At 53.7% G+C, this 57,671-nt stretch carries 34 protein-coding genes (1 of these 34 only partly in view); 20 read left to right on the forward strand and 14 right to left on the reverse strand.

The annotated features are described in order from the left end of the window. Positions 1 to 104: 104 nt before the first annotated feature. On the reverse strand, positions 105 to 4,532 hold the full coding sequence (locus MXE39_RS04195) for a hypothetical protein (RefSeq protein ID WP_246977499.1): 4,428 nt from the start codon (positions 4,530 to 4,532) through the stop codon (positions 105 to 107). Between the two features lie 1,816 nt (positions 4,533 to 6,348). Between MXE39_RS04195 and MXE39_RS04200 the strand changes: the two genes are divergently transcribed. Further along, complete coding sequence (locus MXE39_RS04200) at positions 6,349 to 8,445, forward strand: DUF3413 domain-containing protein (RefSeq protein ID WP_246977498.1); 2,097 nt, start codon at positions 6,349 to 6,351, stop codon at positions 8,443 to 8,445. A gap of 32 nt (positions 8,446 to 8,477) precedes the next feature. Continuing rightward, positions 8,478 to 9,308: a tetratricopeptide repeat protein gene (locus tag MXE39_RS04205; RefSeq protein ID WP_246977497.1), complete on the forward strand. Its 831-nt coding sequence runs from the start codon at positions 8,478 to 8,480 to the stop codon at positions 9,306 to 9,308. Positions 9,309 to 9,472: 164 nt separating this feature from the next. On the opposite strand, the gene MXE39_RS04210 is transcribed toward MXE39_RS04205, so the two are convergent. Then, positions 9,473 to 11,416, reverse strand: a complete 1,944-nt coding sequence (locus MXE39_RS04210) for an AI-2E family transporter (protein WP_246977496.1) — start codon at positions 11,414 to 11,416, stop codon at positions 9,473 to 9,475. A 542-nt stretch (positions 11,417 to 11,958) separates the two neighbouring features. Between MXE39_RS04210 and MXE39_RS04215 the strand changes: the two genes are divergently transcribed. Next, positions 11,959 to 13,455, forward strand: a complete 1,497-nt coding sequence (locus tag MXE39_RS04215; RefSeq protein ID WP_246977495.1) for a M48 family metalloprotease — start codon at positions 11,959 to 11,961, stop codon at positions 13,453 to 13,455. Between the two features lie 173 nt (positions 13,456 to 13,628). On the opposite strand, the gene MXE39_RS04220 is transcribed toward MXE39_RS04215, so the two are convergent. Then, entirely contained in the window at positions 13,629 to 15,293 is a 1,665-nt protein-coding gene (locus MXE39_RS04220; RefSeq protein WP_246977494.1) for a DUF2066 domain-containing protein, read from the reverse strand. Positions 15,294 to 15,983: 690 nt separating this feature from the next. Here MXE39_RS04220 and purM point away from each other — a divergent pair. The 3 genes from purM to MXE39_RS04235 all read left to right on the forward strand — a co-directional run bounded on the left by purM (position 15,984) and on the right by MXE39_RS04235 (position 19,531). Further along, positions 15,984 to 17,036, forward strand: a complete 1,053-nt coding sequence (gene purM / locus MXE39_RS04225; protein WP_246977493.1) for a phosphoribosylformylglycinamidine cyclo-ligase — start codon at positions 15,984 to 15,986, stop codon at positions 17,034 to 17,036. Between the two features lie 442 nt (positions 17,037 to 17,478). Further along, positions 17,479 to 17,943, forward strand: coding sequence for a hypothetical protein (locus MXE39_RS04230; protein WP_246977492.1), 465 nt, complete (start codon positions 17,479 to 17,481; stop codon positions 17,941 to 17,943). A gap of 403 nt (positions 17,944 to 18,346) precedes the next feature. Further along, complete coding sequence (locus MXE39_RS04235; RefSeq protein ID WP_246977491.1) at positions 18,347 to 19,531, forward strand: hypothetical protein; 1,185 nt, start codon at positions 18,347 to 18,349, stop codon at positions 19,529 to 19,531. A 379-nt stretch (positions 19,532 to 19,910) separates the two neighbouring features. On the opposite strand, the gene MXE39_RS04240 is transcribed toward MXE39_RS04235, so the two are convergent. The 3 genes from MXE39_RS04240 to dnaQ form a co-directional block, all read right to left on the reverse strand. Then, positions 19,911 to 21,179, reverse strand: coding sequence for a sugar ABC transporter substrate-binding protein (locus MXE39_RS04240; protein ID WP_246977490.1), 1,269 nt, complete (start codon positions 21,177 to 21,179; stop codon positions 19,911 to 19,913). Positions 21,180 to 21,673: 494 nt separating this feature from the next. After that, positions 21,674 to 22,267 carry a D-sedoheptulose 7-phosphate isomerase gene (gmhA, locus tag MXE39_RS04245; protein ID WP_246977489.1) on the reverse strand — a complete coding sequence of 198 codons (594 nt, stop codon included), beginning with the start codon at positions 22,265 to 22,267 and terminating at the stop codon, positions 21,674 to 21,676. Between the two features lie 188 nt (positions 22,268 to 22,455). After that, the gene (gene dnaQ, locus MXE39_RS04250; protein ID WP_246977488.1) at positions 22,456 to 23,382 is read right to left on the reverse strand and encodes a DNA polymerase III subunit epsilon; all 927 of its coding nucleotides are present in this window, start codon (positions 23,380 to 23,382) and stop codon (positions 22,456 to 22,458) included. 1,352 nt (positions 23,383 to 24,734) lie between these two features. On the opposite strand from dnaQ, the gene rnhA reads away from it, so the two are divergent. From rnhA to MXE39_RS04265, 3 genes are all read left to right on the forward strand, one after another. Continuing rightward, positions 24,735 to 25,199, forward strand: coding sequence for a ribonuclease HI (rnhA, locus tag MXE39_RS04255; protein ID WP_246977487.1), 465 nt, complete (start codon positions 24,735 to 24,737; stop codon positions 25,197 to 25,199). 785 nt (positions 25,200 to 25,984) lie between these two features. Next, entirely contained in the window at positions 25,985 to 27,136 is a 1,152-nt protein-coding gene (locus MXE39_RS04260; RefSeq protein WP_246977486.1) for a lytic transglycosylase domain-containing protein, read from the forward strand. Positions 27,137 to 27,526: 390 nt separating this feature from the next. After that, entirely contained in the window at positions 27,527 to 27,919 is a 393-nt protein-coding gene (locus MXE39_RS04265; protein WP_246977485.1) for a hypothetical protein, read from the forward strand. Positions 27,920 to 28,094: 175 nt separating this feature from the next. On the opposite strand, the gene MXE39_RS04270 is transcribed toward MXE39_RS04265, so the two are convergent. From MXE39_RS04270 to MXE39_RS04280, 3 genes are all read right to left on the reverse strand, one after another. Continuing rightward, positions 28,095 to 29,114, reverse strand: coding sequence for a LysR family transcriptional regulator (locus MXE39_RS04270; protein WP_246977484.1), 1,020 nt, complete (start codon positions 29,112 to 29,114; stop codon positions 28,095 to 28,097). Positions 29,115 to 29,367: 253 nt separating this feature from the next. Then, positions 29,368 to 31,539 carry an NAD-dependent DNA ligase LigA gene (gene ligA / locus MXE39_RS04275; protein WP_246977535.1) on the reverse strand — a complete coding sequence of 724 codons (2,172 nt, stop codon included), beginning with the start codon at positions 31,537 to 31,539 and terminating at the stop codon, positions 29,368 to 29,370. 380 nt (positions 31,540 to 31,919) lie between these two features. Continuing rightward, positions 31,920 to 32,894 carry a cell division protein ZipA C-terminal FtsZ-binding domain-containing protein gene (locus tag MXE39_RS04280; RefSeq protein ID WP_246977482.1) on the reverse strand — a complete coding sequence of 325 codons (975 nt, stop codon included), beginning with the start codon at positions 32,892 to 32,894 and terminating at the stop codon, positions 31,920 to 31,922. A gap of 784 nt (positions 32,895 to 33,678) precedes the next feature. On the opposite strand from MXE39_RS04280, the gene cysZ reads away from it, so the two are divergent. From cysZ to MXE39_RS04295, 3 genes are all read left to right on the forward strand, one after another. Continuing rightward, positions 33,679 to 34,473: a sulfate transporter CysZ gene (gene cysZ / locus MXE39_RS04285; protein WP_246977480.1), complete on the forward strand. Its 795-nt coding sequence runs from the start codon at positions 33,679 to 33,681 to the stop codon at positions 34,471 to 34,473. A 528-nt stretch (positions 34,474 to 35,001) separates the two neighbouring features. Further along, positions 35,002 to 36,774 (forward strand): putative PEP-binding protein, encoded by a 1,773-nt coding sequence (locus MXE39_RS04290; protein ID WP_247073809.1) that lies wholly within the window; start codon positions 35,002 to 35,004, stop codon positions 36,772 to 36,774. Between the two features lie 420 nt (positions 36,775 to 37,194). Further along, a complete protein-coding gene (locus MXE39_RS04295) occupies positions 37,195 to 37,740 on the forward strand; it encodes a glucose PTS transporter subunit IIA (RefSeq protein WP_246977477.1) in 546 nt (181 codons plus the stop codon). Between the two features lie 288 nt (positions 37,741 to 38,028). Here MXE39_RS04295 and pntB read toward each other — a convergent pair whose 3' ends face one another. Beyond that, positions 38,029 to 39,534, reverse strand: coding sequence for a Re/Si-specific NAD(P)(+) transhydrogenase subunit beta (gene pntB / locus MXE39_RS04300; protein WP_246977476.1), 1,506 nt, complete (start codon positions 39,532 to 39,534; stop codon positions 38,029 to 38,031). Between the two features lie 20 nt (positions 39,535 to 39,554). Beyond that, a complete protein-coding gene (locus tag MXE39_RS04305; protein WP_246977474.1) occupies positions 39,555 to 41,093 on the reverse strand; it encodes a Re/Si-specific NAD(P)(+) transhydrogenase subunit alpha in 1,539 nt (512 codons plus the stop codon). A 1,420-nt stretch (positions 41,094 to 42,513) separates the two neighbouring features. Between MXE39_RS04305 and queA the strand changes: the two genes are divergently transcribed. Beyond that, the gene (queA, locus tag MXE39_RS04310) at positions 42,514 to 43,653 is read left to right on the forward strand and encodes a tRNA preQ1(34) S-adenosylmethionine ribosyltransferase-isomerase QueA (protein ID WP_246977472.1); all 1,140 of its coding nucleotides are present in this window, start codon (positions 42,514 to 42,516) and stop codon (positions 43,651 to 43,653) included. 184 nt (positions 43,654 to 43,837) lie between these two features. Continuing rightward, on the forward strand, positions 43,838 to 44,962 hold the full coding sequence (gene tgt, locus MXE39_RS04315) for a tRNA guanosine(34) transglycosylase Tgt (protein WP_246977469.1): 1,125 nt from the start codon (positions 43,838 to 43,840) through the stop codon (positions 44,960 to 44,962). Positions 44,963 to 45,252: 290 nt separating this feature from the next. Here the strand turns inward: tgt and MXE39_RS04320 are convergent, their stop codons facing one another. Both MXE39_RS04320 and MXE39_RS04325 read right to left on the reverse strand, forming a co-directional pair. Continuing rightward, entirely contained in the window at positions 45,253 to 45,822 is a 570-nt protein-coding gene (locus MXE39_RS04320) for a hypothetical protein (protein WP_246977468.1), read from the reverse strand. 232 nt (positions 45,823 to 46,054) lie between these two features. Then, positions 46,055 to 46,636, reverse strand: a complete 582-nt coding sequence (locus MXE39_RS04325; RefSeq protein WP_246977467.1) for a hypothetical protein — start codon at positions 46,634 to 46,636, stop codon at positions 46,055 to 46,057. A 1,012-nt stretch (positions 46,637 to 47,648) separates the two neighbouring features. Between MXE39_RS04325 and yajC the strand changes: the two genes are divergently transcribed. The 3 genes from yajC (at position 47,649) to secF (ending at position 51,200) form a co-directional block, all read left to right on the forward strand. After that, positions 47,649 to 47,981: a preprotein translocase subunit YajC gene (gene yajC, locus MXE39_RS04330; protein WP_246977466.1), complete on the forward strand. Its 333-nt coding sequence runs from the start codon at positions 47,649 to 47,651 to the stop codon at positions 47,979 to 47,981. A 381-nt stretch (positions 47,982 to 48,362) separates the two neighbouring features. Beyond that, positions 48,363 to 50,243: a protein translocase subunit SecD gene (gene secD / locus MXE39_RS04335; protein WP_246977464.1), complete on the forward strand. Its 1,881-nt coding sequence runs from the start codon at positions 48,363 to 48,365 to the stop codon at positions 50,241 to 50,243. A 12-nt stretch (positions 50,244 to 50,255) separates the two neighbouring features. Next, positions 50,256 to 51,200, forward strand: coding sequence for a protein translocase subunit SecF (gene secF, locus MXE39_RS04340; protein WP_246977463.1), 945 nt, complete (start codon positions 50,256 to 50,258; stop codon positions 51,198 to 51,200). 144 nt (positions 51,201 to 51,344) lie between these two features. Here the strand turns inward: secF and smpB are convergent, their stop codons facing one another. Next, the gene (smpB, locus tag MXE39_RS04345) at positions 51,345 to 51,821 is read right to left on the reverse strand and encodes an SsrA-binding protein SmpB (protein WP_246977461.1); all 477 of its coding nucleotides are present in this window, start codon (positions 51,819 to 51,821) and stop codon (positions 51,345 to 51,347) included. A 1,333-nt stretch (positions 51,822 to 53,154) separates the two neighbouring features. Here smpB and MXE39_RS04350 point away from each other — a divergent pair. The 3 genes from MXE39_RS04350 to pnp form a co-directional block, all read left to right on the forward strand. Beyond that, on the forward strand, positions 53,155 to 54,969 hold the full coding sequence (locus MXE39_RS04350; RefSeq protein WP_246977460.1) for a methyl-accepting chemotaxis protein: 1,815 nt from the start codon (positions 53,155 to 53,157) through the stop codon (positions 54,967 to 54,969). A gap of 382 nt (positions 54,970 to 55,351) precedes the next feature. Continuing rightward, positions 55,352 to 55,621 (forward strand): 30S ribosomal protein S15, encoded by a 270-nt coding sequence (gene rpsO, locus MXE39_RS04355; protein ID WP_246977459.1) that lies wholly within the window; start codon positions 55,352 to 55,354, stop codon positions 55,619 to 55,621. An 889-nt stretch (positions 55,622 to 56,510) separates the two neighbouring features. After that, on the forward strand, positions 56,511 to 57,671 hold the 5' portion of the coding sequence (pnp, locus tag MXE39_RS04360) for a polyribonucleotide nucleotidyltransferase (protein ID WP_246977458.1). 1,008 nt of this gene lie beyond the right edge of the window; the window shows 1,161 of its 2,169 coding nt (coding positions 1-1,161); the start codon lies at positions 56,511 to 56,513; its stop codon lies beyond the right edge, outside the window.

Below are 57,671 nucleotides of genomic sequence, written 5' to 3' on the forward strand. Positions count from 1 at the left end.
GGCGCCGGTCACTGTGCTCTGCAGGCACAGACAGATGCCTTGTCATGTGGCCGGTGCCTGCCGGGACGCTGCCGCATATGACATGGGGCGCGGGCGCCTGGCATTTATCTGTATGCTGCCGTGTAGTCGAGCAGCAGGCGGCTTACTGTGGCTGGCAGGTCATTTAAGTTTTCTACTGTGACCATGTCAGGGAAGATTTGACGGGCCTGCTGTTTAAACTCCTCGGTGGTTTTGAGAATGCCGGTACACAGTACCTGCACTCCCCGGGCGCGGGCGGTATTAAGAGCATGGACGGCTGCGGCACTGTCATCAGGCAGACCATCGGTAATGAGCAGGATGACACGCCGGCGCGCATCACGGCGCAGCAGGCTGTGCATGGCATACATGATGGCCTGTGCTGTAGGGGTACCAAGGCGGGGCAGCTGAAAGAAGAAGCGCTCCACGGCATTGATATCCTCATCGGCTCTTTTGACATTAAGGCAGCTGCTGCCTTCAAACGGTCCTGGAAAGAAGGTAGCCTCACAGCTGGTGCCCTCGGTGCGCGACAGAGCACGTGCCAGGGCAAGGGCGGCCTGACATGCCATAAAGCCGGCTGAATCAGGGCAGACAAATTTCATGGTCGGTGGTCCTTTCTGACCTTCACGCATGGACAGTGAGATGTCCACCAGCAGATGCACGCTCAGATCATGGCCAAATACCTCCTGATCGGCCCTGAAGATACGCTGCTCACCAAGAGGCATGAACTGGGCTCTTCTGACATTGAGGTCACTGCCATGGCGGCTGGCTCCTTTGTGAGTGCCGGTAAGAGACTCTATGGCGCTGCTCAGAGCCGGTACCAGAGACTGCTCGATGGTGGCGGCACTGTTTACAAGGTACTGCTGGGCTTTTTGTATGTCCTGCATCAGTCCTGAGTGCAGACCATGATTGTTAAGCTGAGGATTGTTCATTACCTGCCAGTCAATCACTCTGACCACAGAGCTGCCCAGAGCGCGCATTCTGTCGATATTGGCCATCAGCTCAAGTCTCAGGTCATAGCGCAGATTCTTAAGATCCCTGATGACATCAGCATCGCTTTCAGAGGTAAAGGTCTGGCCCTTAAAGGCCGTGCTGTTACGTACGGCACCGGCAGGGCCGCCTGAGGCGGATCCTGATGGCCGGCCACGCCCACTTTGTGGTGCACAACGCCCGGCTCCATTACCTCCTCCTGCATATGTGCCTGCCGGGGCGGATCGGCCTGAGACGGTGCGTCCGAGAAATTCACTGCGGGTATCTGCAAGACGGTAGATTACGTAGTAGTACTCACGCAGGGCGTCAGCAAAGCTGTTTTCAAGGCGCGGATCGCGCATGTTAAACAGCGGTCTCTGTTTCTGGGACAGCTCCATATGAGCAAGCTGCAGCTCCCATGGCAGCAGCTGACGCAGAGCTGAGGTCATGCGAGTGTGGCGCTGCCACTCGGTATAGACCATACTCTCAGGCTCTATGTAGACAGGATGGCGCAGACCTGTAAGAGGGTCATAGGCTTCAGGGTTAATATAAGAGCGTCCTGATGATGGTTTGGTAAAGAGTTCACTGAGATAAAAACCACGGTATACCAGAGGCTGACGGCGGCCTTCATAAAGCGCGCGGGCGCTGCGGTTGCGCTCCATGGCATTGTGGTCGGCGTATTCGTAACTGTTAATGGCGCTGAAGTGATCGCGGGCAACGGCACAGGCTACAGGATAGCGGCCAGGTGATGCTCCGCTGCCGGATGCCGCAGCTGCTACTGCGACTTTGTCTGCAACGCCGGCACTGGCAGCGTCAGCTGCCGGGGCGTCGGCACGCTGCAGACCGCAGCTGAGCATGACGCGGCGGGCAACGAGGGTGCGCTCGTAATAGTATTTGTAGTAGATATTGCCCCTGCGGTCGCGACAGTACATGGCCGGATCACTTATAAGATCGGGGTCGAGTATGTCGCGGCTGTACAGACCATACTCGCCCAGCACTGCTGCGCTGCGGCGGTAGCGGGCATGGCGTCTTACCTCATAGGTGCGGTCCATAAGAGAGCGGCGGTGCTGTGGCAGGGATGACAGATCAAGATTGCCATCAAAGCTGCTCCACCCCAGACAGTCAATTTCCTTTTGGCCCTGGTCATACTGAAAGACAGGCAGGCATATGCCCTCATCGCGGATACGACGGCTGTTTTCAATCATGGTCGGAGTCATGATGCGGGCTTTGACTATCTTGCTCAGGTCATCGTAGTTGGTAAAGGCACGTCTGTTGATGTCATCAAGCTCCTCGCGGCTGCGGGCCTCAGGCAGTACATCTTCGGCGGCTATTTTCATATGCCGTGACATGCCGGCCTGCCAGGAGCGCATGCCGTTGAGCAGCTGTACCGGTGCTCCGGCCGTGCTCAAATCAAGCACAGGGGCAAGGTGCAGACGGTCATAAGGGCGGCTTGCCATCTCCATGCTCAGACGGGCAATGAGCTCCAGTGACGGGCAGACGGCCCTGAGCTTTAAGGAGCCGGTAAGATAGCTCACGTCCACAAGGTCACGATCGCCACACAGTTCAAGAAAGCGCTCATGAGGTATGGCCATAAAGGATTTGAGATCCTCAAGGCGCCCGGGGGCAGCAGCATTGAGAGCCTCATCCTCGTGATCGCGCAGAAAGCGGCTCATGGTAATCAGGGCCTGACAGAGCTCCTGCCAGCTGCACAGAGGGCCGGTAAAGGCGTTATGACGCAGATCAAGGGGGCGCAGATGACAGTCAAGATGATCAGTGCTTTCACATACCTGAATGATATTGCAGTACTGCTCGTCACTAAGACCGGGCATGGCCTCACGGGCTTTTTGCTGATCCCCCTCAGTGCCATGCAGAGCTGTGCTCATCAGGCGGTTGATACGGGTATGGAGCTCAGGGATATCAGGGCGGGCCAGAGGGCCGGCATAAAGATAGGGACTTGAGAAATCCTCAGGATCACGGCTGTCACCTTCACTGCGCTCCAGGATCTCAAGCTGACCGCTGACAAAGCGCTCCTGAAAGGACAAAGGCAGGGTATGGTTACTGCTGCCACGAACGGTATAGTCCTGAACACACTCAAGAGCACGGTACTCAGGGCCCACAGCCAGGGTCTCAGGATGAACATCAGGGCCCTCATCAATGAAGGTGCCGTGCTCAACGGCAGCACGCCTTGCGCCGCCGCCATCTGCTGCACTGCCTGCAGCCCCGGCTGCAGCTCCTGCAGCCGCTGTCGCACCAGAGGCAGCCGGCGCAAGGGCAGCGCCTGCACCTGTGGCCCAGCTGGCAGTGCCGTCGGCACCAGAGGCCGCCCTGGCGGTATCCGGGGTAAAAACTTTATCTGTTCGGGAAACCTCCCCGGCCGGCTGCTCAGACAGCGCGGCCGGAATATCAGGCATGGTATGAAGATCTTTTAATATGGCCTGGGTGAGCTTTTGCTGCAGGACGGGCATGTCTCCGTGGACGCAGCGCTCAAGGCGCTCTTTTAACAGTGCTGGAGCCGGCTTTTTGAGGGGCCTGTCGATATCGGCGGTACGGGCCAGCCAGCGCGCCTCAGTTAAATTGCCTGCTGCCATGGTGGACAGGGCCGTGGCATCTTCAAGCTGCTGAGCGCTGAAGCGGGCAGCCATGAGCGTGTCATTGAGATTGCCACTGGCAAAAAACTCAGGGAGAAAAGGGGAGAGAAAATCAGGAATAAAACCGTTATTGACCTCGTTTTCATCAAGAGAAAGTCCCATGCGGCTGATGACGCTCTGACATGATTCAACCTGCAGGTGAACAGGGGCAGGGCATAAAACCGGGGCCTTGAATTCCTGGCCGAATAATTCGGCCAGGCGACGGTAGTTTTCAAGATCAAACTGGCTGCACAGCTGACAACGCAAAGCCATGCGCGAAAAATCGGGAACAAAGAAGTACTCAGAGCCAAGTAGAGCGTAGATACGGCGGCTCAGGGCAATCACATCGCTGATGTCCTTACAGGCAGGTACTTCTCTTATTAATTCGTTAAGGTCATAAAGGCCCTGCTGGCTGACAAGACAGGTAAGCTCACGGTAAAAGCGCCAGGCAAGGGAACCAGAGCCGGGGTAGTCCATGACAAGATGACTTGCTCGGGTGTGGATATAGGCCTTGATGATATTGAGCTTGGGACAGGCCGGGGCATTGTCCACCATGGGCTCAAGACGGCTGTAAATAGTCTCGTTAACCCAGGCAAGGTTTTCATAAGCGCCCATGTAATCACGGCACATCAGGCTTTCAATGCGAGTGTCCTCAAGTATGTTGACCAGCTCCTTTAACAGCGCACCACTGACTCCGGTAAAAGCACGAAAATCGCTGTATTTGATATGGGCAGCCTCATGAACCAGCAGGCCGTAGATCATGCGCTCCTGCTCGACATTTTCAAGAGAGATACGAGGCAGAATGATGGTGTCACTGGTGCTGTAGGCACCACTGCCCTCAAAGACCACTTTGATGCCAAAGCGACGGGCAAAAGTGGCGGCCACCTCTTCAATGGTCTGACGTGCTGAGAGTGATCCCATGGCTGTTATCCTGTTATCTGTCTGATGATGCCGGCACTGAAGCGGCCTGCGCAGCTGCTGCTGCGTCCTGCCTGCGCGGCAGGCTGCTGCGTTCTGCAGCAGCGACCTGGTTGCGCGGCCGGCTGCTGCGCTCTGCAGCAGCGAACTGGTTGCGCAGCTGCTGGCTGTGCCTGCCACATGCTGCTCTGAGCATGTGCGTTACTGTTGTCTTAAAGGGCCGGGCGTCAGCCCGGCTGCACAGCGCCACAGCCGTGGCACTGTGCCCTGCCCGGGCCATCTGGGCCTGCAGGCAGTCTGCAGCCGTGCTGCGCCCCAAAAGCTCACAGAGAGAGGCTGCAGCGGGCTGCGTGAAATTAAAAATGCCGGTCGAGGTGATGTTTGCTGTGCTGGCCGGCCGGCATATCGGCCTGTGCTTTGACTGGTAATCCTTTATCTGTCTGATTCTTTGAGTGCAAGGGAAGCGCTCTGATGCCTGGCGATAGTGTGTAAGCCAGTCTGACTTGTTGCGGTCCTGTGTCAGGGCTCTGTCTGTTTGTCAGTAGTGCTGATTCCGGTTCAACCTTTGTGAGTTTTCAGGCTGCGGTTTAATTCCGGGTACAGGGGCAGCACTGCGCTGTGGCCTGCTCAGGGCTGACACTGTCCCTGCAGATGGAGACTCGTCAGTGCTGGTGCTCTTATCTGCCGGTACCTGATAGCGATGCAGACATTTACCGCCGGGTACCAGGACATGTGACCTGAGTGACAGCTCTGAGCTCATCTGACTGACGGTTTAATTCAGATGACTGCCAGTGGCTGCTGTGCTGCTCCTGTGGCTACATGATAAAAAGACGAAAAAGGCCCTCTTGCTGCAAACATGAGGGCCGGGGGCCATTTTTTGTGAAATCATGGAAATATGTGAGCCCCATCACAAAATTTTGCCAGTCATATCCAGACAAAATAAAATGACAAAAGGCTTTAACAGGCAGTAATTGAATTTTTATGTGAGATCTGTCGCAAAACGATATATGTAACGAAAAAAGCCCGATCACCCCATGAAACACCCCAGAAATTCCCATCATTCACAGGGCAAAAATGCGCAGGCTCACACTTTCACAGAAAACGCCCTCCCAGGCTCTCACATTTTTCACAGAGCATTTTACAGAGCACCTGAACAGTGCAAACAGAGGGTTCGGTAATGGGGGTATGGTGCTGCCCGGAAAGGAGCTGTTAATGGCCCAATAAAGGATAAGGAAAGGCAGATAAGGCAGAAAAGCACATGGCTGGTCTTTTGCGCCTTAGCTGCGGGCGCGGGCGCATCAGGGCACAAGTGCAATGGTGGAAAGGCAAAGGCGTGAAAAGTTAAACCTGAGGCCTATGGCAGTACTGTAGACGTGGCTTTCATGCTTAAGGCAGAGGATCGCCGGGGCGGGCGCTGCCAGCGCCAGTAAGGCCGGCTCAGCCGGAAATGCTCAGCCGGGCCCGGCGGTCAGACCTGCCCGGCCGGGCAGGTTCAGCCCGGCCGAACCTGGCCTTGCCGGCCTGGTTTTTGGGGCTGGTTTGAGGGCTGGTGTGAGGGCGGTGTGAAGGTTTATGTGAGGGCTGGTTTTTGGGGCTGATGTGAGGGCTGATGAGAGGGGCTTTGTGCACTGAAAGGCCGGTGCTGGCAGGGATGGCCTTAGTGTCAGGGGAGCGGCTTTCAGTTGTGATAAAATCAGCCCCACGGACGGCGCCTTATCCGGGCGCTGCCTGACAGTGAAAGTGTTACTGTCAGGGACAGGCCGTGCTGGTCCTGGTACACAGTGCCTGAGTAGATTTTCCAAGAGACAGTGGTCGGGCTATGGACGCTCCATTTAAACCTAACAAGCGTTTCTCCTATAAAGAACAGGTGTCGCGATCGATCTCCTGGGGTCATTACTTTATCTTTCTTAATATCCTGCTCAGCTGCTTTCTGGGTACAGGATATGTCTATTCAGCTCCACCGGCACCAGACTTTTTAAGTTTTGTCTATCTCATCATTACCTGCCTGGGCCACATGTCATTTCTGACTGTAGTGGTCTTTCTGGTCATATTCTTCCCGCTTTCCTTCATTGGCAATTTTCGCTGGTACCGCGTACTGTCGGTAGTGCTGGCTGTTATCTGGCATACCCTCCTGCTCTTTGACATCAAGATCTATCTGATGGTCAAGGTGCATCTGAGCTTTACGGCCCTTAATCTCATTGTCCGTGAGCTTGATTTTGATACCGGCCTTAATTACAACTTCCTCTTTATTGCCGTGCCTCTGGTGCTGGCCATTGAAGCTGTCTTTGCCAAAATCACTACCCATTCGCTTTACCGCGCCCACCATCCTTATCTGGTGCGCTCGGTGCTGGCCGTAATCGGTGTGTGCTTTATCAGCTCCCATGTCATGCACATCTGGGCCGATGCCGCCCGCTATGAGCGTATTACATTGCTGCGCTCAACCTTCCCTGTGCATTACCCTATGACGGCCAAGTCCTTTTTGAGCAGCCATGGCTGGCTGTCTGAAGAGGAGTTAAGCCGCGAGCAGAGCCTGCGCTCAGAGTACATTCATTATCCGCTCAGCCCGTTAACCATTGACAGCTCAGCCACGCCGCGCAATCTCATTGTCATCGCCATCAACAGGTTCTCAAGCTCCCATCTAACCCATGAGCTCACTCCGTCTTTAAGCGCTCTTGAGGAAAAGGCCCATAACTTTGATGAGCACTATCTGCTCTATTCAGACGAGGGCGATAATGTCTTTTCCATGAATTTCGGCCTGCCTTTGCAGTATCGCAGCGCCATGATTTCAAGCCGCCTGCTGCCGGTAACGGCCGATGAAATGTTCCGTCAGGATTATGTGCGTCGCCTGATGGTCTCATCAGGCGCCACCCTGGGCCATCACGGCAGTGCTGCCACTGCCACCGCCAGATCCTCTGGCGCTCAGGGCAGCGCAGGCGCCGCCGGCAGTGCCCCGGGCGCCCCGGGTGCCTCTGGCAGCAGTAAGGATAGTCAGCTTGATACCTATCTGCGTGAGCTGCTCAATAATTCAGGTCTGCGCAGCCCGCAGCTGAGCGTCTCAGGCAATGCCCGTGATCTCATGATCAATGCCCTGCATCAGATTGAAAGCTACCGCTCCAGTGAGCAGCGTCCTTTTGCCATTAATCTGGTGATTAACGATTTGCGCAGCTCGGAAGATGCCTCCCTTGAGTGCAGCCAGGTCCGTACGGCCGGAAAAGCTGCCGCCACCGGCGCAGGCGCCAGGGCAGGCGCCGCAGCTGCAGGCGAAGCAGATGCTCAGGGCGATGGCGGTGCTGATCGTGATGATTTGCTGTCCGCGCGCTTTGATCAGGCCGTCTGTGCCCTGCCGGCCCGGGCCACTGAGGAGAGCTCAGGCGTGACTGCCGATGCTGACACTCAGGCTGTTATCACCTATGAGCACAATCTGCGCTATGTTGATGCCCTGATCGGCCTGTTTATGCAGGAGCTGAACAAATCAGGTCTCATGGACAATACCATGGTGATTATTACCTCAACTGAGGGCAATGATCTGCTCCGTCAGGATACCCGCCGCTATGATCGCCAGGTTCAGCATGTGCCATTGCTGGTATTCTGGCCGGATGGAGGCAAGCAGGGCCGCCACAGCGAAGTGCTCAGCTCCCCTGTCGATATCTTTGCCACTGTAGCAAGTGAGGTGGTCAATATCACCACGGCTCAGGGCAATTACACGCTCGGTGCCCAGCTGCGTACCCTTTCAGGCCGCGACCATCTGCTGGTTGACGGCTCAGATTATCTGATGCTTATTGGACGTGATGATACCGTTATCTACTCTCAGGACGGTGAATCCTATGTCGAGCGTCACAGTGAACGCGTGCAGGTAAGACCTAATCTTGAGAACCTCATTGAGGCCACACGCGATCTCAATCGTTTCCTGCGCTGATATTCAGTCAGGAGAACAAGGAATTTACACTTATGTACCTTACTCAGGAAAATTTTGAACAGACTTTCATGTCCTCAAAGGACAAGCCTGTTTTCTGCTTTTTCTACGATGCTGATCCCAGCTGCGATGCTGCCCGTAATGCCATTACCACAGCCATTTCTGACAGTAATGAGTATGTAACCCTGGCCATGTGCGATATCCAGGATCCTATGGTAAATGTGCTGGGCGGCCGTATGGGCCTGCGCACTCTGCCTACCCTGGTAGTAATCGACAATGGTCAGCCGGCTGCCATTTTGGAGGGCGACGGCATTATTGACGGCCTGCAGGAAACTCTCAATCAGTTCATGCCAGGCGAGGGCGACATGCTCATGCGCGCTGCTCTGGCCTCTGAGGCTGAGGGTGATCTCAACAATGCCGTAGCCAAAGCAGCTGAGGCTTTTGCTCTTGATGAGAGCAATCTGAGCTGGCGCTTTATCTACGCCCGTCTGCTCATTGCCGCCTTAAACACTGCCAAGGCCCACGAGCTTCTTGATAACCTTGGCCGTGAGGAAAAGCAAAGCCCTGAGTATCAGCAGCTCATGTCCGCTCTGGACCTTGCCGAGCAGGCTCAGAACAGCCCTGAGATGGTCGAGCTCAAGGAAAAGTATGAGCAGGATCAGTCAGCTGAAAACACTGTGGCCTATGCCGTGGCTCTGTCAGCTGCCGGCAAGAAGGAAGAGGCCCTGTCCATTTTATTTGCCTTCCTGAAAAAGGATCTGGGCAATGAGGACGTCAAGAAGACCTTCCTTGATATCCTGGCTACCATGGATGGTGATCCAAATCAGAGTCTCTACCGCCGCAGGCTCTACACCCTCATGTACTGATGGTGCCACGCGCCACGCGCGGCAGCGTGCAGCGCAGCCATACTGCCCGTGGCGCTGCAGCAGCACAGCTGCCATGGCAACAAAAAAGGCCGTCCCTTACAGGACGGCCTTTTTTGATGCCCGTAAGGCCAGAGAGCACAGTATGCACTCTGGCCGGTATCAGGTCAGATGCGTTCACCCTTGTGGTTGACGGGCTCGGCATTTGGCCACTTGACAATGAGGGTTTTGATAAAGGTGGCCAGAGGAATGGCAAAGAACACGCCCCAGAAGCCCCAGAGATTACCAAATATCAAAATGGCAGCCAGAATGGAGAAGGCATCGAGATTCATGGCTTTGGAGAAGAGCATAGGGGTAAGCACATTGCTGTCGAGCAGCTGAATGACTGTATATACGACCAGAACCCAGATTAGATCGGTGCTGAAGCCAAACTGGAAGATAGCTACCATGACCACAGGAATGGCAATGATCACCGCTCCTACATAAGGAATAACCACAGACAGACCTACGCCAACCCCAAGGAGCAGAGCATAGTTAACATCAAGCAGCATGAAAGCCAGCGTGTTGGCAATGGCAATGATGATGATGTGCAGGAGCTTGCCTCTGATATATCCACCTATCTGACGGTGTATGCTCGGCCAGAACTTGCGCATCAGCACCTGGTTGTTAGGCAGAATGAAGGTCAGGGCCCTGATCTGCAGCTGCTCTTTGTTATAGAGCATAAGGAAGGTGAAGATAGGGACAATAATGGCATAGACCAGCCAGGTAAAGGCATTGACCACTGATGGCATAAGCTGGGTGCGCATCAGATCAGCCATTTTGTTGGTGGCAGCCATGCGGGCATTGCGTACGCTCTCTTCAATCAGGCTCTGAGTGAGCATGCCTGGCAGGGGATCAGGCAGATTGAGCACCACATCATGCAGCTCCTTGGCAAGACGGGCATCAAAGTCAGTTACAGAGAGGGTAAATTCGTTTTCATTGCTGCTGAAATTAAATTGCTCACCTGATCCGTTGATGAGGGTAATCTGATAGCTGTCGTTATCGCCATTGTGACTGACGGCACTGACCTCACCATGATCAGATCCCAGCATACCCTTGCTGCCATCACGGCGGGCCAGCTCAATTTCAGCTGCTGCAAGTGCAGCACTGGCTACGGCCTGAGCCATTTTTTCCTTGCTCTGGGGATCAGTCCCATGACCCTCGGCACCAGGTCCAGTGATATAGACAATGGTAGTCTCGTTCTTGCGGCCATGATCACGGGCGCTGAACATGGCCGGGCCATCAAGGGCAGCCTCAGCGCCCACACCGGCTCCAGCTCCGGCACCGGCGCTTGAGCCGTTCTGCTCTGACAGTGCCTGGACACCCTCAGGAGACAGATTACGGTCAGAGCCATCGCTGAGCACGCTGCCTGAGCCCGTGGTGCCGTCGCCGGCACCGGCACCAGTTGTGCCACCGGCAGCGGCGTCACCGGCTGCCCCACTGGCAGCAGCCCTTTTCCCTGTTGCAGTGCCCGCACCTCCTGCTGTGGCTACATGGGCAAAGGCCTCGGCGGCTGAGCCAAGGGCGCTGGAGCCGCTGCGGTAACCGGCAGCTGCGCTGATGCCGGCCTCATTTGAAGCCGATGAGTCCTTAAGAGCGGAGCTATCGAGGCTGTGCCCCTGAGGGCTGTGAGCGCCAGCACCACCGGCGCCAGCACCACCGGCAGCGTCATCCTGACCTGCCTGAGCGCCGCCGCTCAGACTTTCAGGGGGAGACTGGGGCAGTTTGTCTGCAGAGGAATCATCAGTACTGAAAGAAACTACGGAATTGTAAAATTCGGCGCCCTGTTTGATGACATTAGGCACCAGCAGCAAGGTGGCTGATACCAGCAAAGAGCTGAATACAAACATGACTATGGTGGCGCCTATCTTGCGGGAAATGGCAAAGCGGCGCTTCATGTACTCGACAGGCCAGTCAAGGCAGAAGGCAAGACAAAGGGCTACGACAATAGGGCCTACCAGCCACATGAAGTAGTAGACGATGATAAAGGAGCCGGTGAGCACCAGAGCAAACTCAATGGTGCCAGGCTGGGAGAAGTGGCGCTCATACCAGCGCCTGAGCAGAGTGAACATGTTGGGGGTGGAGCCTTTTGTGGCACTGGGAAAAAACAGCTCAGTGCAGTTATGCGCACTGATAAACGGCGGGCCGGCCGCACTATTTTCCCGGAACGGAATTTTTTCTCAATTACAGATGTTAGTCTATATCAGCCGTCTCGTGATTAACAGATACCAGCCTCCCAAAGTGAAGATAAATTAACCATCACCACGGGCCCCGCCACAGCACAGACACAGGCGGCCACACCAGGCCTGCACCAGTGTCCTCCAGGTGCAGCCCGGCAACCGGCCGGGCCTGCACCAGAGGCCGCCTGGGGCCGGGACTGAGGCCATGGCCGGCGCCATGGCAGGAGCCATGTCCTGGCGCGTATCGTACTGCAAAGGTGCAATTTACGGCTGCACAGGCTAACCTCACGCTAATCCTTGCTGCATATGCTAGAGTTTTACCATAAAGGGCGCCCCGCCGTGCCGGGCCCTGCTATGCCAGGCATCAGGTCAGGCGCCGGGGCGTGTGTTCAGGCGCCTGGGCGTGTGCCCATACCGCAGTCAGCTGGAGATAGATGATGATTAAACGGACAGCATCAAAAACAGGCCGTGCTCTTAAAAGACTGGCTGCAGGCGCGCTTGCAGCAGCAGTACTGACAATACCAGCTGCTGCTGCCGCTCCGGATGACAGCATTCTCATTCCTCAGATCGGTACAGCCGGTGTGCAGGGTATTACCGTGCAAAAGGAAATGGCCATAGGTGAGTTTTTCATGCGCACGGCCCGCTCACAGCTCAATGTGCTCGACGATCCGGTGCTCAGTGAATATGTCACTACCCTGGGCAACAGATTGCTTGCCCATGCCGATCATGTGAACTTTCCCTTTACCTTCTTTGTGGTCAATGATCCCAGCCTCAATGCCTCGGCCTTTCTGGGCGGCAAGGTGGCTATCAATACCGGCCTTTTCAACTATGCCATGACCGAAGATGAATTTGCCTCGGTTATTGCCCACGAAATTTCCCATGTCACCCAGCGCCACATTGCCCGATTTGTCGAGAGCATGACCGTAACCAGTCAGCTGTCCATGGCCGGTATGATTGGCTCCATTGTCATGTCCATTTTAAATCCGGCTCTTGGTATGGCCGCTCTGTCCACCACCATGGGCGCACAGATGCAAAGCCGTATTAACTTTACCCGCGACAATGAGTATGAGGCCGATCGCCTGGGCATAGCCCTGCTTTATAAATCAGGTATGAATCCCTATGGCGCTGTGGACATGTTCAAGCGCCTGCTGGCCCAGCAGGGCAATATCAATCCGGCCTTTACTCTGCTTATCGACCACCCGCTCTCTGACATACGTGTAGCCGAGGCTCAGAACCGTGCTCAGATTTATGGCCGGCGCGACAATTCCTCCAATGCTGACTATTTTATGGCTCAGGCCCGCATTGCCGTGCGCTTCTCAGGTCATAAGGACAAGGCTGATTTTCAGAAGCTCCGTGAGGTCATCAAGGCCAATGTCGACAAGCGTCCGAAAGCCTATGTCAACTATGCTCTGGCCCTGACCGAATATGAGCTTGAAAATTACGAGTCTGCTCTTTCGTATCTGGACAGGCTGCCGGTTAACAAAAACACCAGCCTTTTCGTGCTCGATCTCAAAACTGATATTGACCTCAAGCGCGGTCATGAGGCTCAGGCCATTGAGCGCCTGCAGGCCCGTTACCGCGTCATGCCGCGCAATCAGGTCATAGTGGCCAATCTGGCCTCAGCCCTGATTGAAAACAGACAGCTGACCCGGGCGCGCAGCGTGCTTAACAATTACCTGCGCCTGCGTCCTGATGATTTGCTGGCCCTGAGCCTGCTTGAGAAGACCCAGCGTGAGCTCAAGGACAAATGCGAGGCCCTGCAGACCAGGGGTGAAATCTATGCCCAAAGCGCCGCCTACCAGCAGTCCATTGGCATTTACGGTCAGGCCCTGCGCGAGTGTACCCAGGAGCTCACCCGCGAGCGCATCAAGGCGCGCGTAGCTGAAATCTCCATGCAGCGCTCCTTTGACGAGGCCCTGCTAAGTCAGTAGTAAGGCCCGGCAGCCGCGCCGTCGCAGAGCTGTGGCGCTGCCTGCAGCTATGGCTCAGGCACTGCGCCCACAGACACAAAAGCCCCGTGAGCATCAGCTTACGGGGCTTTTGTATTTACAGAGCGGATAATGCTGCCCTGAGCTCTAAGCCGGAGCATTGAGCAGCACCGGCCCTAGAGGGCGGCGCCCTGAATGGCAGGGGCGTTGCGGTTTGGCAGGCCGTTGCCCTGACCTACGTCACGGGCATCACGAATTTTGACCACATGGGCCGGAGCCACGTTGGCAGGGTTGATACGTGAGTCAGGACGGTTCTTGCTGGCAGGACCGATACGCTCAATCATGGCCGGGCGGATGTAGGCATTCTCCACAAAGCTGAAGTTCCATGGGGACAGGTACTGGAACTCGCCGGCATGACGCATGGTGGCCGCAAGATTTTCGGCCTTGGAATTGGTGGAAACCTCAAGTACCAGCTGACCGTTGTCAAAGCCGATAATGCGGATATCGCCGTCAAAGCCGTAGGACACCATAATCTGGCGCACAGACTGGACGTCCTGCAGGGATTTGACATTGCTGATGCTCATGCGCACAAAGCCCTCGCCAGGGCCGAGCATATCGATATCAACATTGCTGGCCTTCATGGCAGCAGGAGTCATCATCTGATCCTGATTTGCCTGCCAGGTCATAAGAGCACGGGCAATATCACCGGCGCCCAGAGAGGAAACCTCATCCATAAGACCGGTTACCGATGAGCTTGAGACCGGCTGGCCGTCACGGTTGTACAGATTCCACTTGAAAGTAACATTGCTCTCCTCTGGCACTGAGGTAAAGGAGCCGGCAATGAAATAATCCGCACCGTAACGCTCAGAGGCTCTGGTCAGAGCCTCAATGTCCTGATCAAGCACAGTGGCCACCTTGATGTCCTTTATTTCCTGCAGATCAAGAATAGGGAAGATAAGACGGTATTTGTAATCTGAGGTGGCAGCCATGATGGACTGGGCAAAGCTGGTCAGATTCTGACCGGACACCAGGCTCATATTGGCGCTGCCGTCAAGACCGGCCATCCACACCAGCACAGGATTGGACAGGCCCTTCCAGGAGGAGGCACCTTCCTTTTTGAGAATGCTTTCAGCCATGGGAATGGAAAAGCGCAGGACCAGATTGCCATCGGCATCAGAGGTAAAGCTGCGCAGAGCCGGGGCCACATCATTGATGGTCAGTTTGGAGCTTTTGCCAAGGCCCAGGGTAATGCCGCTTTCAAGGCTCTTAAAGCCGTCCATGACAGCATTGTCAAAGGTGGTCAGTACAGGCACGCTCACCTCCTGCACGCGCTCGGCATTACCGTCGAGCACACCAATGGTGGTGCCCTCACCGGTGCCAAGACCGTGATGACCGCCCAGATCAAGGCGCTTGTTACCTGAGCTCTGGTTTTCAAAGGTAAAGGCAGGACGCTTAGGTGCTGGAGCACCTACGGCAGCGGCAGCACCGGCACTGATTTTCTCAGGGGAAAAAGCGCCCACGACGCTGGCAGCCGGGCCACCGGCACGTGCTGCAGGAGCAGCGACACCACCTGCACGTGCAGCCGGTGCAGTTGCAGCAGCCTTGGCAACGGCGCCTGCCGGGGCAGCAGCAGCTGGAGCAGCAGGGCGGGCCGGAGCGGCGCGCAGTTCAGCTGCTGCAGGAGCGGCCGGTGCGGTATTTTCCTGGGCGGCCATGGCAGAGGATGAACCCAGCACCATAGCCAGCGAAGCGGCCAGAAGCGATAGCCTGTGATTAAGCATGTTTGCGTCCTTTGCAGAAATCCTGTGCTCCATGAGCATGATTGAAACTGTAATGGTCAAAAAGACTGCCCGCTGCAGGCAGTAAGACACATCCACCGGCGCCTGAGCACCTGAGCACCTGAGCCAGCACTCTGGCCAGGACCCTGGGGCCTGTGATGTACGGGGCAGCTGCGCCTGCATGCATGAATGCATGCATGAGCATGCTGCGCTCCATAACAGCAGGTTTCGACAGTGCATCTGACAGGGCATGCCGGAAACATGCCAGTTTGCCCGAACCCCCACTGCAGGCTCATGATAATGCATTGCATCATAGCACAGGCACAGGAAAGGGCAGGAATACAAAGCCCGCAGCTGTCAGTAAACAGGCGCGCCCGGCCCTGCGCTGCTCCAAAAAAGCACATGCTCGCCCTGCAGCTGTCACTCCCATAACGACAGGCCCAAAACGGCCCACGTGCAATCTCAGGTGCCGGATGGCCGACGCCCGGGGGCTGTCAGCTGTGACCGTGGTCCTGACACCAGGGGGCTGTCAGCTGTGACCGTGGTCCTGACACCAGGGGGCTGTCAGCTGTGACCGTGGACCTGACACCCGGGGGTTGTCAGCTGTGACCGTGGGCATGGCTCCAAGGTGGCAGAAATGCAGTCATAAAGGGTTAAAAAGCCGATAACTTTGCCGCTTTTTCTCAAGAATCGATGCTTTTGCTGTATAATTGGCCATTCATTTTTTCACGTTGCATACTGAGGCAATAATACATGGCTACCAATTTAACCTACAAAGACGCTGGTGTTGATATCGATGCCGGTGAAGAGTTAGTTGAGCGTATCAAGGGCCCTGTCAAGCGCACTTCCCGCCCTGAGGTTATCGGCGGTCTGGGTGGTTTTGGCGCCTTAACCCGTATTCCTAAGGGTTACAAAGAGCCTGTTCTGGTTTCCGGCACTGATGGTGTTGGCACCAAGCTGCGTCTGGCCATTGATCTCAAGCGTCACAACACCGTGGGCCAGGATCTGGTTGCCATGTGCGTAAACGACTTAATCGTACAGGGCGCTGAGCCTCTGTTATTCCTCGACTACTATGCAACCGGCAAGCTCGATGTTGACGTAGCTGCTTCCGTAGTTACCGGCATTGCCAAAGGCTGTGAAATGGCCGGCTGTGCCCTGGTAGGCGGTGAGACTGCTGAAATGCCTGGCATGTACGAGACCGGTGATTACGATCTGGCCGGCTTCAGTGTTGGTGTGGTTGAGGCTTCCAGGATTATTGACGGCTCCAAAGTCAAGGCCGGTGACACCCTCGTTGCCATCGCCTCCAGCGGCCCTCATTCCAATGGCTACTCCCTGATCCGTCACATCTTCAAGCATGCCGGTGTTAACCCTGAGCAGGATACCCTGCCATCAGGCAAGACCGTTGCTGATGCCGTAATGGAGCCTACCCGCATTTTCGTCAAGCCGCTGCTTGAGCTCATCAGCAAGGTTGATGTTCACGCCATGGCCCACATCACCGGTGGCGGCTTCTGGGAGAATATCCCACGCGTGCTGCCTGAAGATGCCGTAGCCACCATTGATGCGGCTACCTGGCAGTGGCCGGAGATCTTTGAGTTCCTCAAGACCAAAGGCAATGTATCAACCTACGAAATGTACCGCACCTTCAACTGCGGCGTAGGCATGTTTGTCGCTCTGGATGCCGCTGACGCCCAGAAGGCTGTTGAGATTCTGACCGCTGCAGGCGAGAAGGCCTGGATTGCCGGCTCCATCGAGAAGCGCCCAGCTGCTGATGCCGCTCAGGTAACCATTCTCAACATGCAGGACTAATAATCCAGCGCCGCCTTGCCCAATGCAGGGCTTAATGAAAAAAGGCACAGGGCTCAGTCTCTGTGCCTTTTTTCATGGCCGCAGCCTGGCAGGAACAGCCCGCTGCCCATGAGCGCACGGCCATCCTGACCCACGCGTCCATGGCCGCGCCTGCAATGAGGGCACAGACAGCGCCGGGCAGCTCCGGTGCTGCGCAGTGCCCTGCTCCAGACCATGCTCTGGTCCATTGCTGGTCCATTGCCGGGGCCGGCCATGGGCGGGCAGCCTGCCCAGGCTTGATCAGTCCTGATTTCCCCGGTCGCGGCGCCGTGTATAATGGGGTTAGCATTATTTTCACATGCAGAAATATCAGGGACAGTGCGGTAAGGGCGCACAGTAAGCTGCAGATGCCTGACCATGGAGTGCAGGTGCCGCTGCAGCAGCTACAAGGAGAAGAAGGGGTATGTCATACAGCGCCAGACAGGTTACCAATGGTACCGAGCTGATAATGGCCGTTTATGAAGAGGAGCCGGAAATCATTGTTCAGGGCTCTCTGGCCTCAGGTGTTTACTATGGCTGCAAGAGCTTCAAGCGCCTTAGTGTCAGCCTTATTCTGCTTTTTATCTGCCTTTTTGCCTCCATCTACTATCCGGCCCTGATGCTCCCTGGTTCAGTGGTCTGCGCCGGTCTGCTGGCTCTGTTCAGTCTGCCCCTTATTTATCTGAGCTTTGCCAATATTTCCGTACGCATGATTAACCGTATCCGCAGGCTCTACCAGCCTGTTAAATTTGACCCGGCTGCTCAGACCCTGCGCCTGCGTTCCATCAGTGAAAGCTCAGAGTCTGCTGATGATATGCCGGTGCGCCGTCGCAATCTGAACAGGGAAAAAGCCGACAGCAAAAAGCAGTCATCAGACGAGCGTATCTGACGCTCCATGCGGCAGCGCGCCCAACCAGTGCCCGGCTGCCACCAGCTGTCCACATATCAAGTCTCATACCGCGCCCTGCTCTTATCTTCATGCGCAAGGCCCCTCCCCGCTCATGGCACCACGGCCTGATGCGGGGTTTTTATTTGCTCAGCAGCGCCCAGCCTGCATGCCTGCCATTTATCCGTCTCATTGCGCGGCGTGGTCGCAGCGCGCCATGCTCGCAGCGCGGCATGCAGGCTTGGGCGTACCAGGCACAACCCTGGCCGGGGCGGCTGCATGTGGACATATTAAATGACCATGAGCTAATTTACGGCATTTAATGCCAGGAAAGTGATAAGCTTGGGGGCATATTATGAAGTGTGGTTTATGTTTTGACAGCACAGATATCTGGGGAGCGTGTTAAGTGAAGATTTCCCGCTGGCGTAAAGGCTCTGAGCCCAAGGAAAGTGACAAGACTGCAGCGCAGCCTCAGGAGGTCGCAACTGCATCAACAGCCCGTGACCGCCTGAGAGGCCTTTGGGGCCATCAGGACAGTGGCCTGTCCCCTGAGGACTCAGTTCCTGCCGCAGGCGCAGCTGCAGAGGACGGTGCCCGGGAAGCTGGTACCGGAGCCGACGGGGCAGCTGGCGCTGCTGCAGCTGCAGGCGCAGCCGCAGCTGCTGTGTCGTACGGCTCGGGCAGGATTGCCCGTGAGCGTCTTAATGGCCTGCTCACTGAGCGTCAGGCAACCGGGGAAAATTCAGTTGCTGAAGCTGCAGAGCCTGAGCTTTCAGCGGCTGCCAGTGCCCACATGCGTCTTAATACCGTCTTTATGGACAGCGATGAGTACCGCAGGCGCAAAGCCATGGCAGCAGCAGCTGCAGCTGTCGCAGCGGCCTCTGCAGCCACGCCTGCTGAAGCTGCCATGGCCACAGCAGCTGCGCCAGAGGCAGATGACTTTGACGAGACAGAGGACGCTGATGACTCAGATGAGCTGCTGCTGACCATCAAGACCCCGGCCAGGAAAACTGAGCTTGTTGCCAGTGATTTGCTGCAGCGAGTTGAAAATGGCAGTGATGGGGCAGCTGCAGTGGCAGCAGCCATGGCCGGTGACGGATCTGCTGCCATGGCCGGAGCCGGGGCTGTGACTGCTGCAGCATCGGATGCTGTGGCAGCAGGCGAGAGCGCCAGGGAACAGGGCAGTGAGGTAAATACTGTCTTTTATCCCGTGGTGGTCTATACCCCTGAGGAGCTTGATGAGGCCAGGCGCAGCGGTGCTGAGCGTATTCTGGTAAAAGGTGAGCTTGCCCGCAAGCTGCGTACTGCATTTAAGGGACTGCGATCCATAGGCGCCGGATCTCTTAATTTGCTGGCTCTTGGTTTAAGCGGTGCGGCGCTCTTTGCGCCATTTACCGGTGGTGTTACCCTGGGAGCAGCCGGTACCGCCATGGGAACGCTGGGTGCCGCCCTGACCGCAGCAGCCATTGCAGCCATCTCTGCCATTGGTTTTACGCTGGTAATTGCCGTATTCAAAGGCTATGAGGAAGTGCGCCTTGGCGGCGGCGGTGTTGAGCTGGTAATCAGGAAAGGCAAAAAGAGCAGCCAGTAACAGAGGTCAAAAGTTTTTAACAGCCTGGTGCCGACAATAATGATGTATTGTGGTTAATGAATATATAAGGGGAACAGGGCTTATTAAAAAACCTGCATGCCCTGATGGCCTATGTCCGGTCCGGCGGTCGGCGCATGCACGGTCATGACGCAATGTTACTGCTCATGCACAGCTGACAAAGAAAAAGACCAGTACCTCCCCAGGGAAGTACTGGTCTTTTTCGTTAAAGGGCGCGGGCTGCAAGCCCGCAGCCGTCTTTGCCCTGTGCGCCCTGAGTGCGTTTTATGCGACCTGGCTGGCCCCGTGGCGGCTCATGAGCGGCTGCAGCTGCAGCCGCCAGGGGCAAGGTGCCTGAATGAACCTGGCGCAGGGCGGATAATTACAGGCCAATCTGCATTTCTGCGTTTACCTGGGCATCCTTGAGTACGGCATCGATGTCATCGCCACCCAGGACGCGCTGGAGGGCCTCGGTGCAGATAGACTCAATGGCATAGGTGTGAGGGCCATAGTTTACGGCAGGAATTTGATTGTTCCATTCGGCGAACATGTTGTAGATCTTCTGGCCGCCAAAGAATTCATTGGCCTTGTCGTAATTGGTGATCTTTGAGGTGTCCTTGAGGGCATTTACCAGGGAAATGCGTGGTACCAGATCATTGAGCAGCTCCTCGTTACCGGCCATGGTTTCCTTTAAGAAGTCCATGGCAATGTCGGCTTTCTTGGAGTAGCTGTTAACATACCACTGGGAACCGCCCAGATTGGAGTAGTGGGTTGCATTTTCCACAGTGCTGAGCTTTGGCAGAGGGGCAACACGCCACTTGCCAGCCTGATCCTTGCTGGCCTCGATGGAAGGGGTAATCCAGCAGCCCTGAATAACAGTGGATACAGCGCCCTGCTGGAAAGTGGCCAGCAGCTGGTTCCAGCCGTTGTAGTAGGTAACCAGATCCTCATCCTGCATCTTCTTGAGAATGGTCAGAGCCTCGCGGAAAGCGGCATTGTTCTCAAGATTTACCTTCTTGCCATCAGGAGTGGTGTACCAGGAGCCTGCTGACTGCATCATGACACGGACAATGCCGAGATCGCTAGGGTCATAGGCAAACAGGTAGGTTCCGGTCTTTTCCTTTACCTTCTTGCCCATTTCAATGAGTTTGTCCCAGGTAATGTCCTGAAGATCCTCAAGCTTGTAGCCGGCCTTCTCAAAGAGGTCGATACGCAGGAAAGTGGCAGTTACACCTGAGTCAAATGGTACGCCATAGTGCTTGCCATCATAGCTTGAAGCGGCAGTCTTGTAGTCTACGAAGTTGGAGACATCAACCTTGCCGTCAAGTGGCTTCATAAAGCCGTCATATCCGATAAGGAAGTTCTGAACACGATAGTCTTCCATCAGCACTACATCTGGCAGAGTGCGGGTGTTCTTGGCACCAAGGGAGGCATTGAGTTTCTGAATGATGTCTGGCTGACCGATGGACTCAACCTTGACCTTGACATCAGGGTGCTTTGCTTCATAGCGCTCGGCAGCCATGCGGGCAGCCGGTACATTGAAGTGGTCATCCCAGCACCAGACCTTGATCTGGGTCTGAGCAGCCATGGCTGAAGAAGCCACGATAACACCTGAGCCGATCAGGGCAGCAATAACAGACTTTAATCTCATAACTCAATCCTCAATGACAATTCACACTGTCCTGACCTCAGTCTGAGCAGCCAGCTTCCTCTGGAGCGGCCAGCAGCGACGGCAGGGACAAGGACACTGTGAAATTATAGGACAAATTGACAGGGGGCGTGCCTGCACAGGACTGTGCTAATCACATAATGAGATTGATGTCTCATTTTAGCAATCGTTTTCACTAGTAAGCACTGCGGCCCGGTACGTAACCAGTGTGCACGCACCCGGTAACAGGCACGCTGCGTGCCTGTGCCTTGCAGTGCGCCGCCTCCGGTGCCATACACGCCGGAGCGCAGGGCGCTGCGTCAAGCGTTCTGTGTTAAAGCCTGCAGCCTGCCTGTCGTGGGCAGGTTCAGATGCAGCAGGCCCCGACTCAGCTTTTGCCGGGTCGGGGCTTGTGGTTAATTGACTGGGGGACGCCAGCGGTCTGTAAGGCCCGGCGTGCATCAGGCGCCGTGCATCGAGTGTCGTGTGGCGTGAACTCAGGAGCGCCTGTCAGTGAGCAGGTTTTCCATGCCCCTGATGAAGATATGGATAATCATGGTGTGGATTTCCTGCATGCGGTCAGCATAGCCATCGTGAGGGACTATGATCGCAAGGTCACACAGATCCTTGAGCTGTCCGCCATCCTTGCCCAGCAGGCAGATGCTCTTAATGCCTTTTTCACGGCAGACGCGGCAGGCTTCAATAATGTTTCTGGAGTTTCCTGAGGTGGAAATACCAAGGAAAACGTCATTTTTAAAGCCGGCACCCTCAAGAAAGCGTGAGAAGACATAATCAAAACCGTAGTCATTGCCCACACAGGTGATATGGCAGGGGTCGCAAATGGAAATGGCTGGCAGGGCCGGGCGGTTGAGGCGATAACGTCCGGTGAGCTCCTCGGCAAAGTGCATGGCATCGCACATGCTGCCGCCATTGCCGGCGCTGATGATTTTGCCGCCTGCACGTATGGATTCAACCATCATCTCAATGCCCTTTTCAATAAGCTCTCTGGTATCAGGGGCTTCGATGAAGCCTGAGAGCACAGCCTGGGACTCTTTGAGATCATCCATGACGTTAAAAGAAAGCTTATCCATAGAACATCCTCAATCACTAATCATAAACAGGTCCGGCAGAGCAAGAACCGGCCCGGACAGAGCACTGCACTCAGGCAGCCCCCGGGCCGCCTGCTGCAGGACCGGCCGGCAGGGGCCAGGTCGGCAGGCCTGGTCGGCACGCAGGGCCGATGGGCCCTGGCCGGGACTGTCGGTGAGCGGTGCCTGAGTTAAACAGGGGTACGGCCCATTACACGGTCTTCCCATTCCTTATAGGCAGCGCCGTCAACCTCTTTGGCGCGGGCCAGGGCATCAAGCTCAGCCTGTGAGAGCAGGCGGGAGATAATCTCGCTCTTTTGCTCCTTGAGGCGCTTTTTGTAATCGCCCTTGCTCTCTTCCTTACCCTTTTCCAGATAAGGCATGTCGTATTCACGGCTCCAGTTGCTGCCAGCCATCTGCTGCTCGTTAACCACGGCTGTTTTACAGCCCTGAGCAAGGTCAATCATGGTATCGACATGTACGGCATGACGTGAGACCTCAACAGGCATGACCTTGAAGCAAAAGCCCTCAGGACGGCGCCAGCGTGATCCCTCCATGGCATTGCTTTCCATGGCCAGATTAAAGCCTGTCTGGCCACCGGTCATGGCCAGATAAACCTCAGCCAGAAGCTGGGCGTCCAGCAGAGCGCCGTGCTGAACACGGTGCTTGTTGCTGACGCCAAATTTGTTACAGAGGTTATCAAGATTTACCTGAATACCACGGTGCAGGCGCAGGGCCAGAGCCACAGTATCGGTAACCGAGGCCATGGAGGCTGTGGTCTCATTCAGTCCCATCAGGGCAAATTCGCGATCCAGGAAGGAGGTATCGAACTTGGCATTGTGAATGAGCAGCTCCGAGCCACGGATAAAGTCGATAAGCTCAGGGGCAATATCACGAAACAGCGGCTTGTCCTTGAGGTCATCCCAGGTCATGCCGTGAACCCTGGTAGCGCCCTCATCTACCGGTCTTTCAGGATTGATGTAGACCTGCAGTTCGCGACCGGTAATGCGGCGGTCTATGATTTCCACACAGCCAATTTCAATAATTCTGTGATCGCCTGGAGTGCCGTCATCAGACTTGCCTGTAGTTTCGGTATCCAGTGCTACCTGTCTTAACATCTGCCTTTCCTGAAAATAAGGTCCAAGTTCCCTGAAGCGTATCCCACTGGCCCCTTATGACACTCAGCTGATGACTTGTCAGCAGGTATAAGGGGCGGAGCGTACTGCCGCCTCAGCAATCAATGCACAAATATTAACCCATTGCAGGGATATTGTGAAAAATACCGGGCCCCCTCCGCCATTTTTGCAACTCTCCATCCCGGCAGGGATGTGGCAGGCATGGGCATGGTCAGGCGGGGGCAGGCCCTGTACTGCCCGGCCTGACCTGACCGGCGGTCTTTGCCATACAAGGCATGGCCACTGAGGCCATGGCTGTGCTGGGCCGGGTCCGGCGCCCGTGCGCTCAGGGGGCTTTATGTGGAAGGCTGCATGTGTGTGCTCTGGTGGCAGGGGGAGCGTGGGCAGCTGCTCTGGGGCCGTGCGGTCTGCATGCATGGGGCGCGTGCCCGGCTGGCTGCGTAGCAGGGGAGCTTTGAGTGCAGTGTGGGGCGGATTGGGCTGTTCGGGTGGTCTGTTTGCCTGGTTTTGCAAAAATTACATTCAATACGGCTGTATATGAGGGTAAAAGGGGGTGAACTTGTATGCTGACATGGCCAGGTTAAAGAAAATTTATCAAATTTATGCGAAAAAGTGACTTTTGCATGAGACAAATGGCCTGTTTATCAGCTTTTCATGTTTTGCCTGTGAAATAAAGATCCGCAAATATCTATATGTTTTGCTTTTGCGGGTATTAGTTAAGTAAGTTTATAAATTAAGGTGTTTAAGTCAGGCTGCATAGAACCGCCGCTTATCCATATTCACTCTTGTATACCAGAGAGGGGATAAAAGGGGCTCCAGGTGACCTGCCTGGTGCAGTGGGTAAATCAAAAATCCCGTAAATACGCTCTTTTTGCCGGGAGATTTATGACGAAGATTTATCGTTTGGGGGTGTTTTGTCCTCAGATTGCGCATAAAATCATGTCTCTGTGCCGACATGGCAGCCCTAGGTCGCCGTCAGAACGGGGATTATGTATCTTGTATAGATATTACTGATATACAAGTGCCTGGCCTTACAAAAATGCGATATTTACGTGCCATTAAGCAAGATTCATAGTTGCATATTTGTAAGCATTGTAAATGTGTTACGGCGTGAGCTGCATTGCTTAATTGTTATAATGTGTGTGCTTTTAGCATCGTCTGGCCAAAGTCCATCACTGATGTGGCAACAGCTGCGGCAATGAGGGCTCAGCACAGGATGTTAAGGCACCTTCAGGTCTTGTCAAAGACGCTGTTGCGCTGTACCTTGCTGTTCCTGCTCGCAGGTCTCATGCTGCAGGCACAGACTTACAGTTACCACAAATACGGCGTTTGAGATGAAGGAAATCTACATTTATACCGACGGTTCCTGTCTGGGCAATCCCGGCCCGGGTGGATATGGTGCAGTCCTGAAATACAGGGAGCACATCAAGGAACTGTCAAACGGCTATGTCAATACGACTAACAACCGTATGGAATTAATGGCCGTTATTGCTGCCCTGCAGATTCTTGTAGAGCGCTGCCACATCCATATGACCACTGACAGCATGTACGTCAAAAACGGCATTGAGTCATGGATCAGGGGATGGAAGAGAAATGGCTGGATTACCAGAACAGGTGAGGCAGTTAAAAACGCTGATCTGTGGAAGCAGCTTGACTCTTTAAGCGCGGAGCATGAAATCACGTGGCACTGGGTAAAGGGACACAGCGGTCACAGCGAAAACGAGCGCTGCGACGAGCTGGCCCGCAGTGCAGCTTCCAGAAACAAAAGGGCATTACAGAAGGATGATTCCCGGCCTTAGCAACGGGCAAGGGGCATGACAGTGCTGACAGCTGGCGCAGGTAGGCTCAGTTGTCGAGTCATTCTCAGGAAGGGTAACAAGGGAAATGAGGCAGGCAGAACGCTTGCCCTTATATGAATCTGACCTGGCCATGAGGCCTGTCGAGATTGAGAGAGTTTTTCTGGACAATTAGCCATTTGTATGCGCCTTTGCGGCTGCATAATTATCACACAAATGGTTTGAATGCATAGCTCCGGTAATGCTGTGTCATCTGTTTTGCCGACATCGTCAAGCAGCTTACGGAGCACTGGTCAGTTTTATTTCCAGAAGTCCTGTACTTTTAGAGTTAAGTGTCAGGTAAAAGTTTCCGACTGTCGGAAAATTTTTCCGATTTATGTTCAAAAGCTTGAGTAAGATCACAATATCTTCCAGCTGAGAACAGGAACTGATGCCTTGCGTTAATCGCCTGTTCACCGCAAATCGTGTTTACAAGCCTTTTGCGTTGTGCGCTGTCTGCCCTGTGCTGCAGGGCTGGTCTGTACGTTCACTGCGTACAGGTGACGGGCACGACAGTGCGTTAGCCGCTGCTTCAGAAAGGTGAAACTTGCAGCCCGGTGCGGGCTGATCATTTCTGGAAAGTGCAGCTGACCGCCAGGCCTCACGGCAATGAGTTCTGTTGCTCTTGCCGGCCGGGGACCAGTTCTGCATGCGTCAGTGCATCAATGGATGTAATACGTCTTCAGTATCTTCGGTTTTGAGCGCCTTCTGCGTGTTTAACAATTGGCATTTATGCCAGGCGAAGTGGAATGATTCATAAGAGTTTTACCGTCTTATTAAGCTCCTTATTTTCTTTACTCATCATTTCTGGCTGCTCCAGCGATCGTAATAACAATGCAGCCGTAGAGACCATGGTCGAAAAAACACCGGATGTCCAGAGCATGTCCGGATCTGCAGACCACAATTCTGACAGCTCATCATCTGAAAAGAGCTCCGACAACAAGTCTGAACACAGCAAGAGCGCAGACATGACTGCTGCTGTGGTACTTGAAGATCCTTACTACAATTCCTCAAAGGAATACGGCTCCCTGTGGAAGAGCGATCTTTTTGACAGCAGCCGTTTCACCATGAAGATTAATCTCAATGATGCCGAGCGCAAGGAAGCCCGCATTCTGGCCCGCTCCTTTGAATCTCACATGGGACGTGGCAAGGTTTTCATGCACTACCTGCTCTCCGAGCTCAAGGCCCGTAACCTGCCTGCTGAACTGGCTGCCGTACCTCTGGTAGAGAGCGGCTTTAAGAACCGTGCCCGTTCACATGCCAATGCCCATGGTCCATGGCAGTTTACCCGTCGTACCGGTAAGAGCTTCGGTCTTTCCGTTAATGACAAGTATGATGAGTTCTATGATTTCGTAGCCTCAACCCGGGCCTCCCTGACCTACCTTGAGCACCTGTACAGGCAGCTGGGCAATAACTGGGATCTGGCCCTGGTGGCCTACAATCAGGGCGAGTTTGGCGTAAAGAAGCTGATTCGTCGTGCCAAGGCCAATGGTGTTAAGAACATTACTGCCGAAAACATCAAGCTCACTAAAGGCGGCCGTACCTACTTAAAGCGTTTTAAGGCCTATGCTGCAATTCTCCAGAATCCTGAGAAGTTTGGTGTAGAGCACCCAGCCGTCGATAACCGCGTAGCTTTCAGACGCGTTCAGGTTGCCGGCCGCGTAGCCAGCATGACTGAAGCTGCCCGCATGTCAGGTGTCGACATCAAGGTCTTAAAGCACCTCAATGCCGGATATTTAACCGACTCACTTATCAGCTCCAAGAACCACGGTCTGCTGGTTCCATCAGAAAATGCCTGGCAGTTTGAAAAGGCTATTGGTCACAAGGTCTTCATCTCCTCTCCTGGTTATGAGCTGACCAGTGTCAATGTTGACCACGCCAAGGGCAGCAATGTCAACTGATATCGCAATCAGCGCTGACAGCACCACAGTGCTGATTTAGCAACCGGCGCGGGTATCACCACAGTGCCGATTTAGCAACCGGCGCTGGTATCACTGATATCTCCACAATTACAGCAATCTTTAAATTTTCTGATACTTTAAAAAGGTCCGTGGGCTTCAGCCTCCGGACCTTTTTTCAACCTGCCAGACAGAACCGTTTCTGACAGCCATCCGGACCGTTCCGGTCCGCAGCGCCGCCGCGCTGCACCAGCTGCATGGATCTGGCGGCCTTCACCAGGCGGCAGCCCGGTGCAGCTGTGCAGCGCAGATGCCTGCGGCGGCTGGCCTGTACGTCTGAAGTCAGGGCGGTCAGGAATTGGGATGGGATGGGATGGGATAAGGGGGATTAATATGAAGCGTTATGAGTACACACCTGATATGATTTCGGAGCTGGCTACGGGCGAGATATTTGTTTTTGGCTCCAATCTGCATGGCATGCACGGTGGGGGAGCTGCATACATTGCCTGCAGGAAGTTTGGCGCCGTAATGGGGCAGGGTGTGGGCATGCAGGGTCAGTGCTATGCCATACCTACCATGCATGGCGGCCCTGAGGCCATTGCCCCTTATGTCGATGAGTTTATCGACTATGCCCGTGCTCATCCTGATCTGTGCTTTCTGGTCACCCGTATTGGATGCGGCATTGCCGGCTTTGCCGTGAGTCAGATAGCCCCGCTCTTTGCGCGCGCCCTTGAGGTGGACAATATTGTTCTGCCCCGTGATTTCGTGCAGGCTCTCAGGGGCTGAACGCGCCGCCGGGGCCGGTCCGTGCCGGACCAGTCCCGGGTTTGCAATGATGAGATTCTGGCCCTGGCCGCAGCCGATGCAGGCCCGGCCTTGATGTACAAACACAAAAGCCCGCAGCTGAGGTTCAGTTGCGGGCTTTTTTGCGGCCATGTAAGGCGCGGGGCAGCTGGGCGGGTCAGATTGGGAACTGGCGGCGGCTGAAGTCGGGCCTTGCTGTGGTGTTTGCCTGGTTCTGGCTGTCGACAGAAATGATTTCTGGACGCAGATCTTCGCCGGTGGCGCGCTTTTGAGCCAGCTCCATGACAATGGTGCACAGCTCATTGAGATCCTCAGGGTTGAGGTTGCGGCGGGCATAGCAGCACAGAGGCCGTTTGATGGCCTTGCCCTCGCTTACTATTTCATAGCGGTGCACCTTGTGATAGGTGCTGGCATCACCTCGCATCAGACTGCGATCGACAATCATGGCGCATCGGCCATGCTGCTGAATGATACGGCGGCCCTCATGCACTGACGGTACGCTGATGCATGAGTTGAGGTCTATGCCCAGCATGTTGCTCACTGCATACTGCTCGTCAGGCAGATGTTCCTCATCGCAGACCATGGCGATTTTAAAATCGCCGAGCCGGACGGCCTCTACCTTGAGCTTGCTGCCCGGACGGGAAGGCATTTCAATGCTGCGGGGAATTTCCACATAGGTTTTAGCTGCAAACAGACGGGCCTTGGTAAAGGAGTCTGAAGCATTGAGGCGGCTTTCCCATGAGATAAAGGCATTGAGAGCGCCTGAGCCAAAAAGCTCATAGAGCTCATCATGACTGCCGTACTGCAGCGACAGTTCAAAGCCGGTACGGTTGGTTACCTGCTCCATGAGGCGCTCGGGCAGGTCAGAGCAGTCCATGGAGGAGAGCAGACCAAGGCGTAAGGTGGAGCCTGAGTTGCGGTGGACGCGCTGTACCTGTCCGGCAAGGCTTTCCACCTGGGCAGTAAGCTTTACGGCACGCTCGTACAGAAGCATGCCTGCAGGGGTTACGCTGAAGTGTCGTCCCTTTCTGGTTACCAGAACCACTTCAAGCTCCTGCTCCAGATTTTTAATCTGCTGGGACAGAGCTGACTGGGTAATAAAGCATTCCCGGGCCGCCTCAGTAAAGCTGTGCCTGTCTACCAGAGAAATGAAATAGCGTAACTGATGAAATTGCATGATTGACCAGTATGGGCATGTTCAGGTCCGGCCTGTTTTCAGGCTGACCATGGCCATGCTTGCGCCTGCAGTGACAGCTCAATGGCACATGCTGCTTTGCAGCAGCTCTGGCCTTGCAAGCTTCAGCGGTGCCAGCAGGGCAGGAAAAATAAGGTACAGTTCCCATGGCTCACCGGGGCCGCATGGCTGCAGCATGCCTGCTGGAGGCTCGCTGCAGGCTCCGTGCGGCACCAGGAGAGCTGTGGGCAGCAGATTAAACAGTAATGCCGTGCTCAGCCAGCAGTGCGATGAGATCGTCCTCAGAGTAGACGGTCACACCCAGCTCATTGGCCTTGGTGAGCTTGGAACCGGCGGCTTCACCGGCTACTACGGCAAACACTTTCTTTGACACTGATCCTGATACCCTGGCACCAAGTTTTTCCAGCAGCTCCTTGGCTTCATTGCGCTTGAGCTTCTCAAGAGTACCGGTGAGTACAAAGGTCTTACCGGCATATGGCAGATCATCGGTATTCATTTCGCTGACCTGAGGGCACTCTTGAAGTTCAAGGGCAGCTTCATTGAGCAGACGGTCAATGACAGTACGGTTGTGCTCTTCGGCAAAGAAGTCGATGATGTGGCGGGCTGCAACATTGCCAATGTTAGGAATGGCAGTAAGCTGCTCAGGGGTAGCCTGCATCAGTTCCTGGACAGTACGGAAGTAGGAGGCCAGCAGTCTGGCTGTGGAGCTGCCTACCTCACGAATGCCCAGAGCATAAACAAAGCGGTTTAATGGACGCTTGCGTGACTCCTGAATGTTAGTCACGATACGTTTGGCAGTAGCCTTGCCCAGCAGACGCTGCTTTGCTGGCTCAGTGTCAGTAGCCGGAGTCTCGATGGTCATTTTGGAAAGCGTTTCTTCATCAAGAACATAGAGATCAGCTACATTTTTGATCATGCCCTGATTGATCATGCCCTCAACAATGCGGCCGCCCAGACCATCAATATCCATGGCCTCGCGCTCGGCAAAGTGCTCAATTGCCTGACTGAGCTGCTTGGGACAGAACAGACCGCCGGTGCAGCGCCATACGGCCTCATCACCAACACGCTCAAGTGCAGAACCGCATTCAGGACAGGATGCAGGGAAGACAACCTCAGAGAGCTCGGCCCCTTCACGTCTGTCCTTGACCACGCCTGCAATCTGAGGAATAACGTCACCGGCGCGGCGCACAATGACCATGTCACCTACCTTGATATCAAGACGGCGAATTTCCTCTTCGTTATGCAGGGTGCAGTTGGAAATGGTGGTACCGCCTACATAGACAGGCTGGAGACGGGCAACAGGAGTAATGGCACCGGTGCGTCCTACCTGGAAGTCCACGGCCAGCAGTCGGGTCATTTCTTCTTCAGGAGGGAATTTGTAGGCAACAGCCCAGCGTGGGGCCTTGGAGGTGGCGCCAAATTCAATCTGAGTTGCAATGTCATTGATCTTGAGTACTACGCCGTCAATATCGTAGTTGAGATCAGGGCGGGTTTTGCCTGTTTTCTCATAGAAAGTGCGCAGGCCTTCAATACCGTTTAATACCTCGACCAGTTCATTTACTGGCAGTCCCAGGCTCTTTAGGTACTGCAGACGTCCAAACTGGGTATCAGGCAGTCCTGAGGATGTGCCCTCAACAGCATTTTCAGCGCTGCTGTCAGCATCGATAATGCACTCACCTATGTAGTAGGCGTAGAAATCCAGAGGGCGGGTAGCGGTAATGCGGGAGTCCTGCTGACGCAGAGAGCCGGCAGCGGCATTGCGCGGATTGGCAAATGGCTTCTGGCCGTTGGCGCGGGCATTTTCATTCCAGCGGGCAAAGCCGTCGCGTGGCATGATGACCTCACCACGAACATCAAGGTAATCAGGGATACGCTCCGCCTGGAAGGCAGTATCGACAGCAGCTTTGGCACTGCCGGTCTGACTTGCCAGATGCAGGGTCAGAGGGATGCTCTTAATGGTTTTTACATTGGCTGTAATGTCCTCACCTGTGGAGCCGTCGCCACGGGTGGCCGCTCTTACCAGAACGCCCTTTTCGTAAATAAGGCTGACAGCAAGGCCGTCAAGCTTGGGCTCGCAGCAATACTCGACCTCATGGCCCTCAGCTTCAAACATGCGATCATTGAAGTCACTGAGCTCGTTGTCATTGAAGATATCGCGCAGACTCATCAGACGTATGCGGTGAGCCACAGGGGCAAAGTCATTGGATACGGCATCACCTACACGGCGGGTAGGGGCATCAGGATCCTTATAGCCTGTTGCGTTCTCAATGGCCTCAAGCTCGTGATAGAGGCGGTCATATTCGGCATCAGGTACTTCCGGGCTGTCCAGATAGTAATAGGCACGGGCATAGCGGTTGAGCTGATCAATAAGCTTGCGGTAATGCTCGCGGCTGGTATCTTCCGGCATATTTTCAATGACTGATAAAAGGTCGGTCATGTCTGTCCCTCTAATCTGAAAATATTAAGCCTCACAGGGCCTGACTCAATGCACTAAGGCTATATGTTTGCAGCTGCAAACTCAAGTGCCCGAATGGGGGGCATACTGTCTGATGAATATGATTATCCGCAAATGCACAGCATCACAGCCCTGCGGCAGCTGTGCTGCCAGCCGGCTGCCCGGCCGGCTGCCCGGCCGTAGCGTGGCTTGTCGTTGTGGCGCAGCTTGTCGCCATGACAGCAAAGGGGCAGGGCCGGGCCGCAAGGCCGGCCCTGCCGTTTACATATGAAAAAAGCACTGCCATCAGGGCAGTGCTTTTTTCTGTAAGACAGCGCGGCAGCCGCCTGTAATCAGTTGTTGTGAATGCCGCTGTCGTAGTTCTGCAGTTCGGCCGCAATGGCATCAAGCTGCTCAGCATTGAGTGGATTGCGGTGCTGATCCTGAATCTGTCCGCCCAGCTGGGAGATGAAGATTTCGGTAGCCATGCGCAGAGCCTTGAAGTAGGCAAAGGCTTTGCCTCTTTCAGGCAGACTCATGTAAAGAGCAATAGCGGAGGTCTTGTAATCCTGCATGTTCTCAGGGAAGTAGTAAGGAGCCTCCATGGAGCAGATACGGAAAACTTCATTTTCCTTGGTAGCTGCATTCTCGTAAACAAAGTAGATCTTGAGATTGTCCTTGATGAAGCCCTGAATGAAGCCGTACTGATTGCAGATAGCCTCAATGTCATTGCCAGAAAAGACGCGGTCAGGGCCGGCTGAGACTATAAGTTCATAAACAGAAAGCGGGGCTCTTGAGGCCTGCTGCTGGTTTTGCTGACCAAAGGCATTGTGTCCCTGGGCTCCATAGCTGCTCTGAGCCTGACCCTGAGCCTGCATGCTCCAGTTACTGCTGTTGCCGCCCTGTGGCAGCTGGTTGCGGTTCATCTGGTTGAAAGCAAGCTCATCAGCACTGGCCGGAGCACGGCTCTTTTGATTGACGCTGATGGATGCGGCATTTTCCAGGGTACGGTAGCCGTCGTCAAAGCCCTCAGGTAAAGACATATGGCGCACATTGCTGCTCTGAGCCGGAGCAGCACTGCTCTTGTTGATTTTGCCAATGTTGAGGTCGACCTCACTATCACCTGCGCTATCTTCAACTGTGGTGGAAACAATACGTACCTTGCCCACATTGCTGGACTTGCTCAGCTCCTGATCGCGCTGATTATCCTTTTTGAGCTTGCGGTTCTGAGGCTTTCCGGAAAACCACAGACCATGAATAATAAAGATGAAAATGCAGACTGCACCAACAATTAAAACAATGGAACTGGGTTCGGTAAAGGAGGACATTAAACACCCCTGGGTAAAATCTGGCTCTCAATGACAGGCATATAAATAACCTGACATGCCACGCCGGTCAGGATTCATTGCATACAGTTTTCAGCTGCAGTGACTGAATATCTGAGGTCACACGTTCGCAGATGAATAAGGATCCTGCTCAGAACATGACGTTCAGCGCGGGTTAACCCACAATTATACTGAAAATTAAGGAATCTTACTTAGGATAGAATTAGTCATAATTGCCGCTCAGGCCCATGCGGCCGCCCTTTGATGCGTCAGATGCATTATGATTATGCCTGAGCAGGATGCGCATCACTGTGACCTGCCAGGCGGCACATGTCAGACAGCCGGGCAGAACCTCTGTCCACGATCTCATGCTCAATGTGCAGGCAGCTGTACTGGGAAAAAGCTCGTGGAGTCGCCCATTTATCGCGATGACAGGGCACAGTGTCTACGCAGGTGCATATGTGCGGGCGCTGCAGGCAGCGTGAATGGCAGGAGACACGCTGGTCCTGCAGGCATGGTGAATGGCAGGAGACAGGCTGGTCCTGGCGGCTGATGCAGATGGAGAGGTTGTCCTGAAAAAAGGTCATTTTGTGAATTGCAAAGCCGTATGCCTAAGTCAGAGCTTAATAATTCAGGCTATCATTCACAGTTACAATATCTTTACCCGGAAACCAGGGCGGCACAGGCCATGAAACCATGACAGACGCTGCAGTGCTGTATCAGCATGGAGCCGGGCTTTTCCCACCTCCAGCAGTGTCATTAAGGGCACAACAAACAGGGGACTTTTATGATTAAAGACAGAGCCAATCAGGAAATTAATCCTTTTTCAGTAGTGAGCTACCTTGGTTCGGGCATGAAGCTGGCTCTTTCCAAAGAGTGCCGTCTCTTTGTAATTATTCCTATCATCATCAATTTTATTGTCCTCATGGCCGGTGGCTACTTTGCCGTACAGATGATTCACTCTGTGCTCCAGGAGTATCTGGGCATGCTTCCTCAGTGGCTGAGCTTCCTGAGCTATCTGTTATGGGTGCTCCTTGCTGCCACCATGGGCTTTATCTTTGTTTATATCTTCTCTACTGTGGCTACCATTATTGCCTCACCTTTCTACGGCATGCTGGCTGAAAAGGCCGAAGGCGTAATTCGCGGTGCTCCATTTGCTGCCGGTGCTGATGAGGGCCTTGGCGCAATAGTCAAGGATGTACCACGTATTATCAAGCGCGAATTACAAAAGCTGGGCTTTTATCTGCCACGTGTGCTGGTATGCCTGATCATTTCCTTTGTCCCTGTACTCAACATCATTGCCCCAATCTGCTGGTTCCTGCTGGCAGCATGGATGATGTGCGTCCAGTACGTGGACTATGCCTACGACAATCACAAGATTCCTTTTGCTCAGATGCGCAAGGAGCTGGCTCAGCAGCGTATGACCACCTTCTTCCTCGGGGCCATCATTTCCCTTGCCATGACCATTCCATTCCTCAACCTGCTGATTCCACCAGCAGCCGTTTGCGCCGGTACCCGCTACTATGTGGATATCCAGAGTCGCTTCACCCTCGATGCCGCCATGGATAACACCGGTCGCTAAGCGCTGACCGCAGCCACGACCACAACCACAGCCACAGCCACGGCTACAGCCACGACCACGGGTACAGCTACAGCCACAGCCACGGCTACAGCCACGACCACGGGTACAGCTACAGCCACGGCTACATGTCCCGTCTGACCGGTCGGGACTGCTGGCCTGATCGGGCCCGGCGACGGCTGTGGCCCAGTGGCCCTGTGGGCTGAGAGTGATTAGACTGCCCTGCAAGATGACAGAGAGCCTGTGCTTAGTGGCATAGTGCAGGTCAGCTCAAATTTGGGCGTACTGATATGGCTAACTGCCCCTGTCTCAAGTAATATGGTCTAACTATCTTCAGCCCGTTTATACGCCCCTTATGGCGTATTCAGCGCACACCTGCCATGGGCTGCATCACCTTATTTATCTTAGCTGTCCGCTGTTATCAATGGCAGCAGGCCAGGTGGCCTGCAACTGCCTGCAGAGCATATGGCTGTGGCGCTTACAGCGCAGATAAACTGCACTCAACACATTGGAGCTGTTCAAATGTATACCATGTCAGGAGTTACGGTATCTGAAGGCATCAGTCAGGGACGGGCCTTCGTCATTGTGCCTGATACCAGGGAAGAGACATTAGATGTGGTGGCCACATTCAGTGCCAGTGAGGAGAGTCTCAAATACCGCAAGGCCAGCCGCGATTTTGCCAACAAGCTCAATAATGCAGCATCCGGCACGGTGCCTGACCGTGTGCGTGATCTCTTTGGCGCCGTTGCTTCCTATATCACCAACAGCAATAACATCAAGGATATCGACGGCCTGATTTTCGATGGCCGTACTGCTCTTGATGCGGCCAATGAGATTCTGATTCCCAAGATTATCCGTTTTACCCAGCCTGCTGAAGACGCCGTACGTCAGCATGAAGAGGAGCACGGCACCTCGCTCTCAGGCGTAACCGATGACAGCTCCCTTGATAAGGCCGCTCAGAAACAGCGCGCCCGTGATGATTACGAAGATGACTGGGAGATGCAGCTTGGTGCCCGTGAAATCAAGTCGCTGATGCGTGACTTTATTTCCACCATTGCCGCACCAAAGGAGCAGGCCGTAGACATGCCCGATCTGCCCGAGCCTGCCGTGGTAATTGCCCGTGACCTGTCCCCGGCTGAGTTTCTGTCGCTGCGTACCGACATGGTAAGGGCTGTAATTCTGGAGGCCGGTGAGGCCTCAGGCCATCTGGGCACAGTGCTGCGTGATCTGGGCATTCCAGCCGTCTATGGCGTTAAGGGAGCCATGACCATTAAAAGTGGCGAGCTTGTTCTGGTAGATGCCAACCGTGGCTCCATTCTCATTGAGCCACCTAAAGACACAGCCAGCGCCATCATTGCCCAGCAGGATCGTTTTGCTGAGGAAGACGATGGCAGTACTGACAATCTTTCCGTAACTGTTGCCGGTTCCATGGGCGCAGTAGGTGATATTGCCCGACTGGCTCAGCATTTCAATCACGGACTTGGTCTGCTGCGCTCGGAGTTCCTTTTCCTCAACTTCCATCATGAGCCTACAGTTGAGGAGATGGTGACTGCTTTCAAGTCAGTCTTTGACAGAATACCTGCAGATGCTCCTCTGACTGCCCGTACCTTTGACTTTGCAGGCGACAAGCGTCCGCTGTTTACCCTTGATATGGACGTGACCGGACCGCTGCGCAAGTACGGCGCTCAGGTAGGTTCCCGTCTGTTGAAAAATGAGCTGCGCGCCATGCTGCTGGCCTCAGCAGGACGTGAGATTAATATTGTCTTCCCTCTTATTACCCGCATCAGCGAAGCCCGCTCATTAAATGAACTGCTCTCTCAGGCCCGAGCCGAGCTGCGCTCCGAAAAAAGAGATATTGGCCGCTGCAAGGTGGGGCTGATGATTGAGACTCCGGCTGCCGTGCTCTCAGCCCGTGGCTTTGCCTCCTATGGTGACATGTTCATGATAGGCACCAGTTCGCTTGCCGAGTACGCCGCAGCTCCACGCCCACCAGAGGATTACTTTACCCCGGCTCTGTCCAAGATGATTGCCATTGCCTGTAAGGCTGCCAATGCCGAGGGGGTAAAGGTTGGTCTGGCCGGTCGCTTTGCCATGCGTACTGAGCTTATGCCTTTCTTCCTGTCGCTGGGCGTAAGCTATATCACCACAGACTCAGCCTCCATTATCAGGATACGTAAGGAAATCCAGCGTCTGCTCGACAAGGGCCTCAAGCCTCATTACGACCCTGAGCTCTTTGATCGCATCATGGATCTGGCCTCAGCGCGCGACCTGCAGATTCTTTTCAACGAAAAGCTGACCCTGTAGCTCGTACCCGCAGCCATGGCCATGGCCATGGCCTGCAAGGTCCCGGCGACCTGTCAGGTACGCCGCAGGCGTCCTGACAGGCCCCTGGGCAAGTGCCGGGCGCCCGGCAGGTCGTCTCCATAAGCCCTGAAGCATGCTGACAATATGGTCTGCATCTTCAGGGCTTTGTTTTGCTGCGCCATGGCCGGGTACCACGGCACGCATCTGCAGAGGCTGCGGGCATGGGAGAGGTTGCAGGAAATGGACGGAGGTGAAGCGGCAGCAGGCCTGGGGCCTGCTGCCTGACAGTCAGCTGCGGTGTGTGCTGGCATGCATACCAGAAAAAGGATTATGGGCAGGCTGATTTGCTGTTATCATGATCTGACAGAGAAAAAGTAGTGAGCGTCATCAACTCACCGGAATAATGATAAGGATGGATTTATGGGCTTTCTTTCTCAGCTGTTTAAAAAAGCCAGCCAGTCAGCCAGTGAAACACCTGTAGAGGACATCAAGGCCGATGTTACTCTGGCAGCTCCAGTTACCGGCACCCTTCTGCCTCTGGAGGAAGTGCCAGATATTGTTATCTCAGAAAAGGTAATGGGAGAGGGCGTAGCCGTAGTTCCGGAAAGTGAGACCATTGTGGCCCCATGTGACGGCGTAATCGCCCGTCTTCTGCCTACCAGGAATGCTTTTTCAGTACGCCGCGATGATGGTATCGAGGTGTATGTGACCTTCGGTGTTGAGTCTATGGAACTCAAGGGCGATGGTTTTACCACCAAGGTAAATATTGGCGATGCCGTCAAAAAGGGCGATCCTGTTATCATCACCGAGCCACGCATTCTGTCCAACCGCCTTAAGTCCAGCATCACCTCCATGATTGTGATACGCAGCTCAGGCGATATCGACAGAGTGACCAATGCTACTGGCAAGTGCCTTGCCGGTCACACCCCTGTACTGTGGATAAGTCTTAAGAAATCTCAGTTATAAGAGCAGGGCAAAGACCGCGCTCTGCCCAGCGGCACTGTCAGGCAGCATTGGCGTGCTGCCGCTGCCTGTGCTGCACTGCAGCACCATACAACAGCGCCGCTGCAGCGGGCAGCAGCGTCTGCGGCAGCTGCCGGGGCCTCGCCAGAATGCAGCGCCGCAGGGGCGGCCAGCAGGGGCAGTGCTGTGAAGGACAAAAAGAAAAGGGCCGGATGTCATAAACATCCGGCCCTTTTCTTTTGGGACATGCTCCTTACGGAGCATGCCGCCGTTACCTGTTAACAGAAACTGTTAAACGTTGGCAACGATATCTTCAACGGTCTTCTTGGCATCGCCGAAGCACATGAAAGAATTTTCCTTGAAGAATAATGGGTTCTGAACACCAGCGTAACCAGCATTCATGGAACGCTTGAATACAACTACGTTGCGAGCCTTCCAGACCTCAAGAACTGGCATGCCAGCGATTGGGCTGTTTGGATTCTCAAGAGCGGCAGGGTTAACGGTATCGTTAGCACCAATAACCAGTACGGTATCGGTCTCTTCGAAGTCATCGTTAATCTCGTCCATCTCAAATACGATGTCGTATGGAACCTTGGCCTCAGCCAGTAACACGTTCATGTGGCCAGGTAAACGACCGGCAACAGGGTGAATGGCGAAGCGAACAGTGGTGCCACGGGCCTGTAACTTCTCAGTTAACTGAGCAACAGCAGCCTGGGCCTGAGATACAGCCATACCATAGCCTGGGGCAATGATAACAGAAGAAGAGTTCTTTAACAGCTCAGCAACTTCACCAGCCTTTAACTCACGGTACTCACCAACTTCCTCGTCGTCTGAAGCGGCAGCGCCTTCGTTACCGAAGCCACCGGCGATAACAGAGATGAAGGAGCGGTTCATGGCCTTACACATGATGTAAGACAGAATGGCACCTGAGGAACCTACTAATGCACCGGTAACGATTAAGAGGTCGTTGGAGAGCATGAAGCCAGAGGCGGCAGCAGCCCAGCCGGAGTAGGAGTTCAGCATGGAAATAACAACCGGCATATCGGCACCACCAATGGCGGCAACGAGGTGCACGCCGAAGGCGCAGGCGATAATGGTCATCAGAATTAATGGCAGAACTGGTGGTACGTCAGCAGCCATGAACCAGATTAAGAGCAGGAGGGATAAAACCAGTGCACCCAGGTTCAGGAAGTGACCGCCAGGCAGCATTAAAGGAGCGGACTTGAAGACAGCCAGCTTGTAAGTGCCATTGAGCTTGCCGTAGGCAACGATGGAACCGGTGAAGGTTACAGCACCGATGAAGATGCCCAGGAAGATCTCAACCAGGTGAGTGTTCATCTCACCGGCAGTCATGCCGTGGTCGCCACCGGCGCTGGCAGCAGCCTGAGAGGCGGCATCCATCAGGGCAACGATAGTAGCCTGGGAGGCATCCAGTGGGATGGTTACGCTCTCAGGAGCAACGGCACCGATCTCCAGGTAGGAGTTGAAGCCAACCAGTACGGCGGCCAGACCTACGAATGAGTGCATGAAAGCAATCATTTCAGGCATCTGGGTCATGGCTACGCGACGGGCTACATACAGACCGATGGCGGCGCCAACGCCCATGGCTACGATGATTAACAGGAAGCCGAAGCCGCTTTCAACCTGAGCAAAGGTGGCTAACAGAGCGATAGCCATACCAATCATGCCTGATAAGGCACCGTACTTGGCAGTTTCCTGCTTGGAGAGGCCGGCAAGGGCCATAATAAAGAGCAGTGCGGCCAGAATATAGGCCATGTGTATAGGACCTGCTACCATTTCTTAATATCTCCTGATCCTTACTGCTGTTTCTTGAACATTGAGAGCATGCGACGTGTTACAGCAAAGCCACCAAAGATGTTGATGGAGGCAATGAGAACGCCGACGAATGCGAACAGGCCAATGATGAAGCTGCCAGAGCTGATCTGGAGCAAGGCACCAACAACGATAATACCGGAAATGGCGTTAGTAACAGCCATAAGCGGTGTATGTAAGGAGTGGGTTACGTTCCAAACGACGTAGTAACCAACTACACATGAAAGTACGAATACGGTGAAGTGTGGTAAGAACTTCTCCGGAGCGAAAATACCGATAAGGGCAAAGGCAATGACAACCAGAGCTGCCATGGAAGCCTTGAAGGTGCCGGATACCTGGCGCTGTTCAACCTTAGGTGGAGCAGCCTCAGCAGCTGGAGCAGCTGGAGCGGCAGAAACGCTGATCTTTGGAGGTGGGAAGGTAACTTCACCGCCCTTGGTAACAGACATGTTACGCAGGATGACGTCTTCGAAATCGATATCGATGTTGCCATCCTTGTTCTTGCACAGAATCTTGGCCAGGTTGACCAGATTGGTGGAGTACAGCTGAGAGGACTGAGCTGGCAGACGGCAGGCCAGATCGGAGTAGCCGATGATCTTTACGCCGTTCTCGGTGGTGGTTACCTTGCCTTCAACAGTCAGCTCACAGTTACCGCCGGTACCTGCAGCCAGGTCAACGATAACAGAACCAGGCTTCATGCTGGCTACCATCTCCTTGGAGATTAAGCGTGGAGCTGGCTTGCCTGGAATGGCAGCGGTAGTGATGATGATGTCAACTTCCTTGGCCTGAGCAGCGAAGAGCTCCATTTCGGCCTTGATGAACTCATCAGACATTACCTTGGCATAGCCGTCAGAAGAACCGCCGTCCTCATTGGCGAAGTTGAGCTTTAAGAACTCACCGCCCATGGACTTGATCTGATCAGCTACTTCAAGACGGGTATCGAAAGCACGTACGATAGCGCCCAGAGAGTTGGCAGCACCGATGGCAGCCAGACCGGCTACACCTGCACCGATAACCAGAACCTTTGCTGGAGGAACCTTACCTGCAGCAGTTACCTGACCGGTGAAGAAGCGGCCGAAGTTGTGAGCGGCTTCGATAACGGCACGGTAACCGGAGATGTTGGCGATGGAGGATAAGGCGTCCATGGCCTGGGCACGTGAAATACGTGGCACCATGTCCATGGCCAGTACGTTGACCTTCTTCTCGTTAAGCTTGGCTACCAGATCAGGATTCTGAGCTGGACGGATGAAGCTTACTAAGGTCTGACCTTCCTTTAATAACTTGATCTCTTCATCGCTTGGAGCGTTAACCTTGAAGATAATGTCGCTTTGCCAAACGTCACGACCACGTAAAACTTTTGCACCCGCTGCGCTATAGGAAGCGTCGTCAAAGCTGGCATCGGCGCCGGCATTGGTCTGGATTGCAACCTCAAAGCCCAACTTGATGAGCTTGGTTACGGTATCAGGAGTGGCGGCCACTCTTGTTTCGCCTTTCAAGCTCTCTTTTGGAATACCTATCAGCATGGCTTTTTCCTGTTAAATAAAGATTACTTATTTCTTACCACAGTCATTGACTCGGCAACACTGAGTGTTATGCAGCTGGCAAGATGATTTATCTGAACATGATGCAACTTACTTTTACAAGTAGCAACAATTTTGAACGTACTTTTAGAGCAAGCACACAAAATATCATTCATGCCCGTATCAGCCAGGTCTGCTAGATAAGAACCAAGTCGGCTAGATTTAAGAGCGTTAATGCCATAAACAAGCCGTTCAGACGGGGAATAAGGGTACCATAAACCATAGTGATAATGCAGCCTGGTCCTGTAACCTGCGCTGTTGTTACCGGGACTATACTCATGAGGCAATTGTGCATAAACATGCCTCACTTCACATACTCATGGCTGTTCTTTAATTAGTTAAATTAATTTAATAAAGATATTAAATAATGCAGGTAACAGGCGCATGATCACGAAATTACGGGTACTTTTGGTCGACCAGATATGCCACTTCAACATCATGCCTGCATGTCATTATGACCATCACCCCGAAAGGAGCAATGTTATAACATCTGTAACATAAACGAATGTCTATAAGTGACCGCCATCATCCATCCACCAATACATCCATCCATCCATCCACCAATCCACCAATACATCCATCAATCAATCAATCAATCCACCTGTCATCCATTCATCCATCCATCCATCAATCCACCTGTCATCCATTCATCCACCCATCACCCCTATCTGACTGTCTCAATTTCAGCATGCCTTTTTCTGTCGGTGTGCAGGGGAGAAATGTCTGCCCGGCAGGCTCAGACTGTGGCGGTCGCTGCAGCGTGGACTGGACTGCTGCAGTGAGCAGGGCTTAACAGCACGGCTGCTGAGGCAGAGGCAAACATGCTAAAATAAGCAGTTTGGTTGATTTTTCGGTGAGACCTCAATGCGCCTGCAGCATGCTGCAAGCATCGAGCAGTGCCTCGAGTGCAGCAGGGAATGGCAGGGTCAGTGCCCGGGGCAGTGCACGGGCATGGAACCGTGCATGGAACCGTGCATGGGCCATGGAATGGGTTATGGCATGGGACATGGCCTGGAGGCTGCGTGGTCTTACGGGAGTTTCAGACAGAGGCGGCTCTTGGAAGTTTTCCGCTACAGGTACGGCTTCATGGAACCTGCGGGGTGAGGCAGCTGAGGTGTCAGCATGCCGGGACCGCAGACGGCGTGGGGACTGAGGCTGGAGCTGAGGGCTTTCGGTGTGGCAAAGAGCTTGGATCGCAGGATTTTCAGATCAGGGTAACGACTGGAGATAACGGGCAGGGTACGCCGGTAGCTGCTCCTTTATATAAAGGCACAGCGCTAAAGGTATGGACTGCAACGCGAGTGCTCCGGGACGGGCTTTTTCTGGAAATGCGAGATCATTTGACTGTGGAAGGGTGACAACATTGTTACGCAGTGATTTTAATTTCGACTTACCTCACGAGCTCATTGCTGACTTTCCGTCTGAGCAGCGTACGGCCTGTCGTATGCTCTGTCTTGACGGCAACAGTGGAAAGCTTGAGGACAAAATATTCATAGAGCTCAAGCAGTTTCTCAGACCTGGTGATCTGCTGGTCTTTAACGACACCCGTGTGATTCCGGCCCGAATGTATGGCCATAAGGACACTGGTGGCAAGTGCGAATTTCTTATTGAACGTATCCTCAATCCTCAGCAGGCTCTTGCCCATATCAAAGCCTCCAAATCCCCAAAGCCAGGCAGCACTGTCTTTGTCGGTACTGAGGATGATCCTCAGCGCTACCGTCTGACCATTTCAGGCCGTCAGGGCGCACTTTTCCACGTTACCTGCCAGGATAACCAGGAAATTCTGTCCATTCTTAATGACATTGGACATATTCCTCTGCCTCCATATATTGAGCGTCCTGATGAGACTATGGACCGTGAACGCTATCAGACAGTTTACTCACGTGAGCCAGGTGCCGTGGCCGCCCCTACAGCCGGACTGCACTTTGACAATGAGCAGCTTGAGGATCTCAGGGCCTTTGGTGTCGATATGGCCTTTGTCACTTTGCATGTTGGCGCCGGAACATTCCAGCCAGTACGTGAGGACGATATTCTCAGACATCATATGCATGCCGAGTATGTCCAGCTGTCCCGTGAGGTGGCCGACAAGGTCATCAGAACTCACAAAAACGGTGGCCGTGTCATTGCTGTCGGAACCACAGCTGTACGCTCCCTTGAAAGTGCTGCCAACAATGCCTTGAAGATGGGCCTTGATGAGGAGATTGCTCCTTTTAATGACGATACCTCCATCTTTATCTACCCGGGATACCAGTACAAGGTGGTTGACTGTCTTATCACCAATTTCCACCTGCCAGAGTCCACTCTGATTATGCTGGTCTGTGCTTTTGCCGGCTACGCAAATACCATGAATGCCTACCGTCACGCAGTGCAGAGCAAGTACAAGTTCTTCAGTTACGGCGACTGCATGTTTATCCAGAAGCGTACGGGACCAGTGGATCTGCCGCCGTCAGCTGACGGTGATGTCGACAGTGCTGTCTGCTCTGTACAGGGACAGGACGCATGATTTAGGACGCATGATTTAGGACGCATGATTTGAGTCGCAAGGCCCCCTGCGTGCCTGCAGCTCTGGCTGCAGGGGCTTCAGGTGTGGCGGCCACTGAATTTTTCCGGGATCGAGGCTTTTTGCTGGTTTTGGGTCAAAATTGAGCCATTTTTGCCCGGTTTTTAACGATTTTGAGTGTTTTTGCATGGAATTTAAGATTTTAGCTGCCGATGGCAAGGCACGCCGTGGTGAGCTTCATTTTGCCCGTGGCATTGTCCGTACTCCAGCCTTTATGCCTGTAGGCACCCTGGGTACAGTCAAAGGTGTACGTCCGGAGCAGGTAAGTGAGCTTGGAGCTGACATTGTGCTTGGTAACACCTTCCACCTGTGGCTTCGCCCTGGCACTGAGGTAATCAAAGCTCATGGTGACCTGCATGACTTCATGCACTGGGACAAGCCTATTCTTACTGACTCAGGCGGCTTCCAGGTTTTCTCTCTTGCAGGTATCAGAAAGGTTACTGAGGAGGGTGTAAAGTTTCAGCATCCAATTAATGGATCAAAGCTGTTCCTCTCTCCTGAAGTTTCCATGCAGGTTCAGTACGATCTGGGCTCTGATATTGTCATGCAGTTTGATGAGTGTATTGAGCTGCCTGCTGACCACAGGCGCATGCGTGAGGCCATGGAGCTGTCATTACGCTGGGCAAAGCGCTGCCGCGACGAGTTTGACCGACTGGGCAACAAAAACGCTCTCTTTGGTATTATCCAGGGCGGCACTGATCAGGGGCTGCGTGAGGCTTCATTAAAGGGACTTACTGACATTGGCTTTGACGGCTACGCCATCGGCGGCCTTGCTGTGGGTGAACCAAAGGATGTCATGTACAAAGCTCTTGCCCACATTACTCCAATCATGCCTCAGGAAAAGCCACGTTATCTGATGGGCGTAGGCCGTCCTGAAGATATTCTTGAGGGCGTACTCAACGGCGTGGATATGTTTGACTGCGTTATGCCGTCACGCAATGCCCGTAACGGTCACCTCTTTACCTCTCAGGGTGTGATCAAGATCCGTAATGCCAAGTACAAGATGGATACCTCGCCTCTTGATCCAAATTGCAGCTGCTACACCTGCCGCAACTTCTCCAAGGCCTATCTGCACCATCTGGACAAGTGCAATGAGATTCTGGGCGCTCACCTCAACACCATTCACAATCTCCATTACTACGAGAACTTCATGGCTCAGATTCGTGAGGCTATTTCTGAAGGCCGCCTTGAGCAGTTTGCCGAGGAATATTACAAGGCCCAGGGACTGGGTGCCCGCATCAGCGTAGAGTAACCCCCACATCACTCTGGCCTGTGCATGGCTGCACAAATAAAAATGCCTGCTCTGAGCAATGCTCAGCAGCAGGCATTTTTTATGGTCCTGACTGAAGCCGGTTAAGTCTGGCAGGGCTGTCATGCACTGGCATAAGCCAGCTGCACCCGGCCTGGCCAATGGCTCCCGGCCGGGCAGGCAGCTCCCTGACGGCATGGCCACTCACCCGGTGCCGTCCCTGATCAGGTGGTGGCGCCGGATTATGGCGCCAGGTGACGGGAACTGTGAGGGGCTGAGAGTGACTGTCAGGCCTATTTCTCTACAGGATTGCCGTCGAAGTCCAGAGTAAGAGGCTTGTTGTTGACGCGCAGCCTGAAGCTGTCCCAGCCTATATCCTGAGGCAGGGCTACTTCGTCAATCAGCTCAAACTCTCGTTCAGCATCCTGAGGGAACTCGTTGAATGTGGTATAGCACTTGTTGAGCAGGGCACTGGTCAGATCCAGAACGTAATCAGGGTTTTCAGGGTTCTGCTGCTCCATGGTGTGCAGTATGCTCAGGTACATTACCAGGTTTTCCTGGTTCCAGCCGTATTTGCGCAGGTCGGTGCTGCGGTTTAACAGATCCCAGGTCTGATCGAGAATGGCCATACGGTTGAATGTACGGTTCTTTTCATCAAGGTTATTAATGAGAAGACGGCCGGTCTCTGGCAGGCTGTTGTAAACAGTGCCAGCATAACGTAATACATGAATGCCCTGAATACACTGGGTCTGACTGGCAAAACGACCTGGCAGGGCTTCGATAGTTTCGGCTCTGTCTGCAGCAAGGGCAGCGCTGCCGCTGAAAATGGAGGCGGCAAGCATCAGGGTTGAGATTAACTTCAAGGGCATCTCCCAATATTGGATTGAATACGTTTTTTATCAGCCAAATATATCAGCTGACAGCTCCTGCAGCGTCACCTGATGTGGCCTTACCTGCAGCAGCATCACCTGATGTGGCCTTACCTGCAGCATTGTTACCTGCAGCATCGTTATCTGATGTGTGTTCAGTAGCTTGGGCTGTAGCTGCTGTGGTTTTGGCCAGTGGAGCTTTGGCTGCTGCCGCTGCATCGAGCTCTCATTTTGTTCTGACAGTTCCGTCGCTGTTGAGAACGTGGGTTTGCCCGTTTTCAAGGCTGAATGTAAATCCGTCCCAGCTGCTGTCCTGTGGCAGTCCAACCTCATCGATGAGCTCGAACTCTGCCTCTTCATCATATGGGAATTCATTGAAAACGGTATAGCACTTCTCGATAAGCTTTTCGGTCATTTCGCTCATTATTTCCGGATTGTCAGCCCTGGAGTCTGAGCAGATATTGCGCAGCATATCAAGGTATAAGGCAAAACTGGTATCGTCCCAGCCGTACTGGTCCAGCGCAGCTCCTTTGAGTTTGTAGGAAGCATACATGGCCTTAAATAAAGCGTAGCGGTTTTTGACTCTGGTCTCTATGTCCTCTACATCCACCAGCTTCCAGGTTGATTCAGGAAGGGAAGCAGTTTCATATGCTGCATGACGCAGAACATGCATGCCCTGAATACACTGTTTCTGGTTTTCAAAAACAGAAAAGCTGTTTTCCAGAATGTCAATTCTGTTGTCAGGCTCGGCCTGAGCTGTACCCCATAATCCGGCTGCTGCCAGAGCCAGGACGGCAACTGTCTTCATAGTGTTTCATCCATGTCAGCTGATTCAACAGCGTTTTTATTCTTAAACTTCGATATACAGGCAGTAAGATGCACTGTTTCGAGGTCTGGTCATATTAGCATGAGGGCATTTGGTTATATTACTGTCAAAGCATGACTTTTGCTGTCTTTTCAATCGCGATCACATATCTATGAACAGCTCAGTTTAATGATTTTTATGCACATTCATGCTTACTGTGGGTACGCTAATACTTGACAGCTATGATACTGTGTCCCCCTGTATAACCATGCCTGAGCCTGCCTCCGGCTGTCACCTGCTGCAAGGGCGCAGCTGCGCTGCAGGCTCAGCCTTGCAGCGTGCCCGGGCCGGGCTGAATGACTCGGCAGGGCGGCAGGCTGCAGGCCGGGGACCAGCAGTGCCCTGGCTGACTTGCCGGGACAGGGGATGGGCGCGCGGGCCAGGCATATGATTTTTACGGTATAAGTGGCCTGCGCAGGCGGCCTGCGACAGGCTTGCCTGGCCTGGTAAAATCAGGGCTTGACAATAACAGTACCTCAGTCAAAATAGAAAGCTTATTTGTACCTTTTAGCCGTGCGGATCATCAGCTGATTTGCCGGTATAAAAGCCGGTTTCTGCCTGCATAACATACTCATTACTGCAGTGCATGCTGACCCGGGAGCGCATAGCCGGATACGGTTGCAGCTCTTGTGGTTCTGTACGCAAAAGTGTGGTGAGTTTATCCCTTTTTCTGACCTGATACAGTCTGTGACTTTACGGTCTGGTTAACAGCTCAAGGGAGTGGGGTTATAGGGCACAGGGCATCTGGAGACGCTGCTTTACATTAAAGCAGGCGGGGCGGATGCCGGACAGATTTAGGGCTGGATAGAGTCCGAATACTCTTTTGGGGGTAAATGCCCGTCAGCAACGGCAGCAGGCAGTCTACATGCTGCAGGTCGGTGCTTGCGGGAAGCGTTTCTTCAGGAAATGACTATTCACACTGTATTTTTCACCACTTTGTATCAAAGGTAACATCATGAACATCATTTCAGTTGCTCATGCTGCTGAGGGCGCTCCAGCTCCAGGCGGCGATATGAGCATGCTCATTATTCTTGTGGTCTGTATGGTCGCTGTTTACTTCTTTGTAATGCGTCCAAACAACAAAAAGCGCAAGGAGATGCAGAACCTGCTCGACGGTCTTGCTGTCGGTGATGAGGTTTTAACCAATGGTGGTATCGCTGGTAAGGTAGTCAAGCTTCCTGAGAACAAGGAATACGTCATGGTTGGTGTAGGTAAGGACGTAGTCTTACAGATGCGCCGCAACTACATCGTTGCCGTATTACCTAAGGGCACCCTCGAGAGCATTTAAGTGCAGGCTTGAAAGTCCGGACGGATCGCTCAGTAAGAGGCGCTGTATATCTTATATATGCAGCTGCACCTGCAGCCCCGTTCCGGAGACGTCCTTGAACTGACAGCGCTCAGGCCTTCAGAAAAGGGACGCCTTTGCCCTGATAACAGTGTTATTCAGGGCTGAGCTGACAGTATCAGGCGGTCAGGCCGGACCTGTGGTCCGTGCAGTTTCATTCCTGTCTTTTCTGTCAGCTGCCAGCATGGCCAGAGACAGTGCTCCGGCCAGATTAATCAATCAAGGCCAGGAACGGCACAGTGTGCTGTACCTGCTGCAGAACGACTGCCGAGCTGTGGCCGCTGGAGTCATGGCAGCCTTGATGCCAGCTTTTTGAGATGAATTGTGATAAATAAATTTCCCTGGTGGAAGAACCTGCTGGTTTTTGCCACCATTGCCATAGGTTTCTTTTACGCCATACCTAATCTGTATGGTGAGGATCCTGCCCTGCAGGTCTCTGGCACCAACGGTAATCCTGTTTCTCAGGAAGTAGCAGCCGAGGTTGAGAACCTGCTTAAGACCAAGAACATCAAGGGTATTTCCGAGCTTGATGAACAGGGCCAGATGCTGATCCGCTTTACTGATACTGATACCCAGATTATGGCCAAGGACCTGGTTCAGTCCAACCTGGGTGACCGCTATATTACTGCCTTAAATCTGGCTCCTGCCACACCGGAGTTCATGCGCAATCTGGGTATGAATCCGCTAAAGCTTGGTCTTGACCTTCGTGGCGGCGTGCACTTCCTCATGGAAGTTGACATGGATGAAGCCATGAAGAAGATGAGAACCCAGCTGGTTTCTGATCTCCGTAATGAGCTGCGACAGAACAATATCCGTCTTTCCGGTGCCCGTGCAGACGGCAATGATGTGCTGATCACTTTCCGTGACGCTCAGAGCCGCGATGCTGCAGCCGACCTCTTAAAGAAGAATCACCGCGATTTTATCTTCCAGAACTCCGAGCGTGACGGCAGCTACTTTATCCGTGCCGGCATGACCGAAGCCCGCCTTTCCCAGATCAGAACCGCTGCTGTTGATCAGAACATCAACATCTTACGTAACCGTGTTAACGAGCTTGGTGTTGCTGAGCCTCTGATTCAGCGTCAGGGTGCTGAGCGCGTGGTTGTTGAGCTGCCAGGTGTTCAGGACACTGCCCGTGCCAAGGAAATTCTTGGTGCTACTGCAACCCTCGAATTCCGTCTGGTCAACTCCAATGCTGATGTTAATGCTGCCATGCAGGGCCGTATCCCGCCTGGCACTGAGCTGCATCAGGATCGTAACGGCTACCCTGTAATCCTGGAAAAGAGAGTAATTCTGACCGGTGACCACATCGTTGATGCCTCTTCTTCAACTGATGAAAACGGCCGTCCTCAGGTAAACATCTCTCTTGATGCCCGTGGCGGCTCCATCATGTCCGAGTTCACCAAGGACAATGTGGGCAAGGCCATGGCCACCAACTTTATCGAGTTCAAGGTAGTGGAGAACACTGACCCTGATGCTCCAAAGATTGGTCAGCCAGGTTACAAGCCAAAGTTCAAGAAGGTTGAGCAGGTTATTAACGTAGCCACCATTCAGTCCCGTCTGGGCGCCAACTTCCGTATTACCGGTATTGATTCAGCACGTGAGGCTCACAATCTGGCCCTGTTATTACGTGCTGGTGCTCTGATTGCCCCTATCCAGATCGTCGAAGAGCGTACCATTGGTCCATCCCTTGGTCAGGAAAACATCGACAACAGCTTGCGCGCCATGCTTTACGGCTTCACTGCCCTGGGCGTGTTCATGATCATTTACTACAAGGCCTTTGGTTTTGTAGCAAATCTGGCTCTGCTGTTTAACCTGGTAATGGTGGTAGGTGTCATGTCCATGGTGCCTGGTGCAACCATGACTCTGCCAGGTATGGCCGGTATCGTGCTGACCATCGGTATGGCGGTGGACGCAAACGTGCTTATTTACGAGCGCATACGAGAAGAACTGCGCAATGGACGATCTGTCCAGGTAGCCATCAACGAGGGCTACAGCCGAGCTTTCTCAACCATTGCTGACTCCAACATTACCTCCTTTATCACCGCATTTATCCTCTTTATGGTGGGTACCGGTGCCGTAAAGGGCTTTGCTCTGGTGTTAATGATTGGCCTTGCATCCTCAATGTTTACCTCCGTGACCGCATGTCGTGCCGTGGTAAATATCATCTGGGGCGGCAGACCAAACCTCAAGAAGCTGAGCATCTAAGGGAGTGATGTAATGTTACAGTTCATTAAGGATACAACTGTTATCCCTTTTATGAAGATCAAGGGAACAGTGGAGCTCATCTGCCTCGGTCTGGTGATCGCCTCCATTGTTTCCATGGCCATGAAGGGTCTTAACTGGGGTCTTGATTTTACCGGCGGTATCGTAGTTGAAACCCACTACAGCAATGCCATGGATCTGGACAAGGTCCGTAAGGCTTATGCCGACGAGGGCATTGAGGGTGTGGTTCAGCACTTCGGCTCTACCCGTGACGTCATGATCCGTGTAGCTCCAAAGGATGACCTCAATCAGCAGTATGTAACCACCAAGATTCAGGAAGCCTCTTTCAAGCTCGATCCAAAGTCCAGCATCACCCGTTCTGAGTATGTTGGTCCTTCAGTTGGTGCTGAGCTGGTAGAAAGCGGCATTGTGGCCATCGTGGTCTCCCTGATCGCCATTCTGGTCTATATTGCATTCCGCTTTGAGTGGAGAATGGCTACTGGTGCAGTTATTTCACTTGCCTATGACGTGGTGGTAGTACTCGGTGTCTTCTCTTTCTGGCAGATTGAGTATGACCTGACTGTACTGGCTGCTGTGCTCACTGTGCTTGGTTATTCGCTTAACGACAAGATCGTTGTGTTTGACCGTATTCGTGAAAACGCCAGCCGCCTTGCCCATGACCTTGATATGGACGGTCTGTTTGACGTCTCCCTGACTCAGACTCTGTCCCGTACCATCATTACCTCCGGTACCACTCTGATTACCGTTCTGGCACTGCTCATCTTCGGCGGTGACATGATTTTCGGTTTCTCTCTGGCTCTTACCGTAGGTATTGTTTTCGGTACCATCTCCTCCGTATACGTTGCCTCAACCTGGGCTCTGCTCTTAAAGATTGAGCGCAGGCACTTAATCCCTAAGAAGATTGAGCGCCGCGAGGAAGAAATGGAGACCATGGACTAACAGCGCCCCACGCGCCAGTCATGCGACCATGCTCTGGCCAGGCGGCCCTGAGCTTTGGTTCAGGGCTGTCAGTCTCAAATAAAAAAATCCCGGATCAGCTGATGCCGATCCGGGATTTTTTTTGGGTTTAAGTTCAGTAAAAGTCTATGAGGACTTCTTCATTACGCGGGCCTTTTCACGCTGCCACTGGCGCTCTTTGATGGTATCGCGCTTGTCATGTTCCTGCTTGCCTCGGGCAAGACCGATTTCCAGCTTGGCCCAGGAACCTTTCCAGTACAGGCGCAGCGGCATGATGGTATAGCCCTGACGCTGGGACTGGCCCATGAGCTTGTTAATCTCACGGCGGTTCATCAGCAGGGTGCGGGTACGGGTAGGGTCACAGACCACGAAAGCACATGAGGTCTTGAGCGGATTTATGGTAGCGCCGATAAGCAGCAGCTGACCGTCCTTGACCATGACATAGGCCTCTGAAATATTGGCCTTGCCTGAGCGCAGGGATTTGACCTCCCAGCCCTGTAATGACAGGCCGGCCTCATAGCGCTCCTCGATAAAATAATCGTGTTTTGCACGGCGGTTGACGGCGATTTCTGCGCCACCGCTGTTCTTTTTCTTACCAGCCATAATAACTCTCTTATGAGATTGTCATCTGACGGCTCCGGGTAAAGCTGACAGCTCTGAGGATGCATGCATCCTGTCCGGGCGGACTTACAATGCCGCAGGCATCAGATGAAGATTGTGTTCTGCCATAAGCTGAAATGCAGGCAGGGCTGGGTCAGTCGGTCCGGCCACTGGCCTGTTTGATGTTTTGCGTAAGGACTTGTCTCAGCCCGTGCAGAAAATCATCACATCATATCATTACCCCTGTATTCAAGGCAAAATGCCATAGCGCAGCATAAGCACTCCCTGAAGTCAGCAGCTCCCAGCTGCACCATGGTGCCAGCAGCGGCCTGTCATGCACCCTGATGCCGGCTGCGTCCTATGCTGCACCCTGATGCCGGCTGCGTCCTGTGCTGCACCCAGGTGCAGAATCGGGACTCCTTGTCCTTGCGTGGAGCCGGGGGCTGCAGCATGCAATCCCCTGAGTTCAGAGCTGCATGCAGGAGAGTGCAGGGTGGGGTGAGGGGTGGAGGGCAGTGAGGAGATTGTCAGTGAGGAGATTGTCAGTGAGGAGACCGGCAGTGTGGCAAGATACTGACTGTTTATATTTTGTGACTCAGTGACTGTTTTGGTGCGGCGTATTAAGCTCTTGTGATTTTCATTGCGTTATCTTAAAAACTGGTTTATTTATGCGGTTTTTGAGGCCTGGTTATGGTGTTTATAAGTTCTCCACTGGAGCTTCAGTTCAAACCTGAAACCCCATAAACAACCTGTTTGCAATAAATTGATAACTGTCTTAGAAACCGGTGCGATGAAAATCACACTGACATAATACGCTGTAATGTTTTGGAGATATTGATGGCACATAAACCAAAAAATGCTAAGATACAACGTCTGAAATTACTGATTATTTCAGTCGTTTAGATTCGTCAGGGCCATGCACACTGGGACTTGCGCCATATCCGGTCTTTTTGCGAAAAGACTTTTTGCAAAATAAGCACGCTTTTTGCTGTATCTTAAGCAGCCCATTGTGCCAGTTCACTACGAATATACGCTCTTAACCGGTCCGAGAGCGTCTATGCGAAATTAAGCAGCATTCGGAGCAGGTCTTAACTTATAAGGACAGCAGGAATGATGTCCTGTATGTGCCCATGTCTGCTATCCGGAAACACAGCATCGATGCGGGATTCAGTACTTTTAATGCCCGCCATAACGATATTTTGACTGCTGTTTTTTCTGGCCTTAAACCCACAACAGATTTCATGCTGCAGCCCGCCTGCAGGTTCCCCACGGTCTAAAGACGCCGTCCCCATTCACCAGCTGCCCGTACCTGGACTTAAGCGGAAAGGGTTTTTTTATGTACTCAGAACAAAACAAAGAAAGCTCTGAAAACGATGCTTTATCTGATATCGAGTTTGCCAAAAAGACCAAGGTGAATCTGGCCCGCCCTCACCTGCCGTTTTTCCTTGCCCTGTTTACCATGCGCTTTGGCGGTATGTCCATCATTCACCGTCTGTACATGTGCGTGGGTATTACCTTTTTCCTCTTCCTTGTTGCTACTCTGGTGGTCACCTTCATGACCAGTCAGGTTAATGACTCACTGTCACGCTCAGGCGTGCGTACCGTGGTGAGCAAGGCCAACCTGCTGGGCAATGATATTCTGACCCTGGAAAATGCCATAGCCCGTCTGACCCGTAATGATGGCAGCACCACCGAGCTGCTCAATGAAATCACCGGAGCTGTCAGCGCTGTTGAGTCCAATACCAGAGCGCTCAGTGCCATGATTGAAATGGTAAGTGATGACCAGGTCAAGGATACTCTGCAGAACAAGTACTTTTCCCGTACTAAAGCTCTCGTCGACAGCCTGGTAAGCAGCACCCAGAATATTACCCGTACTTTCCAGAGTGATCCTGAAGCTGCAGCCCGTCTTGCCTATGAGCAGACCTCAACCTGCAGTATGCCGGCCCTGTTCCAGCTGCGTAACCTGCTTACCTATCTGAACAACCGCAGCATTGCTGAGCAGTCAGTCATAGATACGATGATTCACTGGGTTAAGTACAGCCTGTTCCTTGGTCTGGGTATTGCCCTGTGCGTCATTATCCTCACAAATATCACAATCCGTCATTCTCTGCGCCGTGATACCGGTGTACTGCTGCGCCGCCTGATGGCCATGGCTCAGGGCGACCTGCGTGACAAGGTTCAGCTTGAAGCCAGCGATGAGATCGGCTCTATTGGCAAGCTGGTAGATTACGTGGTGGATAACACCAATGGCACCCTGACTGTGGTTAAGAATGACGTAGACAAGCTCTACGGCCTTGTTAACACCAATATGCGCTCCATTGATGCTACCAATGAAGCCATTTCCATTCAGCGTAACACTGCACAGAGCGTAGCCAGTGCCACCTCTGAGATGGAAGTAGCCGTTGAGAAGGTAACCGAATTTGCCCGTTCTACCCTCGAAGAGGTTAAGAGCGCCGAGGTGGCCTCTGATACCTGCCGCTGCACCATGCAGGACAATATCACCACCACCCACACCCTTTCTGACCGTCTGCGTGCTTCCTCTGAGGCCATCAACAAGATTCACATGATGAGTAATCAGATTGAGGCCATTGTGCAGACCATTGCTGACATTGCTGATCAGACCAATCTGCTGTCGCTCAACGCTACCATTGAGTCGGCCCGTGCCGGTGAGTCAGGTCGTGGCTTTGCCATCGTAGCTGACGAGATTCGTGAGCTGGCTATCCGTACTGCCAAGTCCACCAAGGAGGTAAGCAATACCATCAACCTGCTGGAAAAGGCCGTAACCAATTCCGTAGCCGTGATGGCCTCCTGCGAAAGCGAAATGAGCAACTCCCTGCAGCAAAGCTCCCGTGCCAACTCCTCCATTGAGGAAATTATGGGCATTATCGCCACTATTTCCGACATGTCCGAGCAGATCGTAATGTCCTGTCAGCAGCAGAGTAATTCTGCCTCTGAGATTAACTCCAGCATTGCTCATATTTCAAAGCTTGCCGAGGACAGCTACGAGCAGATGCATGAGCTTCAGACCAATATGCACGTGCTCAATGATCTGGCTACAAACCAGTCAGCTGTGATTGGCAAGTTCCGTCTTAACGAAAATATTACCGCCTTGCCTGGCAGCTCAGATGCTGAGCCGAAGGCAAAGGCCTGACTTTCTCATGCCTGAATTTCTCAGGCCTGACTGTAACTGCTGTGACCAGCTCCGGCGCCTGCCGCCGGGCTGGGCTGCAGCAAAGCATGACATGACCGGCCGCGCCGCCTGTGCAGCGCTGGCCGGTCTGTCGTTTGAGGGGCTGACAGAGCGCTTCCTGGCCTGTTTTTAAGGTGGCTCAAAGAGCCGTCCCCGACCTGTTCTTAAGTGCGGGAACGGGGATCTGGATTTTGGGCCTCAATGCCCGTAAAAAGGCTGTTCAGGCCGTATAAAAGCGCTTGCTTTATCGCCCTGGTGTGATAGAATTGCGCCTCAGTTAATTTTTACCCTTTCTGAGTTTGTGATCGGAAAGGGCGTATCCTGTTCACAAAGGAGCATTACAATGGCTTTATCCGTAGAGCAAAAGGCTAAGATCGTTGCCGAGTTTTCCCGTGGTACCAATGACACCGGTTCTGCCGAGGTTCAGATCGCCTTATTAACCTATCGTATCGCTGACTTACAGCCACACTTCCAGGCTAATAAGAAGGACCACCACTCCCGTCGTGGCCTGCTCCGCATGGTTGCCCAGCGTCGTCGTCTCTTAGACTACTTAAAGGGCAAGGACCACTCCCGCTACGTTTCTATCGTTGAGCGCTTAAAGCTCCGTCGCTAGTCCGTATATCTGCTGTTTTCAGCAGGGGCTGCCTCCCTTTGGAGGCGGCCTGGGAAGAAAGCCCGCAGCATGTTGTGCTGCGGGCTTTCTGCGTTCATGGGCCCGCAAAAGTCAGGCTGGCACCAGCGGGACGTCAGGCTGGCACCAGCAGGGCGTCAGGCTGCCCTGCTGCTCAGGGCCAGGGCCCCAGGTCACCGGGCTCATGGGGCCAGGGGCAGGGCGCTTTCGTGGGCGGTGCAGCCGGGAATATGGACCGGAACAACATATTGACGGGGTTTGTGCAGACAGGGCTGCACGAGCGGCCGGGATTGCATGCAGATGGCGGTTAAAACTGTGTTAGAGGCTACACAGTTTCTAAAAAGTTATGTGCCTTTAGCAGCCGTTTTCCTTATAATGTAGGATCGATTAGCTAAACTTTGCAGGTTTGGTCGTAAGCAACTGAAAATCCCTAAAAATTGACATGCTCAGCAGCGTAATGACGTGCTGCGTGAGTCATGAGGCATGAGAGTAAAGCTGTCATGCTTCAGGCACAGTATCGAGCGCAAGTGGGCTCCGTACGAAAGCGGAAGCGCGCAGGAATTTTTGAAGATTGCGCCAGGACCGGCACAGGGTACAGTCAGGTAATCAAGGGCCTGGTCTTGATCCCAGGCAAGTCAGAGCAGGACTGGAAACGGTTTTACAAGCAGTCCGCAGCCATCTGCCCCGGATGGGCAGGTGCAGCTGAGTGCGCCCTTTGCCTGATAACCTTAATTCCCGGCTGCGGCGGTCATGCAGAAGTGGATCGGGTTGATCCCCATGACAACAGCCTCCCGGAAGTGACATTCTGACCCTCCCTGGCCTGCGCAATTTTGATAAAGACATAATTTTCTGGGACTGGAGAATTTTTTTGATGAATTTACAGCCTATCACCCGCTCTTTTAAGTATGGCCGCCACACCATTACTTTGGAAACAGGTGCAATTGGTCGTCAGGCAGACTCTGCTGTGCTCGCCTCTATGGATGACACTACCGTACTGGCCACAGTAGTATGCAAGCGCAAGGACGCCGTCGAGGGACGTGACTTTTTCCCTCTGACCGTCAACTATCAGGAGCGCGCCTACGCCGCCGGCAAGATTCCGGTATCCTTCTTCAGAAGAGAAGGTCGTGCCTCTGAGGGTGAAACCCTTATTTCCCGTTTAATTGACCGTCCATTACGTCCATTATTCCCTGATGGCTTCGTCAACGAGGTTCAGGTTGTGGTTACCGTAATGTCAGCCAATCCTGAGGTTCCAACTGACATTATCTCCATCATAGCCGCCTCCGCTGCCATGGCCACCTCCGGTCTGCCATGGAATGGTCCTTTAGGTGCTGCCCGTGTAGGCTTCATCAACGGTCAGTATGTCTTAAACCCGATTACCTCCGAAATGGCCGAGTCTGCTCTTGATCTGGTAGTGGCCGGTTCAAGCCAGGCAGTGGTCATGGTTGAGTCTGAGGCCAGGATCCTCCCTGAGGACGTAATGCTGGGCGCCGTTATGTACGGCCACGAGCAGCAGCAGACTGTTATCCGTGAAATCGAAGAGTTCAGAAAGCAGGTCAACCGTCCTGTATGGGACTGGCAGAAGCCTGCTGAAGATGAAGAGCTGGTCGCCACCGTACAGAACCTCGCCCGTGAGGACATTGGTCAGGCTTTCTATATCGTTGACAAGCTTGAGCGTCAGGAGCGTCTTGCTGCCATTGCTGAGGACGTAACTGCAAAGGTTACCGCCATGAAGGAAGAGTGGGCAGAGATGGGCCAGAAGATTGCCACCATCCTGTTCGAGCTCGAGCGTACCACTGTACGTGAGCGTATCCTCAGCGGTGAGAAGCGTATCGACGGCCGTACCCAGCGCATGATCCGTCCTATTACTGTTGCTACCGGTATTCTGCCACGTGTTCACGGCTCTGCTCTGTTCACCCGTGGTGAGACTCAGGCCATTGCCGCCTGTACCCTCGGTTCCGAGCGTGATGCTCAGACCCTTGAGGACATGACCGGTACCCGTACTGACCGCTTCATTCTTCACTACAACTTTCCT

Origin of the sequence: Anaerobiospirillum sp. NML120511, assembly GCF_023050955.1 — a bacterium.
Lineage (GTDB): Bacteria > Pseudomonadota > Gammaproteobacteria > Enterobacterales > Succinivibrionaceae > Anaerobiospirillum.

Excerpts from the sequence above, each read along its gene's own strand:
- MXE39_RS04195 (WP_246977499.1), bottom strand. The coding sequence starts at position 4,532 with ATGGGATCACTCTCAGCACGTCAGACCATTGAAGAGGTGGCCGCCACT.
- MXE39_RS04200 (WP_246977498.1), top strand. The coding sequence starts at position 6,349 with ATGGACGCTCCATTTAAACCTAACAAGCGTTTCTCCTATAAAGAACAG.
- MXE39_RS04205 (WP_246977497.1), top strand. The coding sequence starts at position 8,478 with ATGTACCTTACTCAGGAAAATTTTGAACAGACTTTCATGTCCTCAAAG.
- MXE39_RS04210 (WP_246977496.1), bottom strand. The coding sequence starts at position 11,416 with ATGTTCACTCTGCTCAGGCGCTGGTATGAGCGCCACTTCTCCCAGCCT.
- MXE39_RS04215 (WP_246977495.1), top strand. The coding sequence starts at position 11,959 with ATGATGATTAAACGGACAGCATCAAAAACAGGCCGTGCTCTTAAAAGA.
- purM (WP_246977493.1), top strand. The coding sequence starts at position 15,984 with ATGGCTACCAATTTAACCTACAAAGACGCTGGTGTTGATATCGATGCC.
- MXE39_RS04230 (WP_246977492.1), top strand. The coding sequence starts at position 17,479 with ATGTCATACAGCGCCAGACAGGTTACCAATGGTACCGAGCTGATAATG.
- MXE39_RS04240 (WP_246977490.1), bottom strand. The coding sequence starts at position 21,179 with ATGAGATTAAAGTCTGTTATTGCTGCCCTGATCGGCTCAGGTGTTATC.
- gmhA (WP_246977489.1), bottom strand. The coding sequence starts at position 22,267 with ATGGATAAGCTTTCTTTTAACGTCATGGATGATCTCAAAGAGTCCCAG.
- dnaQ (WP_246977488.1), bottom strand. The coding sequence starts at position 23,382 with ATGTTAAGACAGGTAGCACTGGATACCGAAACTACAGGCAAGTCTGAT.
- rnhA (WP_246977487.1), top strand. The coding sequence starts at position 24,735 with ATGAAGGAAATCTACATTTATACCGACGGTTCCTGTCTGGGCAATCCC.
- MXE39_RS04260 (WP_246977486.1), top strand. The coding sequence starts at position 25,985 with ATGATTCATAAGAGTTTTACCGTCTTATTAAGCTCCTTATTTTCTTTA.
- MXE39_RS04265 (WP_246977485.1), top strand. The coding sequence starts at position 27,527 with ATGAAGCGTTATGAGTACACACCTGATATGATTTCGGAGCTGGCTACG.
- MXE39_RS04270 (WP_246977484.1), bottom strand. The coding sequence starts at position 29,114 with ATGCAATTTCATCAGTTACGCTATTTCATTTCTCTGGTAGACAGGCAC.
- ligA (WP_246977535.1), bottom strand. The coding sequence starts at position 31,539 with ATGCCGGAAGATACCAGCCGCGAGCATTACCGCAAGCTTATTGATCAG.
- MXE39_RS04280 (WP_246977482.1), bottom strand. The coding sequence starts at position 32,894 with ATGTCCTCCTTTACCGAACCCAGTTCCATTGTTTTAATTGTTGGTGCA.
- cysZ (WP_246977480.1), top strand. The coding sequence starts at position 33,679 with ATGATTAAAGACAGAGCCAATCAGGAAATTAATCCTTTTTCAGTAGTG.
- MXE39_RS04290 (WP_247073809.1), top strand. The coding sequence starts at position 35,002 with ATGTCAGGAGTTACGGTATCTGAAGGCATCAGTCAGGGACGGGCCTTC.
- MXE39_RS04295 (WP_246977477.1), top strand. The coding sequence starts at position 37,195 with ATGGGCTTTCTTTCTCAGCTGTTTAAAAAAGCCAGCCAGTCAGCCAGT.
- pntB (WP_246977476.1), bottom strand. The coding sequence starts at position 39,534 with ATGGTAGCAGGTCCTATACACATGGCCTATATTCTGGCCGCACTGCTC.
- MXE39_RS04305 (WP_246977474.1), bottom strand. The coding sequence starts at position 41,093 with ATGCTGATAGGTATTCCAAAAGAGAGCTTGAAAGGCGAAACAAGAGTG.
- tgt (WP_246977469.1), top strand. The coding sequence starts at position 43,838 with ATGGAATTTAAGATTTTAGCTGCCGATGGCAAGGCACGCCGTGGTGAG.
- MXE39_RS04325 (WP_246977467.1), bottom strand. The coding sequence starts at position 46,636 with ATGAAGACAGTTGCCGTCCTGGCTCTGGCAGCAGCCGGATTATGGGGT.
- yajC (WP_246977466.1), top strand. The coding sequence starts at position 47,649 with ATGAACATCATTTCAGTTGCTCATGCTGCTGAGGGCGCTCCAGCTCCA.
- secF (WP_246977463.1), top strand. The coding sequence starts at position 50,256 with ATGTTACAGTTCATTAAGGATACAACTGTTATCCCTTTTATGAAGATC.
- smpB (WP_246977461.1), bottom strand. The coding sequence starts at position 51,821 with ATGGCTGGTAAGAAAAAGAACAGCGGTGGCGCAGAAATCGCCGTCAAC.
- MXE39_RS04350 (WP_246977460.1), top strand. The coding sequence starts at position 53,155 with ATGTACTCAGAACAAAACAAAGAAAGCTCTGAAAACGATGCTTTATCT.
- rpsO (WP_246977459.1), top strand. The coding sequence starts at position 55,352 with ATGGCTTTATCCGTAGAGCAAAAGGCTAAGATCGTTGCCGAGTTTTCC.